Origin of the sequence: Bradyrhizobium macuxiense (assembly GCF_007993935.1) — a bacterium.
Taxonomy (GTDB): domain Bacteria; phylum Pseudomonadota; class Alphaproteobacteria; order Rhizobiales; family Xanthobacteraceae; genus Bradyrhizobium; species Bradyrhizobium macuxiense_A.
This window is the reverse complement of sequence record NZ_VITY01000023.1, coordinates 55,182-105,905: the sequence shown is the minus strand read 5'-3', so window position 1 is coordinate 105,905 and position 50,724 is coordinate 55,182. Positions and strand designations below refer to the sequence as shown.

28 protein-coding genes and 3 pseudogenes (1 of these 31 cut by a window edge) are annotated in these 50,724 nt (G+C 60.5%); 18 read left to right on the top strand and 13 right to left on the bottom strand.

Annotated features, from left to right (window positions below; all coding sequences use genetic code 11):
* Positions 1–15,063, bottom strand: a 15,063-nt coding sequence (locus FBZ93_RS38800) for an AIDA repeat-containing protein (RefSeq protein WP_146992946.1), incomplete at its 3' end; no start/stop codon positions are given.
* A 1,715-nt stretch (positions 15,064–16,778) separates the two neighbouring features.
* Between FBZ93_RS38800 and FBZ93_RS38790 the strand changes: the two genes are divergently transcribed.
* Complete coding sequence (locus tag FBZ93_RS38790; protein WP_146992942.1) at positions 16,779–17,672, top strand: 3'-5' exonuclease; 894 nt, start codon at positions 16,779–16,781, stop codon at positions 17,670–17,672.
* A 330-nt stretch (positions 17,673–18,002) separates the two neighbouring features.
* Here the strand turns inward: FBZ93_RS38790 and FBZ93_RS38785 are convergent, their stop codons facing one another.
* A complete protein-coding gene (locus FBZ93_RS38785) occupies positions 18,003–18,173 on the bottom strand; it encodes a Flp family type IVb pilin (protein ID WP_146992971.1) in 171 nt (56 codons plus the stop codon).
* Positions 18,174–18,988: 815 nt separating this feature from the next.
* Here FBZ93_RS38785 and FBZ93_RS38780 point away from each other — a divergent pair.
* From FBZ93_RS38780 to FBZ93_RS38755, 8 genes and pseudogenes are all read left to right on the top strand, one after another.
* On the top strand, positions 18,989–19,198 hold the full coding sequence (locus FBZ93_RS38780; RefSeq protein ID WP_146992941.1) for a hypothetical protein: 210 nt from the start codon (positions 18,989–18,991) through the stop codon (positions 19,196–19,198).
* A gap of 371 nt (positions 19,199–19,569) precedes the next feature.
* Positions 19,570–19,746, top strand: a complete 177-nt coding sequence (locus FBZ93_RS40990) for a hypothetical protein (RefSeq protein WP_167529434.1) — start codon at positions 19,570–19,572, stop codon at positions 19,744–19,746.
* A gap of 3 nt (positions 19,747–19,749) precedes the next feature.
* Positions 19,750–20,415 carry an SOS response-associated peptidase gene (locus FBZ93_RS38775; protein ID WP_146992939.1) on the top strand — a complete coding sequence of 222 codons (666 nt, stop codon included), beginning with the start codon at positions 19,750–19,752 and terminating at the stop codon, positions 20,413–20,415.
* Between the two features lie 69 nt (positions 20,416–20,484).
* Positions 20,485–20,859: a recombinase family protein gene (locus tag FBZ93_RS38770; RefSeq protein WP_146992937.1), complete on the top strand. Its 375-nt coding sequence runs from the start codon at positions 20,485–20,487 to the stop codon at positions 20,857–20,859.
* 39 nt (positions 20,860–20,898) lie between these two features.
* A complete protein-coding gene (locus tag FBZ93_RS38765; protein ID WP_146992935.1) occupies positions 20,899–22,959 on the top strand; it encodes an FAD-dependent oxidoreductase in 2,061 nt (686 codons plus the stop codon).
* Positions 22,960–22,961: 2 nt separating this feature from the next.
* Entirely contained in the window at positions 22,962–23,924 is a 963-nt protein-coding gene (locus tag FBZ93_RS38760; RefSeq protein WP_146992933.1) for a hypothetical protein, read from the top strand.
* Positions 23,912–24,154, top strand: a pseudogene (locus FBZ93_RS42080) (NAD(P)-binding protein); the annotation flags it as partial. The gene FBZ93_RS38760 and the pseudogene FBZ93_RS42080, both read left to right, overlap by 13 nt.
* Positions 24,155–24,247: 93 nt before the next feature.
* Positions 24,248–26,017: a hypothetical protein gene (locus tag FBZ93_RS38755; RefSeq protein ID WP_246667831.1), complete on the top strand. Its 1,770-nt coding sequence runs from the start codon at positions 24,248–24,250 to the stop codon at positions 26,015–26,017.
* A 34-nt stretch (positions 26,018–26,051) separates the two neighbouring features.
* On the opposite strand, the gene FBZ93_RS38750 is transcribed toward FBZ93_RS38755, so the two are convergent.
* Both FBZ93_RS38750 and FBZ93_RS38745 read right to left on the bottom strand, forming a co-directional pair.
* Positions 26,052–29,972 (bottom strand): AAA family ATPase, encoded by a 3,921-nt coding sequence (locus FBZ93_RS38750; RefSeq protein WP_167529433.1) that lies wholly within the window; start codon positions 29,970–29,972, stop codon positions 26,052–26,054.
* 304 nt (positions 29,973–30,276) lie between these two features.
* Positions 30,277–30,501, bottom strand: coding sequence for a hypothetical protein (locus FBZ93_RS38745; protein ID WP_146992928.1), 225 nt, complete (start codon positions 30,499–30,501; stop codon positions 30,277–30,279).
* On the opposite strand from FBZ93_RS38745, the gene FBZ93_RS38740 reads away from it, so the two are divergent.
* The 3 genes and pseudogenes from FBZ93_RS38740 (at position 30,489) to FBZ93_RS38730 (ending at position 32,735) form a co-directional block, all read left to right on the top strand.
* A complete protein-coding gene (locus FBZ93_RS38740) occupies positions 30,489–32,264 on the top strand; it encodes a recombinase family protein (RefSeq protein ID WP_349643280.1) in 1,776 nt (591 codons plus the stop codon). The two genes, FBZ93_RS38745 and FBZ93_RS38740, sit on opposite strands and share 13 nt — an antisense overlap.
* Before the next feature lie 53 nt (positions 32,265–32,317).
* Positions 32,318–32,398: pseudogene (locus tag FBZ93_RS41610) on the top strand (SOS response-associated peptidase); the annotation flags it as partial.
* Positions 32,391–32,735, top strand: a complete 345-nt coding sequence (locus FBZ93_RS38730; protein ID WP_146992924.1) for a hypothetical protein — start codon at positions 32,391–32,393, stop codon at positions 32,733–32,735. The pseudogene FBZ93_RS41610 and the gene FBZ93_RS38730, both read left to right, overlap by 8 nt.
* Positions 32,736–33,047: 312 nt before the next feature.
* Here FBZ93_RS38730 and FBZ93_RS41605 read toward each other — a convergent pair.
* Together FBZ93_RS41605 and FBZ93_RS38720 are read right to left on the bottom strand one after the other, a co-directional pair.
* Positions 33,048–33,251, bottom strand: a pseudogene (locus FBZ93_RS41605) (hypothetical protein); the annotation flags it as partial.
* Entirely contained in the window at positions 33,218–33,433 is a 216-nt protein-coding gene (locus FBZ93_RS38720; RefSeq protein ID WP_146992920.1) for an autotransporter domain-containing protein, read from the bottom strand. The pseudogene FBZ93_RS41605 and the gene FBZ93_RS38720, both read right to left, overlap by 34 nt.
* 347 nt (positions 33,434–33,780) lie before the next feature.
* Between FBZ93_RS38720 and FBZ93_RS38715 the strand changes: the two genes are divergently transcribed.
* Complete coding sequence (locus tag FBZ93_RS38715) at positions 33,781–34,473, top strand: SGNH/GDSL hydrolase family protein (RefSeq protein ID WP_146992918.1); 693 nt, start codon at positions 33,781–33,783, stop codon at positions 34,471–34,473.
* 5 nt (positions 34,474–34,478) lie between these two features.
* Complete coding sequence (locus FBZ93_RS38710; protein WP_167529432.1) at positions 34,479–36,287, top strand: acyltransferase family protein; 1,809 nt, start codon at positions 34,479–34,481, stop codon at positions 36,285–36,287.
* A gap of 437 nt (positions 36,288–36,724) precedes the next feature.
* Here FBZ93_RS38710 and FBZ93_RS38705 read toward each other — a convergent pair whose 3' ends face one another.
* The 3 genes from FBZ93_RS38705 to FBZ93_RS38695 form a co-directional block, all read right to left on the bottom strand.
* A complete protein-coding gene (locus FBZ93_RS38705; protein ID WP_146992914.1) occupies positions 36,725–37,204 on the bottom strand; it encodes a Crp/Fnr family transcriptional regulator in 480 nt (159 codons plus the stop codon).
* A 959-nt stretch (positions 37,205–38,163) separates the two neighbouring features.
* Entirely contained in the window at positions 38,164–38,394 is a 231-nt protein-coding gene (locus FBZ93_RS38700; protein WP_208764122.1) for a Blp family class II bacteriocin, read from the bottom strand.
* Positions 38,395–38,773: 379 nt separating this feature from the next.
* Entirely contained in the window at positions 38,774–39,301 is a 528-nt protein-coding gene (locus tag FBZ93_RS38695; protein WP_246667830.1) for a hypothetical protein, read from the bottom strand.
* A 107-nt stretch (positions 39,302–39,408) separates the two neighbouring features.
* On the opposite strand from FBZ93_RS38695, the gene FBZ93_RS38690 reads away from it, so the two are divergent.
* From FBZ93_RS38690 to FBZ93_RS38680, 3 genes are read left to right on the top strand one after another with little or no spacing between them, the layout of a single operon-like run.
* Positions 39,409–40,719 (top strand): NHLP bacteriocin system secretion protein, encoded by a 1,311-nt coding sequence (locus FBZ93_RS38690; protein WP_146992912.1) that lies wholly within the window; start codon positions 39,409–39,411, stop codon positions 40,717–40,719.
* Entirely contained in the window at positions 40,712–42,913 is a 2,202-nt protein-coding gene (locus tag FBZ93_RS38685; protein WP_146992910.1) for an NHLP family bacteriocin export ABC transporter peptidase/permease/ATPase subunit, read from the top strand. Before FBZ93_RS38690 ends, FBZ93_RS38685 begins: the two co-directional genes overlap by 8 nt.
* Entirely contained in the window at positions 42,910–45,801 is a 2,892-nt protein-coding gene (locus FBZ93_RS38680) for an NHLP bacteriocin export ABC transporter permease/ATPase subunit (RefSeq protein WP_146992909.1), read from the top strand. The genes FBZ93_RS38685 and FBZ93_RS38680 overlap by 4 nt, the downstream gene beginning before the upstream one ends.
* A gap of 107 nt (positions 45,802–45,908) precedes the next feature.
* Here the strand turns inward: FBZ93_RS38680 and FBZ93_RS40985 are convergent, their stop codons facing one another.
* A complete protein-coding gene (locus FBZ93_RS40985; protein ID WP_157863303.1) occupies positions 45,909–46,082 on the bottom strand; it encodes a hypothetical protein in 174 nt (57 codons plus the stop codon).
* Between the two features lie 1,110 nt (positions 46,083–47,192).
* Between FBZ93_RS40985 and FBZ93_RS41810 the strand changes: the two genes are divergently transcribed.
* Positions 47,193–47,315: a hypothetical protein gene (locus FBZ93_RS41810; RefSeq protein WP_283806591.1), complete on the top strand. Its 123-nt coding sequence runs from the start codon at positions 47,193–47,195 to the stop codon at positions 47,313–47,315.
* A gap of 36 nt (positions 47,316–47,351) precedes the next feature.
* Here FBZ93_RS41810 and FBZ93_RS38675 read toward each other — a convergent pair whose 3' ends face one another.
* The 3 genes in view from FBZ93_RS38675 to FBZ93_RS38665 are tightly spaced (at most 42 nt apart) and all read right to left on the bottom strand, a layout consistent with a single transcriptional unit that may run on beyond the window.
* A complete protein-coding gene (locus FBZ93_RS38675; protein WP_146992907.1) occupies positions 47,352–48,350 on the bottom strand; it encodes a formate dehydrogenase subunit gamma in 999 nt (332 codons plus the stop codon).
* 42 nt (positions 48,351–48,392) lie between these two features.
* Entirely contained in the window at positions 48,393–48,989 is a 597-nt protein-coding gene (fdh3B, locus tag FBZ93_RS38670; protein WP_066511431.1) for a formate dehydrogenase FDH3 subunit beta, read from the bottom strand.
* Positions 48,990–49,001: 12 nt separating this feature from the next.
* A protein-coding gene (locus tag FBZ93_RS38665) for a formate dehydrogenase subunit alpha (protein WP_146992905.1) crosses the window boundary here: on the bottom strand, positions 49,002–50,724 show its 3' portion. Its footprint extends 1,226 nt past the window's final position; 1,723 of the gene's 2,949 nt are visible here — the last part of the coding sequence; the start codon falls outside the window, past its right edge; it ends in the stop codon at positions 49,002–49,004.

The window sequence follows — 50,724 nt, the reverse complement described above, 5'->3', positions numbered from 1 at the left end:
TGCGACCGAGAACTCCCCATGCGTCGCCGTCACGTTGGAAGCCGACACCGCCGGCGCCGTATCGGGCCCAGGCGTTGCCGTGAACGCCTTCCATGCCCCCCACAGGTCGCCATCGTTGGCCCGGACATACAGCGTGTCCGGCGCACTGCCGGTCGGTCCGAACACGTAGCTGACTTGAGCCAGGCTGGCTGCCGACACGTCGATCTCGGTGCCAGCCGCCTGGACCACGCCGTTGACGACCCAATGACCGCTGCCGCCGGTGTCCCAGAAGGCATATTGAGCGATCGAGTCGCTCTCGGCATCGGTCACCGAGAACAGGCTCGATGCTGCGACCGAGAACTCGCCATGCGTCGCCGTCACGTTGGACGCCGCCACCACCGGCGCCGTATCGGGCCCCGGGGTTGCCGTGAATGCTTGCCACGCACCCCACAGGTCGCCGTCATTGGCCCGGACATACAGCGTATCCGGCGTCGATCCGGTCGGCCCGAACACATAGCTCACGTGAGACAGGTTGGTCGCCGACACATCGATCTCGACGCCCGCCTGCTGCGCCACGCCGTTGACGACCCAGTGCCCGTTGCCGCCGGTGTCCCAGAACGCGTATTGGGTGATCGTGTTGTTCTCGGCATCCGTCACCGTGAACAGGCTGGTCGCCGCGGTCGAGAACTCGCCATGCGTCGCCGTCACATTCGGCGCATGCACGACCGGAGTTGGTATGCCGACAAAACCGTCACCATTGAGATCCTGGTTGAAGACGGTCTCGATTGCCTCAAGCGCGTTGCTGTTACCTGCAACGGCGCCCAGCGCATTCGACAGATAGTTTGCATTGCTGTCGGTATTCCAAACCATATACTGACTTGTCTGCGAATTCTTCCAGGCGATCAGATAGCCGTTTGTTGCCTGAGCTACTGCGATTGCCCTCCAGGCACCTGATTCGTCAGTTGTGACTACGCTTCCGGACGACTTGAGTGGCGAAGCCACACCGTTGCTGTTGACGACATAGTAGACATTCCCGACGACGGCCAAGCTTCCATTGTTGATATAAAGGGCCGTGCCCGATGAGCCGTCGTTCCTGACTTCAACGGTCTTGCCCACGAAGCTGGCGGCAGGATCAAGTTGCACATCGCAGGTGACGCCGCTTTCGGCAACGCTCAACACGTTGTTGGCAAGAAGTTGCACGGTGCCGCCTGGTGCGAACGTTAGATCGGTGATATCGATGAAATCTCCGGTCTCAAATCCGCTAATTGACACTCCCGAAACCGCGGAGATGGTGATGTCCAGGGCTCCGCTTGTACCTGAGAAATTCACTGCACCGCCAGCAACTCCGCCAGCGGCAATCTCAAGAGTGCCTCCAGATATGGTGGCTCCGAATAACGAGCCTCCTGACCAAACGGCAGCTAAACCATTGTCTGAAACGAGCGTATTGGTCGCGCTCGCACCTGAATGTATGTCGAGCTCGCCTCCGCGAATGTTGGTGCTCGCGGCTGTACCATTCGACAATACATCTTCGAGGCCGCCGCTACTTACGACCGAGGCGCTTGCAATGCCTCCCGCTTCGATGACTTCATAGCCGCCGTTGCAGACCTGAGTGCCACTAGTGCTTCCATAGACGAACTGCTCGCCGCCACTGACGATGACGCCCGATGCTGTACCGCCTGCGGAAACAATCTGGATTCCCGGATCTTCCAACAGAGTGTTCCGGGCGACGCCGCCCGACTGAATATATTGGGTCCCGCCGTCAATCACGGTCGTGCCGGAGTCCACGCCGTATACATATTGGGCGCCGCCGCTGCTTATGGTTGCACTGACGGTGGTGCCAAATACGCTTTGCGCCTCCGCATTGCTGATCACCGAGCTCGAGAGGGTCTGGCCCGCCGATATCGTAGCGGACTGTACCAACGTAATCAGTACGCCGAGGCTACCGGCAGACGACAGTTCAAATTGATCGCCACCAAATTGCTGGTTTGGATCCAGATCGAGATCGTAGGAAACGCCGTTCTGCGTCACATCGAGGATGTTTCCCGACAGGAGGCTCACTGTCCCGGCGCTGTCGTATGCGACGCCAGCCAGATCAATCCGGTTTCCTGGATCAAAGCCGCTTATCAGGTTGGTCGGAACCGCAGCTGAATCGATGACAAGCATGCCGCCCGTTCCGGCGAACATGATTGGCCCGGCCATCGTTCCACCGCTGGCGATTTCGAGCGTACCACCGTTGATCAACGAGCCGCTCGCTAGTCCTCCCGACGTGACGTTCTCGTACCCGGCGCGACCAATGACTGTACCGATCGCCGCGCCCGCCGATAGGACGTTCTGTCGCCCGTTGATGATTGTCGCTCCGGTGACCGACGCCCCCGATAGGACATTTTGAGTGCCACCGCTGAAAACCGTGTTTACTGCAGCACCACCCGACGCGACATATTGTCGGCCACCTGAGCTCAGGACCGTGCCAACGGCCCTTGCGCCGGACTCAACGTCTTGTGTGCCTGTGTCGTTGACGATCGCCCCGCTCGCCACTCCACCGGCACCGATATACTCAAGTCCTCCGCTGACAATGATCGCGCCGGTCGCTGTACCGCCGCTGCTGGCACCGAAGGCCGGTCCTATCTCCTGGATTCCGCCACTGACGATCGTGCCGATCGCAAGGCCGCCGGATTCCACATATTGATAACCGCCGCTGGCTATCGTTGCAGCCGCGGCGATGCCCGAGACAACCTGGGCGCCGCTACCAATGGTCGTTGAAATCGCGAGCCCGCCGGCGCCGACAATTTCGTTTCCTCCGCTGAGCGTCGTTCCACTGGCATTGCCCGATGAGTTCACCGTTAGCTGGCTACCGTTGCTAACGATCGAGCCATTGGCGATGCCGCCGGATTGCACCAAGAGAAGGCTGCCGCTGCTGAGGACGAGGTTCGTGGCTACATATCCCGAACCGATCTCGAGATAACCCCCGGCGCTGATCCGGGCGCCGCTCGCTACGCCACTAGCAAACAATTCGAGGCCGCCGCCGCTTGAAACGATAGGATTAAGCGCAGTGCCCCCGCCGAAGACCTCGAGGAGGCCCCCGTTCTCAACAATCGATCCTGTTACGAATGCGCCGGACGATGTCACCTGAACGCCGAACATATCCGTATTCACGGCACTGCCGGCACTGAGAACAGACTGGATTCCACCCGCACTCACGGTCGTGGCCAAAGCCAGACCGTTAGCCTCAACATATTGGCTGCCGCCGCTGCCTATAACTGTTTGCTTCACCAACCCGCCATAGTCCACGATCTGTTGACCGCCGCTTGCGATGGTCGCTGCGGACGCGATACCGCCTGCGCTGATCGAAGCTGCACGACCGACTACCTGCGTGCCACCGCCGCCAATTGCCGTGCCGTCGGCCAAGCCTCCCGAGAAGACGTATTCGGTACCGCTCAACAACGATCCCGCAACATCGGCCCCACCGGAAAATACGTACTCTGCTCCTCCATTGGAGACGGTCGTTCCGCTGACGAGCCCACCGGAGTACACCGCCTGTTCACCGCCAAGCACGGCAGTGTTGCTCGCAATGCCATAGACGTTTTCAACGCCGGCATTCAATCCGCCTTCAACAGTTGCGTTTGTGGCGATGCCGCCTGCGCCAACATCCTGCTCTCCGAACGCCTCGACCAGGGTTCGGTCAGCAATCCCTCCTGACGAAACAATCTCGAACGCGGTCTCGCCCAGCGTTCCGCTCAGGGTCGTACCGATCGCACTGCCACCGCTTGCGACGATCTGGGTACCGCCTCCACCGACGAAGACGTCTGTCGCGCTTCCGCTAACGTCCTGCTCGCCGGCGTTGATTGTGACGCCAACAGCGGCGCCGTCCGAAAGGATCTCCTGCTTGCTGCCTGCGAAAAGCGAAGCATTGGCGGCAAGGCCGCCTGCTGAGACGACTTGGTTGCCACCGCTTAGCAGAGTAGTTCCGGAGGCTACACCGCCTGTCTCCAGGATCTGGCTTCCGCCGTCATAGACCGACGTATTGAAAGCCGTTCCGTAGACATCTTGTTCTCCACCGCTGAGTACGACTCCATTCGCTGTGGCTCCGGCAGAGAGTATTTGAATCCCCGAGGACGTTACGATGGTGCCGCTCGCGCTGCCTCCGGAGGAGACATATTGAATACCATTGGCACTGACTTCGGTCCCGAGATCGGTGCCTCCTACGGTCTCTGCAGCGCCGGAACCAATCAAACTGTCTTGCGCCACCGCACCGGACAACACCCGGAGGGTCCCACCACGCATGACCTTGGTGCCAACGAGGTTGGTAAAGTCGGAGTAGGTGCTGCCGCTACCAACCGCAAGCGTGATCTCGGTGTCGGTCCGGCCCTCCCATTCAGGATCGGTTGCTGGCGTCAAGACGAACTGGAGAGACGACAGATCGATCCCCGTACCATCGAAGTCGAAGTTGTAGATGACGCCATTTTCGGTCATCTGCAGATAGTCTTGGGATTTGATTACGGTGAGCGCCAAGCTGCCGCTTGGATCATACGCGACTCCCGCGAGATCGATCGTATCTCCGAGCGAAAAGCCACTGATGACACTCAGCGCCGGACTCCCGTCCAGCCTGAGCTTGCCTCCCGTTCCGGAGAATACGACCGGACCGACGATCGAGCCGCCGACACCAATTTCCTCCTCTCCACCGTTTATGATCGAGTTGACCGCCGTTCCGCCCGAACCGACCCCCTCATAGCCGCTGCTGTTGATGGTTGTACCGGATGCGGTCCCACCCGCACCCGAAAAGCCAACCGGGCCCAAACCGATCTGGCCGATGTAGAGCTTGCCACCGCTGTTGACTGTCGTATTGATTGCCGTCCCGGCGCTGTCTACGTCCTGTTGGCCGCCTGCATTGATTGTCGTTGCCGTCGCACTTCCCTGCGCTGAGATGTCGACGAAGCCGCCATTGACGTTCGTTCCAGTGGTATGTCCGCCCGAGTAGACATATTGAAGTCCGTCACTATTCACCGTGACGGAGTTTGCGAATCCGCCAGAGAGGATTGTTTGCGTGCCATTGGCGACATTGTGATTGCCATCGACGATCGTGCCGCTGGCTATCCCACCGGCGTAGACCACCTCATCACCTAGATTGATGATTGTCGCGATTGCCTCGCCGCCCGAGTAGACATTATCAGTGCCACTGTCGTCGACGTCACTGGTTAACACCGCGCCGGAAGACACATTGAGCGTGCCACCGCTGCTTACGATAGCACCGTTGACGTGGCCCCCGGACGACACATTAAGCGTGCCGGCATTGAGGACAGCTAATCCGTTGCTTGTTTGCCCTTGCACGACATTGATAACATAGCCCGTGCCAATCTCAAGCATACCGCCAGGGTTCAAGGTCAGGTTGCTTGTCACCGCTCCGCTGAGCAATTCAAGCGCTCCGCCACTGTTAACGGTCGTCCCGACCGTGACGCCGCCTGAGTAGACGATCAGCAGACCCTGGGCGTCGATCGTCGTATTGCTCGTCGTGCCGTGATTCTGCTCCTGACCACCACCACTGATTACGGAGCTGCTCGCTGTGCCGCCAGCTTCGACGAGCTGAATTCCTCCATTGCCGATGATTGTCGCGGTCGCCGTGCCTCCGGAAGACAACGTCTGGCTACCAGCCGCGGTGATTGTCGCGGAGACAGCGCGGCCGCCGGAGAGGACGTATTGAACGCCTTGAGTTCCGATGGCGGTCTCGAAAGCGACGCCGCCCGACGACACCTGCTCGCTGCCGCCATTGCCGACGCTTGTGTTGGTCACCTGACCGCCGAAGCTGACGACGTCCGCGCCGCCGATATCGTACGTTCCTGAAGCCGCTCCACCGGACGAAATGATCTGGGTGCCGTGATTTGTCACGGTCGTGTTCAAGGTAGTCCCGCCCGAGGACACAGCCTCGGTACCGCCAATCGCAACGAGTGTACCGCTCGCAAATCCTTGCTGAAGGACATTGTCAGTGCCGCTCAGAACGACCGCGCCGCTAATGGACCCGCCGGACAGCACGTTGATCGTGCCGCTGGACTGCGCAATGAGGTTAATGAGGCTGTTGCCGGCCGCGACGTTCAAGACGTAGCCTGATCCGACCTCAATAATTCCGCCGGAATTGACTCGCAGGTTTGTGGCTGATCCGCCACCGAACAGCTCAATGATGCCGCCGCTATTGACGACGGTCCCGGTCACCGTCGCGCCGGATTGAACAAGTTCAAAACCGCCGCTGTTGATGGTCGTGTTGATGGCGGCGCCTCCGGACGAGACGATTTGAGACGCCTGATTTACGACAGTGGCGCTTGCCGTACCTCCGACAAACAGTTTCTGAGTGCCACCGGAATTGAGCGTAGTACTGATCGTCAAGCCGCCATAGGAAGCGTCCAGTTCGCCTTGGCTATTGACGATCGTGCCTATGGCGGTACCACCGCTGAAGGTGGAGCTGCCGGACTGCAGGCCGACCGATTCAACTCCGCCGCTGCTGACAATAGTGGAATACGTGGTTCCTCCCGACCAGACTTCCGCGACGCCTCCCTCCAGCAGGGCGTTGGTGGCTGAGCCGTTCGAATAGATGTACAGGGAGCCGCCACTGACAACAGCAGTCGCATTGGCTTGGCCGCCAGCGACATTCTGCGAGCCTTGATCGACGGCACCGCTCGCCAGGCCTCCTGCAAAAATGAATTCGTTCGCGCCGGCATTGATCGTCGTTCCGACGGCGCTGCCGCCGGCGGACGCGAGATCGGTACCGCCGCTGTTGACGGTCGCACCGCTGATCGTCCCTCCGGACAAAACGCCGACCGTTCCACCATTGAGAATGGTTAGACTGTTGCTGGTTTGTCCCTGACTAACGTTGAGAATGTAACCCGACGCAATCTCCAGCACGCCTCCAGGAAGTACAGCCAGGCCGTTGACGGAAGCGCCGCCGGTAAGCTCCAGTTTTCCGCCGCTGCTTACAACCGTTCCGGCGGCGGTGCCGCCGGAAAGGATGATCTCCAGACCGCCGCTGTTGATGATCGTACCGCTCGCCGTGCCAGCGTCTTCCTGCAATCCTCCGTAATCAATCGTGGTCCCGCTCGCCGTGGCAGATATCTGCACAAATTCCAAGCCGCCATTGCTGACCGTTGCCCCCGTCACCAATCCGCCGGAAGTGACTATTTGCGCGCCGCCGCTGCTAACGATGGTCCCCGAAGCCGTCCCATGCAAATTGACAGTATCAGTCCCGCCAGCATCTACCGCTGCACTGATGAGGCCTCCCGATAGAACATTGAGCGAGCCCCCGCTCAGGACTTCGATGCCGTTGCTTGTCTGTCCGGCCACAACGGCAAGGCTATAGCCGGATCCGATCTCAAGTATCGCACCGGGGGCAAAGCTGACGTTGTCGGTAGCCGCCCCGTTAAGCAGCTCGAGAGCGCCACCACTGGCGACGTTGGTGCCACTCGCGACGCCGCCGGATTGGACAACTTCCAGTCCACCACTGGCGACGTTGGTGCCGATTGTCGTTCCGCCGGCCACGAGCTGCGTGCCGCCATTGGCCACAATCGTGCCGCTGGCTATCCCCGCCGCGAACACTTCCTGTAAACCGCTGCTGTTGATGGTTGTGGCCGAGGCCGTTCCGCCGCCGAAGAAGCCACCCAGCCCCAATTCCTGCACGCCTCCGCTATCCACGGCAGCCGAATAGGAGGCGCCGCCAGCCAGCAAGACCTGGGAGCCTCCGCTCAAGACCGTGCCGACCGCGGAAGCCGTGCTCCAGACGTCTTGCGTACCGCCGGAGAGCACCGTGGTGCCGCTCGCGATGCCACCCTGCAAAACGTCTTCGAGGCCCGAAGCGCTTACGATAGTGGCGATGGCTCGGCCGCCTGACGAGACATAGTCAGTGCCGCCGCTGCTTACGATCAATCCTCCTGCAGTCCCGGACAGATCGATGGCTCCGCCCGCAAGAATGGCGGCGCCGCTTGTAAAACCTCCGGAATAGACGGTTTCAGTGGCCCCGCTGGTCAGCGTCGTGCCAAAGGCATCTCCGCCTGACGAGACAATGTCGTTGCCGCCACTGCTGACGCGCGTGCCGCTTATCGCGCCTCCTGAGAACACATTCAGGGAGCCGCCACTTAAGAGTATGATGCCTGTGCTTGTCTGGCCGGCAAACACATTGATGAGATAGCCTGATCCGATTTCAAGGAACCCACCCGAATTGATGGTGAGGTTGCTCGTTACTGCGCCGCTAAGCAGCTCAAGCACACCGCCACTGTTGACGATCGTTCCGTAATTCAGCCCTCCGGACTCGACGATTTCCGTGCCGCCGCTGTTGACCGTTGTGCCGATCGTTATTCCGTAATCCTGCTGCGATCCTGCATTGGCCAGGAACGCGCCGCTAGCCGTAGCGCCGGACTGAACTATTTCCACTCCACTGATGATGAGACTACCGAGGGCGGTCCCTCCGGATAGAACCGATTGGCTACCACCGCCTTCGACGATTGTTCCAGATGCCGTTCCAAATCGGCTGACGACATCGGTGCCGCCATTGTCGGTCGCGCTGTTGATCGTGCCGCCGGACAGCACATCGAGAACCGCACTACCCAATACTGCAATGCCAGTACTGGTCTGTCCCCCCGAAACGAAGAGCGTGTAGCCTGACCCGAGTGCCAGCTGGCCGCCTCCACCAACTGCTACACTGCTAGCGATTGCGTTACCGACGAGCTCGAGTGTCCCTCCGCTTGCCACGACGACGCCGCTCGCATAGCCGCCGCTGTCCACCAGCAATACTGCTCCGCTGCTCACGGTAGTGCTGCTGGCTCTCCCACCCGACTCGACAAAGACAACGCCGCTTTTGACGATCGTTCCCGTAGCGCTTCCGCCCGAGCCAAGCAGCTGGAAACCGCCATCGACCGTGGTCCCGCTCGCAACCCCGTTGAGAGTGATCTGCTGGTCGCCGCCGACGTTGACCAGCGCACCCTGGGCCACTCCGCCCGAGAACACGCTCTGGAAACCGCCGCTGACAATGGATCCGCTGGCAGTGCCGCCGATGACATCCTGATCCCCGCCGCTACCGACGACCGTCCCGAGAGCCGAGCCACCGGAATAAACAGTTTGAAATCCGCCGCTGCTGATCGTGGCGCTCGTTGCAACTCCGCCACTGGAGATGGACTCATTTCCTGCACTGTTGACGATCGTGCCACTCACGAAACCGGAGGAGTAGACGTTGTCGATTCCCGCACTGTCGACCAATCCAATCGCCGCGCCGCCCGACAGAACGTTGACTGCGCCCCCACTCAGAACAGTGATGCCGCTACTTGTCTGTCCGGCTGAGACATAGATCTGGTATCCAATCTCCAGGATGCCGCCTGATTTCAACGTAAGGTTGCTCACGAGGCTGCCACTTAGAAGCTCCACAATGCCGCCGCTGCTGACAACAGCGCCAGTTGTCAGGCCGCCGGATTGAACGAGCTCAATGCCTCCGCTGCTTATGATCGTCCCGCTGACGACACCACCAGAAAGGACCGTCTGTGATCCGCCTCCATCCACATTGGCCGAGACAGCCACACCGCCGGACGAGATGACTTGACGACCCTGGCTGTCGACGGTCGTGCTGCTCGCAACGCCGGCAACAAAGACGACCTGAAGACCACCACCGCTGACGGTTGTAGCGACCGTCGTTCCGCCGAAAGCAGCTCCTTGTTCGCCACCACTGCTGACGATCGTGCCTATCGCAGTTCCGCCGCTCAGGATGCCATTATCATCCTGGGTGCCGATCAGTTGATAACCCCCGCTGTCGACAAGGGTGGCGGAAGCGACCCCGCTCGACCATACCGCCTGACCACCTCCACTAAGTACCGTATCCGTGGCCAAGCCGCCTGAATAAACATCCTGCTCTCCGAAATGGACGGTCACTTGCGTCGTCGTGCCGCCCACAACTTCCTGGAAGCCGCCACGGATCGATGTTCCGCTTGCGGAGGCGCCGGAATAGATAAACTCATCCGAGAATGCGCTGATCGTTGTTCCGAGGGCCGCGCCGCCAGAGGAGACGTAGTCGAATCCTCCTGGCGCGAAATCAGTGCCACTGGCCAATATGCTGCTGACGACCTCGCCGCCGGCCGAAACGTTTACGCTGCCACTTACCGAGGCGCCAATGGCGATGCCACCCGATAGAACGACCAGCTCGCCGCCGCTTAGAACGTCGGCGCCTATCCGCGTCTGACCGACGGCGACGTGGTCTATCTGCCCGCCACTGACGACCGAGGGTGGTGATGAAATTGTGATAAGCGTGCCGGAACCGCCGTCCGGAGAGATCTGAAATACGTCACCCGCCAGGTTCTGTGCCGGATCGAGCTGCAGATCATAGTAGTTGAAGCCTTCTGCAACTTCGAGCACGTTGCCCGCCAGCGGTGGGTTGGTAATGGTTTCCGAGTTTTCGAACGCGACCCCCGTCAGGTCGATCGTGTCCCCAACCGCGAAGCCGCTAATGACTCCATTCGGCATGACAAGGCCGTCGATGCGGAGTGTGCCGGTGGGGCCGGCAAAGGTGACGGCACCGCCGATCTCGGCGCTTGCAGCAATCTCCACAACGCCGCCACTGATGATCGCACCGCTGGTCGTGGCGTTCGCCGCAACGTATTCAAAGCCGCCGCTCTCGACGAGTGAACCGCTTGCGCTTGCGCCAACTGTATGGCCATCGCCGATGTATTGCGTGCCGCCGAGACCGATAGTGGCTCCGCTCGCCGTTCCAAGATAAACATCTTGCACGCCACCGCTTCCGATCACCACTGCTGTTGCAGCGCCGCCCTCGATGTTTTGGTGCCCCAAAACGGTCGCGCCATAATCGTTGCCTTGGAGAACTTCGGTACCGCCGGAATTGATCGTTGCTGCACTCGCAGTTCCGGATGTCTCGACAAATTCGGTTGCGCCAAAATCGACCACCGTCGAGCGCGCCGTCCCGCCGGCGAAAACAACCTGGCTGCCGCCGCTAATCACAGTGTTGCTGGCAGTCCCGGAGCCATAGACGAACTGAGTCCCGCTGACGACGGTCGTCGCCATCGCGACCGCGCCAGACGATACGTACTCCGTTCCACCGCTGATCGTTGTGCTGACAGCAGCTCCTCCCGAGAGAATGTAGTCGCCTCCCCCGCCAGTAATCCGCGCTGCGCTCGTTCTGCCGAAGACGTATTGCAGGCCGCCCGTGATCTGTGCGCTGGTTTCCGATCCAGCAACGATCTCTGAGCCACCCGTCGCGATCGCGGTGCCGCTCGCCATGCCACCCGACCTGACGTCGAGCAAGGCGCCCCCATCCACTATGGTTGCACCAATCGCACCGCCGGACTGGACGTATGCGACGGCTCCGCTTTCGAGGGTGGCGCTGACTGCAGTCCCACCCGACTGCACTTCGAATGTTGTGCCATTGGGAACGACAGTTGAGCTGGCGATTTGTCCGCTCGAGACCAAATCAGTTGGACCGGCGACAACGTTGACGCTTGTTCCGCCGCTGCCGTCAGGTGTCAGCGTGAACTGAAGGCCTGCCAGGTCCTGTCCCGGGGCGAAATGCAGGGTAGTTTGCCCAGTTCCGATAATTGCCAGGGCCGGGTTGGATAAATTGGCGTTCGGAACGAGAACAGTCGTTGCGGCCGGATTAAAGGATGCAGAAGGCAGGTCGATGACGTCGCCTGCGATCAAGCCACCGATAGCGACACTAGGCGTCGCAGCGCCAGTGATTTGTAGCGTAACTGCCCCGGATCCCGCGATAAGGGTGTCGGCAGTACCCGCGGCAATCAGTCTTTCTGGTCCGCCGCCGCCGACAATGGTGTCCTGACTTCCGGAGACAAGAACGGTCGATATGCCAACCAGCTGATCTCCTGAAACCGCACCTGATTTGAGAGCCGTGCCCTTTGAAAGATCGACAGTAATTCCGTCGGCCGAGTAGGACGCAATTGTGAGCCCGGAGCCGCCCTCCAAAGTATTTCCGGACGCATTGCTTTCAAGCGTCGTGGGACCCGGCCCTCCGATCAGCGTGTTGCCGCTCGTACTGCCGCTGGCGATCAGTATGCTGGCACCTCCCCCGCCTGTCAGCGTGTCGTTCGTTGCTGAGCCGATGACCTGGAGCGTTTCATCGCCATTGCCTCCTGTGAGGCTTTCACCAGATGCCGCTATGCTTACCGTGGAAACGTGCGTCGAACCGTCGTCGACGTAGGAAGCTCCCGGCGCAAACTGCGCCGAAGAGCCGGACTCGTTGACCACAAGATCAGAGACACCGATGATGTTGTCACGAAGCGAGAGCTGGGCAAGGGTAACGCCCTTGAGAACCACCGTGCTGCTGCCCACGCTTATCTGGGTGCTGGCGATGCCGCCAATCGTGACGACACTGATCGAGCCGGTGGTAGCCGCGTCACCCAGAAAATCCAGGCGACTCCCATTGGCACCCGAGTGAAAGTTGGCGATCGTCGCGGTCGTGTGCGGCAGGATCGCGTAAATGCTTGGGCTCGATCCATCGGACAGGCTTTCCGAGCCCGTTGTGGGATTGCCCCTCGAATCGAACCCCGGAGCAACGATGACGAGGTCGCCTCCGCCGGCGGTAACGGTCGAGCCGTTCAGGGCGACCGTGACCTGTGTCGTTCCCCAGGATCGCGCGATTGCGGCGGCGAGAGACTGTAATGCGGAATCCCCGACGGCCAGCGCCTGACTCGCGGATCTCTGAACAGAGAACCCCTCTTTTGCTTCGAGCGCGGACGCAACGTTGTAGTATTTCCTGAGGGTCGTCTCGAGCGAGCTGAGAAGCTGCTGCGACTGGTTCATATCGGCGCCAGCAGACTTGAGCAGCGAGACTGCCCAGGCGAAGTCTTGCAGCGCGCCCATCCACTGCGTCTCGGTCGCTGCAGTATCGTTGTTGGCTATAACATCCGCCGGCGAGCCGATCTGAGCGTTCTCCGCGTTTACGGTAACCGCGTCAGCCTCGCTTTGGGTTTGGGCAGATGCAGCATTGCCGACTGCTGCAGTGACTGGAAGCATCGCCTTGAGAAAGACGTTCACAGCCTGCTCACTGGCGATGACACCGTTCGCGATCGACAACGAGGTCTGAACATTGCTGGTCGATCTGTAGACGACCGGGGTCGTATTCCCAGACCACGTGACAAGCAACTTCAGAGCCGAGGTGAGCGACTTCCCCGCCGCCGTTGCCATTCCTTCGGTTTGGGCGGCATTGCTGCTCAGGACGTGGTTCAGGAAAGATAATGCAGCCGCGCTCTGTCCCTGTAGGGTAGCGGACTTGGCAAACGTCTGTGACGTAACCGGGCTGCCTTGATCAGGTATTAGGCTGGACGTCGGACCGGAGGAGATAAGCTGCGGACCAGGCCCGGTAAGGCGCGCCTGTACTTCGTAGTATACGCTGTCGTAGTCGTCCTCTTCATCGTCCTGTTCGGAATAGCCGTCATCATCTTCATCGCCGTCTCCATCATCGAAACCCGTATAGTAATCCGGCGGTGGAGGCTGGTATACGGGCGGAGGATCAACGAGCTGGCTCGGCGAATTGGCGTCGACCCCAGCTTGATACGATGCACTTTGGTCGGCGCCCTCCGAATCGACGGAGCCTTCAACGATGGATTGAACGCCGCCGATGTCAGGATTCTGGCCCTGGAGATCAGGAGGCACTGTGCCTTGAACGATCTGTGATTGGTCGCTTGCGAATTGTGTTTCAGCAGTCGTGGTCGTGCTGAGGTTGATGCTCGCGTCTTGCTGCCCGGCTGTATTCGCGAGGTAGTACGGAATGGAAGTACCGTTTCCATTTTGAAAGGATTGACCATCGACCGTTGCCGCGAGCAGTTGAGGCGTGTTGTCTTGTCCAACTTGCGAGGAAAAGCCGTAATCAAGTGAGATAGGGCCATTCGCCGCGGACGCGTCCGTGAACTTTTCATTCGTTCCGCTTTGATCAACGCCTGCGGTTTCGGTCCATCCGGAGACGACGGGACCTGTCAGTGTCACGGAGTTTGTGGTGATATCGGCGGCAAGTTCTGGCAGATCCTTTGTTACGAGCTCGAACGCATTCTCTGTTGCCTTGCCAACACCCACTGTAGCTGCGGCCGTTGTTAGGATGGTCATGCCATCCGCTACCATTGGCGCCACGAACGAGGTTATCGCTGCAGTCCCGAACTGCGCATAAAGAGCGGTTTCGATCGTGCCAGTGATGGCTCCTTGAATCGCTATGTAGGTGGCGGAGCCAGCCGCAGCGGCAGCAATTTCCGGAGCGAGGAGCGCAGCCGCAAAGACACCTAGCACGCAACCCACAGCGGCTTCGGGATTTTCCTCAACGACAGTTACAAGTCCCTCAGCGGCGGCGTCGGTCGCCGCAAGTGCATTTTCGAGGTCTATGCCGCCAAAACCCAAGACTCCTGATGTGATCGAAAATACTACGCCGATGGCTTGAGTCGTAGTGAGGCCAAAATATGTATCAGAGTCCGGAGGATCAGAGATCAGTGTGCCGCCGCCGCTGCCGTCGGAAGCAACGGTGAAGTTTGTTGGACTGTATCGGCCGAGCACTGTGATATTTGCAGCGTGCGTGCCGTCCTGGACAGTTAGCGTCCCGCTCGTCGCGTTGGTCTGTGTCCAAGTTATCGGCTGCACTGACGCAAATGAAATATCGGCCAAATCGAGAACATCGGTTGGCGAGTTGAAACCGGCTAGTGTAGCGCCGCTACCAAGGCTGCTCGACTGGTCAAGGACGAGCTTGCCGCCGTCACCCGAAAAAGCAATCGTGCCTTGGATACTTCCTCCGGAAGTAACAATTTCGGTGCCGCCCGCCAGCACCACACCGGTCCCTGTACCTCCCGATGAAATCCATTGAACGCCGCCGGTCTCTAGGCGCGTGTTGCTAGCGACACCTCCGGCGAAAACCACTTCACTGCCACCACTGGAAACTGCCGTGAAATCGGCCTCGGCACCACCGCTCACGCCGACGCTTCCGCCACTGCTAACTATGGCGCTCGTTACAATTCCGCCGCTTGTAACGCTCAATTGGCCATCGCCGATGACAATATATTGCGCGTCATCGGGCGCGATTGCGGAATCCGCGTACGTCCCACTACTTACAAAAATCTTGCTCATGATCGGTCCGCAAGTACTTCGAAAGACATTATTCGCTGATTATCGGCAACTTGTATGACCTCTAAATTGATTAGCGTGGTGGAAGGCGATTTTGGCGACCATCGCCTTTGGTGCGTGACGTATCGCTTCACCTTCGCGATTGTACCGCGAGCAGTGTTGGCCTCTTGCCGCAGGGATGACGCTGCTGGTGTTGCGATCTCGTCGAGGATCTCCCCCGTTCGAACCGACCGCAATCGCGAAGTCGCCTGCGGCCAAATCTTCCCGCGCTAACGCTTTCGATTTCTGCAGAACTACGATGCATGCCGTAGCCGTGACCGTGGATGGCCGACGCTGCCGTGCTCACCAGTGAGCACGCAGCTTGTGCATCCGTGTTGGTCTGGGCGAGCGCGCCTTGGGGCGTCGTCGTAATGGTGACTTCAACACCGAAAAGATCGACGCTAGTCGTCATGAGCTCACCTATTTCAGCGCGTTTGCACCGAGCTCACGTTGCCATCCCGGCGCAACTAGTCGTCGTTAAGAGCTCGCTCTGACATGAGAGCGATCGCCAGCAATTCGCTGCTATACAGATCCAACGGCTGCACAGACGTGACAGATCGGGCGCACGCAAATCGTTTCCGCGGCGCGCAAACTCAATAAGCCTGCCCCATCCCGAAGGCGACTGCTGGATAGGGCAAGATCGAGATCTGGTCTCTGGAGAAAGGAGTCCTCCCCCTAAGAAAATTCATGTTGCCAATCGCACCGATCAGCCAATTCACATCAAATATTATGCGACATTATGCCCCATTTGCTGGAGCAATCAAGACACCTCGCGCGATACGAAAGTGCAATTTGCTGTCAAGGCCGACAAACCCAGAGAGCTTCGATGCTTGGAAGAGCTGGCATTGGAGACAAGTGACGCCAGCCTTCAGCATGCCATGGGACCCGTCGAGCTCAGTCTTCACCTCGCCATTCAACACTCAATCCGGCGGCCTACGATCGCCTAACCGGCGTCCCCAAGATGCGACAGGTCCGAGTAAGGGTATGGTCTCCTGGCCCGAGTTTGGGCCTGAGATCTGCTTCAGGCATGGCCGCGATTTGGTCGTGGCTCCTCGCACGACAGCGAGCAGGCTTCGATGCTTGCGTGTTTGGTGCCCGGGGCAACAGTCTCGCTTACGTGCCACCGTTCACCCGGCCCTTGATCCACAGGGCAACCGCGCCAATCAGCGCCGTCAACACCCCGCTCCACCAGATTGACCTCGGCCGCGCGGCGCTGATCGAGCTAAGGTACAAAAATGCTCCGAGCACGACACCATAGTGCTTACGAAACTCACCGCTTCTACGGGCAATTTCGACGAGGTCCGAAGACCTGGCCTCATGATTTGCCATCACAACCGCCTCACCCTTCTCTTTAGTCATCATGATAAAGGTGAGTTGGGTGTTTCGTCGAGTCTTGTTTCGTATTTTCCGAATAATGTGATCGCTGAGCACTGATCAGAACGCGAGGGATCGAAGCCGCCAGGCCGTGACGCGAAGCGGCACGGTTCAAGAGAGCCCGCCCGCATCCTACGGCGCGCAAACCGGCTCCGCCCCCTGCCAGCTCCAAGCGAGAAAGGCTGTCCCGCTGCTCGGGCGCTATCCACCCGCCCAAGACCCTATCCACAGGCACCTGATGCGGGGGCCAGTCCGATCGGGTAGATTGGCGAGCTTTCAACCAAAATGATCGTCCGCCGCTCGATATGACCGTCCAACCGCCCCTCGCCGAGATCGCCGGCATGTTGGAGCAATCCCCCGACTACCGGGTGTTGCGCCGGCTGGTACCCCGCTCCGAATTCACCCCGAGCAGCGGGCAATCGACCAAGACCGCGATCCTGCTCGACGTCGAAACCACCGGGCTCGATACCGCCCGCGACGAGATCATCGAGCTCGGGATGGTCAAGTTCACCTATCTTCCGGATGGAAGGATCGGCCGGGTCATCGATACCTTCAGCTGCTTCAACCAGCCATCGATCTCAATTCCAGCCGAGATCATTGCGCTGACCGGCATCACCGACGAGATGGTCGAGGGTCACAGCCTCGATGACGAGCGCATCAGGAAGTTCGCCGCGGATGCGGTCGTGGTCATCGCGCACAACGCGAGCTTCGATCGGAAGTTCATGGAGCGCTACGCGCCGCTGTTCACGCACAAGGCCTGGGCCTGCTCGGTCAGCGAGGTCGAATGGCGCGGCCACGGTTTCGAGGGGTCGCGCCTGTCCTATCTCTTGATGAAGGCCGGGCTGTTTCATGAGGCGCACCGGGCGGTCGACGATTGCCTGGCGCTGCTCGAGATCCTCGCGATCACCCTGCCCCAGCTCGACCGCACCGTGCTTTCTGTTCTGCTGGAGCGGGCCCGCCGCAAGACGATCAGGATCTGGGCCGAGCAATCGCCGTTCGAGCTCAAGGACGAACTGAAGCGGCGCGACTATCGCTGGAGCGATGGCGCCGATGGCCGGCCGCGGTCCTGGTACATCGACGTCGATGAACCGGATCAGGCTGCCGAAATCGAATACCTCCAGGGAACGATCTATCAAAGAGACGCCGAGATACGGACCCAGACACTCACCGCGTTCGACCGATTTTCCATAAGGGTCTAGGGACCATCCATGGCATCCACCGGATGTCGGCGTGTGGCCCTTGGACATTTTCCGCGCGCCGACCGCCTTGCAAGATTGACCTCTGGCCTTTTTGCTCTAGGCATTCACGAATGACCGCGCCGACGCTGGGGCGCGCACTCCAGCAACCTGAACTGCCTTTGGTCGGGCGACTTCACGCCCGGTTACTTCTTGGGCTTGATCCAAGGCAGACTTTGATCGGTTTATCTTTTGGGCAAACGCACCGGGTGACACAGGACACCCGGTGCAACGCCTTGACCAGCCACGGTGCGCTGAGAACGCTTTGGTCAAGAGGGTCGCGCTAGGCTATCACTAGCCGGACGTCAAAGCCGTTTTAACGCTCTCAAAGGTCGCCTTCAGGTTGGTGCCAACACCGCTGACTGCCCCGATGATCGCAATCGCAATGCCAGTCGCAATCAGCCCGTACTCAATGGCCGTAGCGCCCGACTCATCCCTCAAGAATGCACTAAAAACAGCCTTCATCATTGCACCTGCCCAGTTTCTGTCGAGACGCATTGTCGCGTCCAGAAACGAACTAGGGCGGCAAAGCCTAAGGTTGTTTAAATCGCCGATACACGGATTCGCGAGACAATCGAACTAAATTGTGACTCGAATTTTCGGGAAACCGCGCGATTGGATTCGAACGCTGCATCCATGCAACCTCAGATATGGTCACGGCATTAGCCAAATCGCGGTGATTGCAATGCCTTATGAGCTCGTATTTCGAACGCAGGCAATTTTGAGCGAGCTCGAATTGAGCTTGGGTGCAAGCGGAACTTGCAACAATTGCGACGCACGCGACGATAGTCGTGTGACAACTTGACGCTGCAGCAACCGCACCTACTCGCGCAGCGAGATACCGCATGGCGGTCGAAAAAACTGATGTACGAGGGTCGGCATTTGGCCAGGCAGACGTGTTTTCAGTTCGGCTTGTATTTCGCCTTGCGCAGGAATTTCGATCGTGAAGCCAAAGCCATCGCAGTCGCGAGCGGGAAAAGCAGCTCTGCAGTTGTTGCCGCATAGTGCACTCAACGCGGTCCTGATCCGGCGCGAGGGATCGAAGCCGTGAGGCCGTGACGCGAAGCGGCACGGTTCACGAGAGCCCGGCCCGCGACCAGCGGCGCGCAAGATCGCTCTGGATCGCCAGTCCCGCGCCATCCGGCACTGTCTCAGCCCCCAACGGTGGTGTCCCCGACAGTTCGACACTGCCTGCGCGAGCGACGGCACGCATGAGCATCGCACAATTGACAAAAGAACATAACAAGAACATACTGTAGCCGCCAACTGGAAGTCAAACCATGCAGACCGATGCAAACGCGCCTCAGGGTATCGACCCGCTGGATGCTGCTGCAGATCAGGTGATCATGGCCTGTGACGGAGACGTCCGCGCCGCGGTGCGAGCGCTGATCGTCGCCAAAGGACTGCTGGAGGCAGAATTGAATGAGGCTTATGCAGCGAGTTCGAGGGGATATGCCCGCAGCCGACCTCGCAGAACCAAGCAGGATTGAGCGCGCTCTCGATTTGCAGTGCCATTTTGGCGCGCCCCGACCGTCGTCGCAGGCGACGTCATCGCCTCACAACTGTTGCTTGAGGAGCGATGACAGTGCCAATGCGGGCGGATCAAAAACCGAATCCGCAGACCGCGGGCCGTCGCAAACACTACGGCTCGTTCGACGACCAGAACACCGTATTGATCCGGATTTCTGAGAGGATAGGACGGCCGTAATGCAATCTCTGCCGTTGGTTCCGTGATTTGCAGAGCATTTTTCACCTTTGATTTTTGACAGGCCTATTGCAGCCGGCCGGAAAGGACCGCCCCAGGGACGGTCCTTTTCGATTCAACGCCCATTCCAGCGGTCGACATTGCGAGGATTCACGTTTGACAAAAGAGCAACTCGCTCGCGACGCCGCAGAAATATTCCGACTGCTGCGGGCATTCCGCACGATCAAGGATCGCGCAACGCGACGACACGTTATTGAGACTATCGAGGCAATGGCCGAAGGCCGCACAGCCGACAAGGCACTCGACGACGAAGCCGGAACGCCTCATGTTTGAGTGATGTGTAATCTCTACAGCATCACGACCAACCAGGCGGCGATCCTCAACCTGTTTCGGGTGGTCAACCGGTATGTCGGCAACCTCGCTCCCATGCCGGGTGTCTTCCCTGATTATCCCGCTCCGGTAATACGCAACACAGGTGATGAACGCGAGATCGTGTTGATGCGCTGGGGCATGCCCCCGCCGCTGCGAACAGGCGGGCCGCCGGTGACCAACATCCGCAACACCTCCTCACCGCACTGGCACGCTTGGCTAAAGCCGGAAAGCCGCTGTCTGGTCCCGTTCAACAGCTTTGCCGAGTACGCGCCGGAGCCTAACCCCGAGACCAAGAAAAAGGACGTCGTCTGGTTCGCGCTTAACGACGATCGACCACTGACAGCCTTCGCCGGTATCTGGACCGAGTTCAGGGGTGACCGTGGGACGAAGTCCAAACCTATCCCTGGACCACACAACGTCTACGGTTTCCTGACAACGGCACCGAATTCAGTCGTCGAGCCTATTCACCCCAGGGCCATGCCGGTCATTCTCACCACCGACGAAGAACGCGACGTCTGGATGCGCGCACCATGGGACGAAGTGAAGGCGCTGCAACGGCCACTGCCGGACAACGTCCTCAAGATCGTCATGCGAGGTCAAGAAAAAGAGGACAGGATCGTCACCGCCTAATTGGCGACGAATACCGCTTCTGTTAAGAGTTCCTATCGGTTGACGGTCGCCCGGCGGAGGCACGTTCCGATGGCCAACGATTCAGTTGTGCGACGAGACGATCAGCGTAGCTCTGATATGACTAGGCGAGCCGCACAGTACGTCCGTATGTCGACGGACAAGCAGGATTACTCAACGCTAAACCAAGAGGCGGCGATTGCAGCATACGCCGCTGCTCGCAGCCTCAAGATCGTTCGGAAATATGCTGACGAAGCGCGGAGTGGATTGCACTTTAACAGCAGACCAGCGCTCAAGTCCCTGCTCGCGGACGTTCTGACCAGGCGAGCTGATTTCGGGCTCATGCAGCTGCGTTCGCGAACCCAGGGCCCATGTACGGTCCGAGCCACGTTGTACGAAGCGAGCTTGATGTTCTCAAAGATTCCGCACCCATGGAGACGCCAATAGTGTAAGCTCCGAAACGGATCGCAAAGGGGGGCCAGTCGAATGGGGGCCGATACCGGAGTGCGACCGGTCAAGGTCACCGTGCTGGGCGGGGGTGTGGCCGGACTGGCGGCTGCTTTCGAGCTGTCCGACCCGAGGCACGGGGGCCGTTTCCAGGTTACGCTGCACCAACTGGGCTGGCGTCTTGGCGGCAAATGCGCAAGCGGGCGCGATCTCGATACTGCGCTGCGCACCAAAGAGCATGGGCCACATATCTTCTTCGGCTTCTATGATAACGCTTTCGCCGTACTGCGCGAGGCCTACACGGCGCTCGCGGCGGATCCCGCGCGGGTATTTCCGACCATTGAGGATGCGTTGGTCGCCCATAACAGCCTCGCCACGATGGAGCAGCAAGACGACGGCTCTTGGCTGCCTTGGGTGATCGACCTTCCCACCTTGCCCGGCCGACCCGGCGATGGCTTGCCCCAGCCACAGGCGCAGGCCCTCGACGCGCTGATGGGCATCATCGAGCGAAACGCCACCGAGCTTGTCGCGCAGCAAGCGCCAGGCCCCAATGCGCTCCACAGCGCCTTGATCTTCTCGACGCTGGCGACGGTGAAACTGCAGGCAGACGCACTGATCAAGGCCAGTCCGGAGGGACGCGAGGCCGGCACCGCCCCCTTCGCTCACGGCCTCAAGCAGCTGCAAGGTGCCATTCAGGCAGCAAGGCCAGGGCTCGCTGGCCAATCGGTCTCGTGGCGCAGGCTGAAGATACTGGCCGACCTCGCCATTGCCACCGCCATCGGCATGGCCCTCGACAACCTGATCTGGCCGACGCGTCAATCGGTCGCCGCAGCCAACGAGTTCGAATATCGCGCGTGGTTACTGCGGCACGGCGCTCTGTCTGAGACTGCCAACTCGGCAATCGTCCGGGCGATGTACGACACTGTCTTCGCCTATCCTGGCGGGGACGTTAATGTGCCCGGCAACGTCGAGGCTGGTTCGGCGGTTCTCACGCAAAAGGGGCTGATCTCCTATCGCGGCGCGCCGTCCTACAAGATGCGTACCGGCACCGGCGATGTTACTGCCGCGCCGCTGTATCAGGTGCTTGTCCAGCGCGGCGTTACCGTGAACTTTTTTCACCGCGTCGATGAGTTGATCCCGGCCGCCGACGGTACCATCGAGAGCATTCGCATCGGCGTTCAAGCGACGGCGAACCCTGGCGGATATCAGCCGTTGATTAACGTCAAAGGCGTGCCCGCCTGGCCAGACCGGCCGCTTTATAACCAGCTCGTCCAAGGCGACGCGCTACGGGAAGGCCACATCGACCTTGAATCTTTCTGGACGCCCTGGGTAGACCCTGTGCCGCCGATCATTCTATCGCGCTCGGCCGGAGATTTCGACGCGGTCGTGCTGGCAATCCCTGTAGGAGCTCTCGGCAATCTCGCCACGAAACTCACCCAGCCCAGCTGGCTTGCGATGTTAGCCGGCTCAAGCACCGTGCGGACGCAGAGCGTGCAGGTATGGCTCAACCGCGACACCGGCTGGAGCACGGGCGCCGCGCCGGTCGTCACCGGCTACGACCGTGCCTCGATAGACACCTGGCTTGATGCGAGCGAGGTGATCCCGTTCGAGGACTGGCCCGCACCTGCGCCGGTTCACATGGCAATTCTGTGCGGCCCGCTGGTGCAACTGGGCGCCGCGCCGCCGCCCAGCGATCATGCGTTTCCCGGCGCCGAGGCAGCGGTCGTGGCCAATGGCGGTCAGCAATTCCTCAACGCCGCGGCGCCGCTCTGGCCCGCGCTCACCAGCGCCAACGGCTTCGACTGGTCGGCGCTCACCGCCCCCGCCACCAGCTCCGGCCCGCTCCGCTTTCAAGCTCAATACTGGGGGGCGGCAATCAATCCGGGTGATCGCTATGTGCTGACGCTGGTCGGCTCAAGCAAGACGCGGCTGCAGCCGGGTGCCAGCGGCTACGCCAACCTCTACCTTGCCGGCGACTGGACCGATTATGGGCTCAATCTCGGCTGCTTCGAGGGCGCGGTCATGTCCGGGCTGATGGCGGCAAACGCCATCACCGGCGATCCGCGCCCGATCCTGCGTAACCCATTCGACGAGAGCTGACCATGCCTGACCCACAGCCGGCAGGCGCGCTGCCTGCCTATGTCGATTATCCGAGCGTCCAGACACTACCCGGGCCGATTGCCTTTACCAACGTACGAATGTCCGCGTTCTACCTCGCTGCCGACGGTAGCGTATTGCAGACGCTGTGCGACCGCCTGATCGCCACGCCCAGCGGCGGGCGCGTGCGGTTCACGCCGATGCCCAGCGTCATCATGAGCTTCACCGAATTCCCACATTCGGTCTTCGTCAATTACGCCAACCGCGGCGTCGCGACCGAGCGCGAGCTTTCGTTCGGCATCCCCGGCATATTCACGACCTTCAATGGGTCAATTCCCGTCGAAATCGGCTTTGCCCTGTTCATGCCTTTCCTGTTCCTCGACAATCCAGTGGCGCTGATGACGGGGCGGGAGAATTACGGCTTCTTCAAACAGACTGGACAGATCGGCATGCCCGACGACCCCGGTAGCGCCGGGTTTTCCGCCGATGTCTATGGCTGCCCCAGCTTCAGCCCAAACGCAAATTGGGGCCAGCAGTGCCTCATCACCCTGCGGCGCGTGGCGGCGGCGGCGCCCCACCCGGCGCTCGGCCTGCCCTGGCCTGACCCGAAGGCAGCCGCACGCAATCTCGCTGCGGCGATGCAGGCGGCGGCCAGCGGCGCAACAATCGCGCCAGCCGCGTTCGCCGATTTTCTCACCGGCAGCCTGCCGCAGATTTTCCTCAAGCAGTTTCGCGACATCGCCGACGGCACGCGCGCCTGCTACCAGGCCGTCACGCTTGCCCGCTACAACGTCACCAGGCTGATCAGCGTCAGCTTCGAGGATCAGTACGCGATTGACCTCAAGACGCTCGACAGCACGCCCGTCGCCGCCGCGCTCGGGCTCGCGCCGGCGACCCAGACCAGTCTTGGAATGCGGGTCGAGATGGACATGCAACTGGATAACGGCAAGGTGCTATGGCAGGCATAGGCGCTCCGGCGACGCGGCAAAAAATCGCCATCGTTGGCGGCGGCATGGGCGCACTGACCGCCGCCTATTGGCTGACCGATCCCAGTCTCGGCGGACGCTACGAGGTCACAGTCTACACGATGGGCTGGCGGCTCGGCGGCAAGGGCGCCAGCGGTCGCAACCAGAAGCGCAACGGCCGCATCGAAGAGCACGGACTGCATATCTGGTTCGGCACCTATCACAACGCGATCGCGCTGATGCGGAGCTGCTACGCCGAGCTCGGGCGTCCCCCGGGTGCGCCGCTGGCGACGTTCGATGACGCGTTCAAGCCGCAACGACGCCTCGTGCTGCTGGAGGAGATCGAAGGAGAGTGCCACCCCTGGACCATCGATAGTCCCGACCTGCCTTTGATCGACGGCCTCACCGTGCTCGGCCTGCTGCGCAAGCTGATCGGCTGGTTGAGCGGCCACGTCGCCGGCATCCCCGGGTTCGAGCAACTGCGCGTCGCCGATTTCGCCAAGACCGCGCACCCAAAGGAAGCTGCTGCGATCGCAGCGATGGCCGGGCCCGCCGGGGTCACCAATCAAACGGCGCAGCACTTGATGGATTTTGCGAAAGCGCGGATCCAATTCCTCGAGCCGGGGACGGAAGACGCCAGCCGTCAGGCAGGGGTGCTCTCGGGCATAATGCGGGTTGTCGCCCGCATGCTGTTCCCTTTGCTGGAGCTGGAGCTACCGAAGGATGACGCAGCACGGCGGCTCTGGATTCTCGCCTATCTCGGCATCACCTTCGCCCGCGGCATGCTCGACGATCAGCTGTACGAAAAAGGCTTCGACGCGGTCGAAAACATCGAGATGCGCGACTGGCTTGCGAAGCACACCTCATTCGACCAGCCCGGCGATTCACCTCTCGCCGACAAGCTCGCTTTCTTCTCGGCTTGCCTGCAAGCTTTCTACGACGCGTCGTTCTCTTATGTCGATGGCGACGCAAAGCAGCCGAACGCCGCCGCCAGCGTGGCGTTGCGCTGCATACTACGCATCGCGTTCGACTATGCCGGGCCGATCATCCTCGAAATGCAGGCCGGGATGGGTGACACGGTGTTCACCCCGCTCTACCTCGTGCTCAAGCAGAGGAACGTGCGCTTCGCCTTTTTCCACCGCCTCACCAATCTGCAACTCGATGCTGACCTCAAGTCGATCGCAGGCATGACGTTCAGCCGCCAGGTCCAGATCCCCGACGGTACCGCGTACAAACCGCTCATCACCGTCAACGATCTCCTCTGCTGGCCCTCCACGCCGCTGTTCGGGCAAATCACCGACGGCGCCGCGCTGAGCGCATCCGGCGCCAATATCGAGCATTGGAACAGCGGCTGGACCGACACCGGCGGAGAGTTTTCTCTCGCGCGTGGCGTCGATTTCGACCATGTCGTGCTTGGCATCTCGTATGACGTCCTGCCGGACGTGACGCACGAACTCAGCACCGATCCCCGCTGGAAGGCCATGATCGGCGGGCTCGATAGTGCCGATACCCAGGCCGCGCAGCTGTGGTTCGCCGCCGACCGCGCCCAGCTCGGCATGGATGCAACGCCCGAGATTTTCGGTGGCTATTTTGAGCCATGGTCGAGCCTTGTCGACTTCTCTCACCTGCTGCCGCGCGAAGCGTGGCCCGCCGGCAATGCCCCGCGCTACCTGAACTACACTTGCGGTCCGCTGGCTAAACAGACCGCCCCGGGCGACGACGCGGTCTATGCCAGGCTGCGCGATTTCCTCAGCGCCGATGCAGCGCCGCTCTGGCCGAACGCCGTCGACGAAGCGGGTTTCAAATACGATCTCCTCTACGCCGACCCGTCCCTGCGGGGCGAGGACCGGCTCAAGGCACAGTACTGGCGCGCCAATACCGATCCGACCGAGCGCTACGTCATCGCCAAGGCGAACACCGCTTCGGTCCGAATTCAGCCCGGCCAGACCGGTTTCGACAACCTCTCGATCGCCGGCGAATGGGCCGATTCCGGTGTGAACATCTCGAGCATCGAGGCAACGGTGATCACCGGGATGCGTGTCTCCCGCGCGCTCACCGGACAGCCCCAGCGCATTGCCGGCGAGAAGGACATCTGATTGCGGCGCGGACAGGTGGTATCGCCTCGTCCGATCATGCTTTCAGCCGCTCCAGCGCTGCCCGCGCCGCGACGCCAGCAGCCGGTAGTTGCAAGCGCGCGGCCTCCGCCGCGGCCTGCTTCGTTAGCGCCATGGCCTGAGCACCACGACCGCGCAGCTCAGCGTAGCGTGCAAGCACGAGCTGCGCTCTAGGACGCGTCAATGGCTGGCGCATGCCGAAACACTTGACCCGGCGCATCATCCGCCAGATTTCCAAGTGCTGGGCAAAGTTCAGCCGGCCGCCCGTGCCGAGGCGATCAAGGAATACCTCGGCGGCGGCGAACACGCCGGCTTGGACATAGAAACCGAGCGACCGCCAATCGGCTAGTGCGCCCATCACCTGGCGGGCGTGCGCCAACGCCTCGTCGCTCCGCCCACGCCGCAGATGCACCAGCGCCAGCAGTCCCAGCGTCCAGATCCGCTCGTTGCGTCCGACGCTGTCGAGAAGATCGCTGGCGTCGAACAGCCGATGCTCCGCCATGCCGATGTCGTCGCTGCAAAGTGCCAGCCCGGCCGCCTCAAGTCGCGCCCAGCAACGCAATTGCGGGTCGCTCGCCTGATCCGCTTCCACCACGAACCGTGCCGCGAGCTCCGCGCCGTCGACGTAGGCGCCGGTTTCCGTGAGAGTCAGGATCAGCAGCGACGTGGCGTCGAGCTGGCGGCGGCGGTTGTGCGAAGTTGCAGCCAGCTCCAGCATGCCGCGTAGTTCCGTCTCGACCTCCGCGAGCCGCCCGGCCGTGAGCAGGAACAGCGCGATGTATTCGATCGTCATCAGCCGATCGTGCGGCTTATCGAGGTCCGGGGTCGTGCGCCGTGCGCGGGCGAGATAGCGTTCGGCCAGACCCGGCATGCCGGACAGCAGGAACACGAGGGAGAGCAGCCCGGCCGACCGCGAATAAATGGCGCCGTCGCCCGCGCGCTGCGACAGGTTGACCGCCGCCAGCGTCGCCGTCGCCATCGCCGCCAGCTTCGATTGGTGGCCGAACCCCTGCCCCAGCGTCTCCAATGCGAGCGCTGATTGGCGTACACGGTCGGTAGCGCCGTCCTGCGCCACAAGCTGCGGCAAGACGTCTCTTGCATCCGCCGGCCGGCGCCATTCCGACATCGTCTGCATCAGCGCGTGGCGAGCGAACGTGCAGAAGTTGCCGAGCACGCGGTCGGACCACCGGAAGCCGAATTTCGCAAGGGCGCTGGTCAGGTGATGGATACTCTGCGGCACCTCGCCTGCAAACATCAGCGCCTCCCCGCGCAAGCGGTGCAACTGCCCGGCACGATCGGCGTCGATCGCTGCCGCGCCCGGTGCGGTCTCGATCGCCGTGATCGCGCCGAGCGCCTCGCCCAGCGCCATCACGGCCTCGTGGTAGGCGCCGCCCGCGAGCGCGGTCGCGCCGGCCGTCTCCCAATAGGGCAACGCGCGGTCGGGCCGATTCGCTCGGCTCCAGTGCAGGCCGAGCAGTGTCGGCGCCGGACGATTGCCCTCGGCTTCGGCCTCGAAGAATTCGGCTACGGTCGTGTGCAGCCGGCGCCGCTGCTCGAACGGCAGGAGCTGATACACGGCCTCCTGGGTCAGCGCGTGGTCGAAGCCGTAGAGCGGATCGGCGCCGGGACGCAGCACGCCGATCATGCCGAACTCGACGAGCCGCGTCAGGCACTCGTCGGCGCCCAGATCCGCTGCGCCGAGCGCCGCGGTCAGCGCGCGGAATGAGAAGTTGATGCCGATGACGCTCGCCGCCTTGAGGGTCAATTGCAGTTCGGCCGGCAGCCGATCGACGCGCGCGACCATGGTGCGCTGGATCGATTCCGGTATTTGCAGCGAGGCCGCGTCGACCGACGGCGCAGCCAGTCGACAGATCCCGTCGCGCAGGCTCAGCGCCCCCTGGTCGCGCAGCGCAAGCGCGAGCTGGCGTGCGAACAAGGGATTGCCAGCTGCACGCTCCTGGATGACCCCGAGCAATTCCGGTGCGATCTCGCGGCAGCCGAGTGCATCGGCAATGACGTCGGCCACAGAATCGTGGTCGAGCGGCGTGAGCACCAGCCGTTCGACCGGAATGCTCGCCGCCAGCGCGCGCATGCCCGACAACGGGTTCACCGTGTCCGATCGCGACACCAGCACCAGCAGTACGCCTGGCATCGAGCGCGCAACATGGCCCGCCAACAGCCAGGAGGCGGAGTCCATTCTGTGCACGTCCTCGATGACGATCAGCACGCCACCGCCGATCCGATCGCGCAGCAGGGCTACGAGTGTCTCGCAAGTGACCCGCGCCATATCCTCGGGCGGCAGGTAGGGCGGAGCACGCGCCGGAGCGCGCATTGCCGGTAGTACGACGCTGGCGAGCGCTGCATGGTCTTGCGGCAGCCCCTGCCGCCCAAGAGCGGTGCGCAGCTGTGCTTCGCATAGCTCCGGGCCAATGACCTCCGCGGCGAAGGCGGCGGCGAACACCGGGCTCCAGGCCGCAAAAGGCTCAGCAATGCCGGCCAGCGGGTCGGCGGCACCACGCAAGCAAGGGAACTGGCCCTCCGTCATTGCGGCGAGCGCCCCGACCAAAGCCGATTTGCCGATCCCCGGCGGTCCGTCGACATGCACCACCGGGCGCTGAATCGGCGTACCGAGCTGGCTAAGCCGCTGCCGCAGCCAGGCACGTTCACTCACCCGATCAATCAACGCTCCGGCCACCGGCGCTGCCGCATGCCGATATTCAATCGGGCGGAATAGTGCCACGCCGTTCAGTATGCTCGCGTCGACCTGTTCAAAAACGATGCGCTGGCTTGTCATCTGCACGATCGCCGCATCGCAGAGCAGCGCCGGCAAATCGCGCTGATCGAGCAGCTTCGCGGCGCGGTTCACCGCATCGCCCATCGTCGTATAGACGTGCCGACTGCGATTCCCGACCACGCCGCAATAGGCCAGGCCGAACGTCACCGTGCACCGTGCATGCGACCCTTGCCGAGCAAGCGCCAACTGAATTTCCTGTGCGGCGCGCACCGCGCGTACGGCATCGTCGTCGTGAGCCTGGTCGGGCAGGCCAAAGGCGATCATCGCCATCGGTCCCTTGTCGTTGGCCGAGACACGGATCAGCGCGCCCTCGAACCGGGCGACCTCATCCTGGATCGAATGCACGGCCTGCTGAATGGCCGCGAGATCGTCGGCGGCGGTGCAGCGCAGCCCGGGGATACCGACGCAAAGCATTGCCAGCCAGCGGAATTCTGCCAGCCATTCCGAACGCAGCAACCCACGACGGCGCATCGCCCCGGGCAGGAAAGCGCGCACCAGTGCTGCCTCTGCAGCGAGCGGCGCGGCTGGGCGCACCACCTGCGTCGGCGATGCGCCGATCAGGCCGTTCAGCAGCCGCGGCGTCGCAATCTCCGGGACGAGCGGCAGCGCAGCGCGGATCGCACTGGCAACGCCTACTTGCCCTGGCTGGGCGAGCTGGAGCAGCGGTGAAATCTCGCCGAGGCAGTCGCCGCCCAGCATGAAAATCCACTCTCCGTCCCCACCGCCGGCCTGCACGGCGCAGAGATCGCCTGCTACCACCGCGACGCGAATGCGCAACGCAACGCCGCCCGGTGCAACGTGATTGTCGTGCCGGCCGACTATGTCGGCTGCACAGCCGAGCGCCAGGCGCGTAGCCGCCACCGGATCAGGCACGGTCTCTGGCCAAAATGCCAGGATCGCGTCGCCGTAGATATTCTCGATATCACCGCCCCATGTGAACACGCAGTCGATTAGGCGGCCGAGATACTCGCTGATGGTCAGCGAGAGTTCCTCAACTCCCTCATCGCCTTTGTCCTGGTACATTCGCGTCAGCCGGCTGAAGCCGGAGATATCGGCAAACAGCGCCGTGGCCCGCAGCGGTCTGATCCATGGCCGCAACGGCTCGGCTTCGCTGGACACCGCCTGCAATAGCCATCGTGGCATGTGCGCGTCCAGACCGTGCGGCGGCTGTGGCCGCATCGGCTGGGCCGTGACCGGTATCTCCCCGTGTCCCTCTCCGGCAACCATGGGAACTATCATGGCACGAAAAATGGCCGCCAAGTGGAGTTTCTGGCGGGGTATTTCGACGTCCACCGCTCAGGCGATAGGCGCCGTCTGCAGCAGCGCGGGGGGCACCTGGCGTCTCAACCCGGTGGATCGCCTTGGGCCGAATGTTACGACCGCCAATCACATGCCAATCGAGGCGGATTGGCGGAATGGTGCAGACGACTTGCTAATTGGTCGGGCGTCACGGCTGACGAGTAAGCGGCGAGATCAAACACCAGATATGCGTCGGCGGAGTCGTGGGCATGTATGGCAGCATTTGCGGCCAACGCTTGGGAATGAAACCGCAGGGATAAGCCTGCTCGTCCCGGCTTTTCCAAGGAACCATGTGGGCATTGTCGGCATTACCGACCTGCGGCGGTTGCACGGTTGCATCGATATCGCAGGTCTTCGACGGTGCCCAGGCCACGATCATCTTCTGCGAAATTCAGAGAACGTGCAACGGTTTCGCGCGGACGAAAGCCTGCAAGTACCCCCGCCGTTCAAGCGCGTCAGCAGTCGCCTCCGACGCTTCGCGCAGCACAATACGTGCGGATGTCGTCCGATCCTCAAAAATACTCGATCGAAATTCAAGTAGCCGCCATCGCTGTCTACGCAGCACGCCGAGGTATGGAAATCGTACGCACCTATTCTGATCCAGGGCGCAGCGGTCTTACCATTGCCCGCCGTAAAGGTTTGCAGCAACTCATTGATGACGTCGACAGTGGACGGTCGGATTTTGATTGTGTCCTCGTCTTCGACATTAGCCGTTGGGGGCGTTTTCAAGACACTGACGAAAGCGCCTTCTACGAGTTCATCTGCACACGGGCGGGAATATCGGTTCACTATTGCTCCGAAGAATTCGAGAACGATGGCAGCCTGTCATCAGTGATACTCAAGAACTTGAAGCGCGCGGGAGCTGCTGGCTTCAGCCGGGACCTGTCGCGAAATGCATTTATGGGTCAGTCGAATATCGTCGACCGAGGATATTGGCGGGGCGGAGCGGCACCCTATGGGCTGCGTCGGATGCTCGTCGACGCAAACGGCAAGCGTAAGGGAGTGCTGGAGCGTGGCCAGCAGAAAAACTTGAAATCAGAACGGGTCGCTCTCGTCCGAGGACCGAGCTCGGAAGTCAAGATTGTCCGTCGCATCTTCTCGTCGTTCGTGATTCAGAAGAAAAATAGGACGCGAATTGCGGAGGAGCTCAACGCTGAAGGCCTAGCAAGTCCCGGCGGGAAACGATGGACCGCGCTGACTATCAGCAATCTCCTCGCGAATGAGCTTTATTTGGGTCATATCGTTTTCAATCGCAGCTCAATGAAGCTAGCCGGGCGACGTGTCATGAACCCGCCTGAAATGTGGATACGCCACGACAACGCCTTCGAAGGTATCGTCGATCCCGGTCTTTTCGCTCGGGCACGAAAGCGGCTCGCTGAAGTCGCAAACAACAAGAAGGAAACTGATCAGCAGTTGCTCGATAGTTTGGCGGCTCTCCTGCGACGAAAGGGCCGATTGTCAGTGCACATCATCCAGGCGGCAAAGGGCGTGCGCCACCCCGCTGTATACACAAACAGATTTGGGTCGCTCATGAAAGCCTATGAACTAGTTGGCTACAGGCCCGGCAATCGGTACCGCTTTATGGAGATCGCAGTCGAAATTGATCGCACGATCTGCTCGGTCGTCGATGATATCATCATCAATCTTAGGGGGCGCGGCGTGAACGCCTCGTTTTTGCACGAGCTGTACCTTGTTACGATTTCCGGAGGATTGACTGTATCGGTAGCAGTGGCGCGCGCCGTTTCGGACGGTGACACCAGGTCTCGCCGATGGGAGGTACGGAAGCTCAAGTACAATAAGGCCGAACTTACGCTTTTGGTTCGTATGGACAGTGGCAATAGCCGCATTCGCGACTACTTCCTTCTCCCAACCGCTGCGCTTCCGTTGACGAAGGACAGAAAGAAGCTACGCGTGTCGGATCGTCTCTTCAGTCGAATGAGGCTCGACAGCCTTGAGGCCGTTATGGAAGCTCTCTATGGCAGGCTGCGTGCATCGCGAGAAGAATGCAGCAGGATTAACGCTCTCCCTCTGGCGACGCAAAATGAAAACGCGATAACCTCTTTCCGCGATCTCAGTCAGAAACCGGCGCAAACAACAAATCGCTCCGCAAGAAAGTCGGGAAGCGCACGCCACTGATCGAGCGCAGCATGGGGCCCCAAAACTAGCCTTGGCAGAATTTTCCTACCTTCATGTGCAGCCTCTACTCAATCACGACCAACCAAGCCGCCATCCTGAATCTGTTCCGGGTCGGAAACCGCTGCATTGGCAATCGTTCCAGTTGAAGCTCGGCGTATTGGGATTGGTGCTGAAGAACATCTGGATCTGCTTCGGACCGGGGTACTCCAGTCAACCCAGATGCGCTCGAAATTCAGCTGCAAGAGCGGAATATACTTCCCGAGGCCAGGCACCACGTTCGGCGTCGAGGTGAACGTCACGTTGCATGCAGCCGGCGTGCAGGAGCCTGCCGAGGCGCTGCCGTTACCAAACTGGACCTGGCCCAAAAGTCCGCCGCCGTCGACGCTGATGCAGGTCCCGACAATAGAGAATGAGCTCGGCGATCCGACCGATACGGAAATCGTGAAATTTGCCGGATTGATCAGAAACTGACCGCCGCCGTGAGACGACGTAAAGTCGATTTCCCAAAGTTCGGTTGCCGCGGCCGGGCTCAACTGTACCCCGACAACCGCCGCGACAGAAACGCGCAACCAGTATGTATTGATGCATCCCTTAACCTCGGCACACTTGTCGCTGGCGCCTGCTCAGCTTCCGAACCCACAGTATGATGCCGTCAGGCACCATCGCGGGTATCACATGAACTGCCGCGGATGTTCCTGATCCTGGCACGGCGGCCGAGCGCTGCGTCTGTCTGCAAGCGGCAAGTCGCGCGACCGATCAGACGCTGGATCAGGTAATCGACATTCATGCCGTCAACTGCAGGCAAGCCACGGCGCGCGACGACGCCGCAAGGTCATTGCCCTGCCGTGGGATGTTAGCGGCTATGCGGCCGACCGAGCCAGCGGCAACACCAACGCCCGCGACGTAGATCCAACCTTCTGTAAAATCGAAGAGATGCGAATTCAGCATCGAACTCAGCACGTTCTGCACGACGACCGTACCAATCCAACCCACCATATGAAGGTCGGAACGGAGTTGATGTTGCGGCTCGCGAACGACAGGCCGATGATGCCCGGCGCACCGTTGTTGTTCTCGGTGAAGCCATTCATCCAGTACGGGGTAAAATTCAGGCCTGCCAGCGGTGTCACATTGTAGTCGCCGAAGCGGTACTTGTGACCGCCCTCGAACATACCGCTGACGGATAGCTATTGAAGGTCCCGAGCAGATGCTCAGCAAATCCGGGAATCAGCGCAACCGACGAACTGAACAGCGGCGGTGACACTGTACCCGGAATGGACTCTCTACTCTCACATAGGCATGGCAGATAGGAATCGAACAAGAAGGCCTTTGTTGAGACTTTCGTCTAGTCCGATTGTCGCTATCGCGGCAACACTTCTTTCCTAAGAGATTTCGTTCGATCGAAGTCCCCGCGGCGAGGCCAGCGGATGCTTTGCTGTGCGGTAAAGTATTACTAAATTTTACTAGATCGTTTCTAGATATTGTCTATCTTGGGTTGTGATGCTAAGCAGCGCGCGAAATGAAGCGTGCCCTGCCCTGGCTGATATCCGCCATTCTCCTAGTCGCCTTCGGCGCATCGTTCTCCGAGCTCCAGCGCATACGAAAACGCTTCAGCGAAGCCACAAGGCCAGTGCACTATCATGTGCATGCGGATGTTCGCCGAGCGATCATCGCTCAGCAGTTGACGAGAGTTGAATCGCCGATCGTGGTACTTGGCGACAGCCTCATTGAAGCCGCGACATTTCCGAGCGCGATTTGCGGACATCCCGTGGTGAATGCTGGCATTGGCGGCGCCCAGCTATTGGACTTCCGATTTTCCGGCCTCGAGTTCCTTGATGGCACCCGCCCAGCTCTGGTTGTCGTCGCCCTAGGTATGAACGATGCGCTGGGCGGCAGTGACACGTTCGAGAGCGACCTCATCCAGCTTCTCAAACAAATCCGGCAGATCTCTCCCAACGTCGCAGCGTTCGGCATCTCGGAAGCAGAGACCGGACCACTCGTTGAGAACAGCGCCGCGCTGAACAACACAATCGCAATGGAGAACAGAACCTACGCAGAAATCATGGGCCCCGCATTCACGCCGTCCCCTTCGCTTGGGAGCCAGCACACTCTCGATGGTGTCCACCTGGCACCGGCAGCTTACCAGAAATGGGCCAACTCCCTCTTCGCTGCCATCGAAGCCGCAGCTTGCCCGTCTCCAGCGATCCGATAATCCGCATGAAACCTGCTTACCGACCCGACATCGATGGCTTGAGAGCAGTTGCCGTTTCGGCCGTCATCCTGTTTCACGCTTTTCCCGAGGCGCTTCCCGGCGGGTTCGTTGGTGTAGATATCTTCTTCGTCATCTCTGGATATCTCATCACCGGAATTGTGAGGTCCGAGCTGCACGACAAGACGTTCAGCATTGCAACGTTCTACGAAAGGCGCATCCGACGAATTTTTCCCGCCCTGATCATCGTCTTGATGGCCACCGAATTTGCAGGACTGCATCTACTGCCGCCAGACGAGCTGCATTCACTCGGAAAGAACGCAGTCGCGAGCGCGCTGTTCTCCGCCAACCTGATGTTGCTTTCCGAGGTCAACTATTTCGACATCAGCGCACATTCGAAGCCGCTTCTGCACCTCTGGTCCCTCGGCATTGAGGAGCAGTTCTATCTGTTATGGCCTCTTATCTTATGGGCCCTCCCGCACCGCAAGATGCCGGTCGCAGTGGGCATCGCGCTCATTGCGTCGTTTGCTCTTAATTTGACGCTCGTCCGCGACTACCAGGCTGCAACCTTCTATCTGCCATTCACCCGTGCTTGGGAGCTGATGGCCGGCGCACTTCTAACGTTCCTACCCTCACAGCCGAGGGCCATAAGAGAGCCGGCAGCGATCGTTGGCCTGGTTGCTATTGAAGCCTCATTCTTTCTATTCACGGACAAGATGACGTTCCCTGGCTGGGCGGCCGCGCTTCCCGTCACCGGCGCGTTGCTGGTGATCATGTCCGAGCGAGCTTTCGTAAACCGCTTTCTTTCGCTTAGACTATTTGTGGGCGTGGGCCTCGTCAGCTATTCCCTCTATCTGTGGCACTGGCCCGTTCTCGTATTCCTGCAGGTTTACCTTTTCCGACCGCTTAACGATACTTTAGGCTTGGTCGCGATTGTGCTGACGTCCGCCCTGTCGGTGCTGACTTTTTTCGCGGTAGAAAGGCCGTTGCGACGCCGAGCTACGATTTTGCCTACAGGCGCGGCAATGGCAGCGGCAGGGCTGTTCGGGCTATATGCCGCCGTTGCAAAGGCACCAGACCTTCCGGACGAGCTCCAGGCCATGATTAGCGCGCCCGATGGCGTGAGCACCTGGCGTGTACATGAATGCATCTTGCTCGACGGCGAAGATGGCGACTTCCGCAATTGTTCCGAGAGTAAGCGGCCACTGATCGCGATATGGGGGGACTCAACGGCCTCAGCGCTCGTTCCTGGATTTAGAAAGCTACAGCAAGATCGCGAATTCGGATTCGCGCAGCTTTCCGTAAGCTCCTGTCACCCGCTCTTGGTTCCAGCGCACTCTGCGAGCGAGTATTGCCTCAAAAAAAACTCGGAGATCGTACGTCGCATTTCAGAGATCAAGCCGGACGTTGTGGTGCTTCATGCCATTTGGGACGTGAACGATAGGATCGGAACCACCAGGCCGACCATTGACGCCCTACGCGCCGCCGGCGTTCCCCGGATCATAATTTTAGGACCGGTCCCCGTTTGGCGGGGCGGCCTTCCGAATGCCGCTGTGGATTATTTTCGGAGAAGCGGAGAGATCATTCCCGAACGGATTTCCCAATTTGTCGACGGCGACGCAGGCGACAAAGCCATGAGCGCCATAGCCGCTGAGCTGGGTGTCCAGTATGTGTCCGCAAGAAACGCGTTGTGCCTTGGCAACAAATGCCTGACGCATGTCAATGGAGCTATCATGGCAAGAGATATCATCCATCTCACAAAGGCGGGCTCAGAATTCCTGATTGGACAAATCGCACCGCAACTGGGCATAGAGTGAGAGGCTGATCGGACAAGCGAAGGCCCGCCGGCGTTTGTTGGCTCTGCTGATCAGCGGATGCGCCTAGAGAGGGTGCAAGTATAATACACCTGCCTGGGAATAGGTGATTCAGTCAGATATCCAAAGAAGTATCAGCGGCTAGCCGCCGGCCACTTCGTCGCGGCGCACATCGCGAGGCCCGACGGGGAAGGACGTCAATTTGTGAGGCCGGCAGCGAACGACAGGAATTGAGCCGGAAGTCACACGCTGTACATTGGAACTCTTGAAATCTCGCTAATCCATCATCGGCAACGGAAAATTCATATTTATCGTCAGTGACTTAGGGATTTTTCCGATTCAATACAACGGCAAGGGGCGGAATTTTCTCCTCGAAGATTCAAGGTCTTATCAATCCTCCAATCCATTGGGCCCTTCCAGTCCATTGGGTCCAATGACGACTATTGCTCCGCCTGCTGCGCCAACAACTCGGCAATGCGGTCGTCGGCGCGACGGAGCCTCCGGCAAAGTTCGCGGCTGATATTCTGAATGACCAAGACGTACGCGTGAATGTCCGCCTTGCAATAGGTGTAGAGGCTTCTAGCCGCGAGCTCATAGAGCACAGTCGGGCTGTTCGCGACGACGGAGGCCGATCGATTTTGCATTTCGATGAGCGTCATCTCGCCAAAGAAATCACCGGGCTCAAGACCTGACATCCGAATCGATCGGCCCGAACGCCCAAGCTTGCTCACTACGAGTTCGCCCGAGTGAACAATAAACATCGAACGACCCGGCTCTCCTTCCGCTACGATCGTGGCTCCGACGTCGAAGCGGCGCTCGACGAGCATTGAGATCAGTAGATCGAGGCTTGTATCTGACAACCCACCGAAGAAGGGCGTGGCGAGCAGGAAAGCTTTCAATTCGGGGGAGCTGATAGCCATCGCGCAACTATACTGCCACCCCCGGTGGCAGCAAGCCCAACGGTCCGCCGCCTTCAGATGAACCGGGGCCCCTCGCCTCGTCAAAGCAGAATCGCGCCGGGGAGCTTCGCTGTGCCGGTTAATGCGCAACTCCAGAGCCGGCATCGTTGCGAGCGCCGGCTCTGACATGCACCCGTTGATCACGCAGGAAACGGTCCGAACGGACCACCCGTCGGAAAGGTGGGTCCGGTGCTGGTCGGAAGCCACGGACCGCGCCCAAGAGTCGGAGAAACATAAATGACTCCTCCATGACCGTCGGAAACCGGGATTCCGAAGCAGCCACCGGTCACGGATTCAACTTCCTCGTCGGACAGCGGACGGACTGTCTGATGCTCATTCTGGTATGCACTCATCATAATCTCCATCTGTCTAAGGTGAACGGGTGAACGGATGATCCTTGTCATCCGGGTGCAGCTTGCCGCATCAACAACCAGCTCGCTGTGACTTTGATCACGCAGCTTGTCCAAGCGATACCGCCCCCCCCCCTTTTTCTGCCGGATCGTCGGCCTTGCCGCCGACCGAGACGCAGCGACGAACGGCGCAGAATCTGCTTGCCGCACTGCCGCAGAAGAATGCGAGGTTCTCGTTTCCGAGACCTCGCATCGATTGACCCCTTCGATAGCCCAATGGCACGAGCCAGACTCGAGCTAGCTCCGAATGGGTCCTCCCGGTGAGGTGGGAATGTGAAGTTGGCTCAAAAGCCAATTTATGAAATCGGAGACAGCCGAACCGCCGGTTCCGCCATTGCTGCGGCTTCCACCGCACGCGGAATCGAGTTCGTCACCGGTCAATTCCCGAATTTCCTGCATGGTACGCTCCTCTCATCTGTTGGGCTTGTGCCAGTTGAGATCATGCTCGCCGCCAAAGCGAAACCCGTGGTGCGGGCGCGGCCCGGTCTTCGCCTTGGCCGGACGGCATGCTCAAAAGAGCTGGCTGATGCAGTACCCGATCCCGCCGAGAAGGCCGCCACCAATGGCACCGGGTACGGCGCCAATGCCGCCAACCGCTGCACCACCCATGCCGCCCGTCACTCCTCCGCCTAACAGCGACTTGGCGAAATCTCCCCAACTCCACTTGCCGCCGGCCACCGCGTCGAGTTCGTCGATGGAAAGCTCGCGGGTCGCTGCATTGTCGTTCATGCTACGCGTCATCTCAGTCCTCCTTGCTGTGTTGATGGTGCGGGACCACCCCGCAACCGGAGTGCAGCATGTCCCCACTGCCCGGAGGCTTCCGTGAGGATCGTCACTCTGAGCTGCACCACACCGCAATCGAGCCGGCTGATCTGAGCCGCGCGGGTTCCAGGGGCGACGCGACTGTCGCGCCTTCCGGCGTCAAACACAGCCCGCACAATCGCGTCTCGTGACGCAAATCGCGCGCGCGATGTGAGCAGCAGACCTATTGTGCTGTGCGGAGTTCAGGAAGGGACAGTACGTCCGAACACACGGCAGAAAAAACGAAGGAGCGTGCACAATGCGGGGCCAGCGACCCTCGAATGAATCGCGCCTTCGGCGTCAACAAACGCCCGACGCGTTACAGGCGTTCGCGAATGGAGCTCAGGATGCCGGTCGTCGTATCGATGACCCTCAATGCCTCCTGCGCCTTTCCGAACCCCACCGGATTTTTGCTGCATTGCTCGGACAACTGAACCAGCCGCTTCCTCTCGCTGGTAAGAATGACATTGGTTTTATCAACCGCAAACTTGACGACACCTCGCAGCGGATTGTCGTCACCGACGTCGGTCAGATCTTTCTCCATCGTGATCAGATATTCGTAACTGGCGAGTTCGTCGGAAATCTGCAGGAGCTCACGGATCGTGGAGTTGATGCAGACGATGTCCCCGTTCGGCACGTCCGGGCGCTTGGCGGTCTCAACGAGATTAGTCATCAGATTCGCAAACAACGGCTTCAGGCCTTCCGCCTGCTTGAGGTCGCTCTCGGAAAGGACCCCCGCCCGCAACCCGGGGGACCACACCAGGCCCAGCGCCACACTCGTTACGAGCACGGCCCGCTTCGTGTGCGCTGCAAACAACCGCCTTGCCTTGCCGCTCAGCGTGCGCATTCAAGCTCCGCCCCCGGTTTTGCAACTGGCCTTTGTTGTGACCACGCCTGTTCTATGCGAAGATACCAGCATATTCATTCAATCAATTAAGTGCTTTGCGTGCTGATATGTCCACCTCGGAAGCGCTTCGCCAACCGGAGAATAGGAGTGCGAGCTCCGAGCCGCAACGGGCATTTCGGGCGACGGCACTCGATCGCGCGACCTCTCCCGAGCAGCTTGATCAGCTTGTCGTCGTCACCAAGCCTGCCGACTGGATTATCACGGTCGTTTTCCTCGTTGCGGTGGTGGCTGCGGTCGTGTGGGGCATTTTTGGACGCGTGCCTACCCGCGTCTCCGGCGAGGGAATCCTGATCAGCAATGGCGGCAAGGTGGTCGACGCGGTGTCGGCCGCTGCTGGCCGGCTGCAGTCCGTTGCCGTCGCAATCGGCGACCACGTCAACGTTGGTCAACCGATCGCCCAGATCGTTCAGACCGACATTGAGCAGAAGCACAAGGCGGCGGTCGAAGTATTGCAGGAACGCCAACGCGAATATAGCGACCTCAAGTCGAAGGTCGCGGCCGAGCTCGCCGCCAAGAGCCAGAATTTCGAAAAGCTCGAAGCTGCGCTCGAACAAGTCATCAAGGCGACCGCCCAGCGCATTGACTATCTGTCAGTCGACGTCAAAAACCTCGAAGGTTTGCTCGCGAAAGGCTACACGACGCGACGCACTCTGGAGGACCGGCGCCAAGAGCTGGCCGATGCGCAGCAGCGCCGCCTCGACGCGCAGAACGAGATTCTCAAGCTCAAGGCGCAGAAGACTGACCTGGAGACACAACGCGAACGCGACGTTCAGCAGTCCGAATTCACCCTGAACGAAGCGGGCCGGCAGGTGAATGCCGCCGCCGAGCAGCTCAGCCAGAATACGCAGGTCCTCAGTCCGATGGACGGCCGTGTCCTCGAAGTGAAAATCTCTCCCGGTTCGGTACTCACGGTCGGGATGCCCGTGGTCCAGATCGAAAGCGAGGGCAGCGGGCTCCAGGCCATCGTCTATGTCCCGGCTGAACACGGCAAGCAGATCAAGTCGGGGATGCTGGTTCATCTCGAGCCGAGTACGGTAAAGCGGGAAGAGTTCGGAATGATGCTCGGCACGGTCTTAAGCGTCTCCGACTTCCCGATGACGCCTCAAGGCATCAGCGCTGCGCTGCACAATGAAAGCCTTGTCTCTCGCTTCTCTCACAATGGCGCACCATATGCCGCTGAGGTGGCACTTCAAGGGGATGATTCCACTGCGACCGGCTATCGCTGGGCCGTGGGCAAGGGACCTACCACTCATTTGACGAGCGGGACGCTGGCGCGCGCGGAAATCACAACACGGCTGCAACGACCGCTCGATCTAGTGATCCCCTTTATCAGGCACCTCACGGGAATTGATGGATAGGCCCTCTCCTTCGTCGCCAAGCGCGCGACTCGGTCGCTTATCAGGACTGCTGCGCAAAAGGGTCGAGCGGACCCCCGTCGTCTTGCAGATGGAGGCGGTCGAATGCGGCGCCGCGGCGCTCGCGATCATTCTCGCCTATCACGGCGCCTGGATTCCCCTGGAGCAACTCCGCATCGCCTGCGGCGTGTCGCGCGACGGAAGCAAGGCCAGCAATATCGTCAGGGCGGCGCGGCGCTATGGCCTTGTTGCGAGAGGGTACAGTGTCGAGCCGCCGGCGCTGACCCAGCTTCCGACGCCCTGCATCATCCACTGGAATTTCAATCATTTCGTGGTCCTGGAGGGCATCAAGGGCGGGCATGCCTTTGTCAACGATCCTGCGACCGGCCGCAGACGCATCAGCATGGCCGAGCTCGATCTTGCCTTCACCGGAGTGGTGTTGGCCTTTGAGCCCGGCGCAGAGTTCAGGGTGGTCGGCAGCAAGCCTGACGGGCTCCGGCTGCTGCTGCGAGAGCTGCGTCACTCGAGGGCGGCAGTTGTTCTGCTGGTGATCGCAAGTGTCGCGCTTGTCGTTCCAAATATCCTTGCCGCCGGTTTTTCCAAGATTTTTGTCGACAATATTCTCATCCAGCACAGCAATGGCTGGCTGATGCCGCTCCTGATCGGAATGGCGTTGACGGCGGCTTGCCGCGCCGTGATGGTCGCAGTTCGTCAATCGGTGGTGCTACGGCTGCAAGCCAAGCTCTCTGTTGTCATGACCAGCCGCTTCCTCTGGCGTGTGATGGCGCTGCCGCTGGAATTCTTCAACCAGCGCCATGCCGGCGACGTTGCCAACCGCGTCGCCTCAAATGAACAGGTCGCGCGTCTGTTGTCCGGCGGCATTACGATGAACGCGCTCAGCTTGACGTCGGTGCTTCTGTTCGCTGCTGCGATGGCGGTCTATGACATTAGCCTGACGGTGCTGTGTGTCGCAATCGCCTTCCTGAACGTTCTCCTGCTTCGCCTGGTCGGAGCACGACGGCAGGACCTCAGCTACCGGCTCGCGGTCGAACAGGGCAAGCTCCTCGGTGCCACGGTGGGCCTGGTGCGCACCATCGAAACCATCAAGGCGAGCGGCCTTGAGGATGATGCGTTTGGCAAATGGGCAGGCCTTCAGGCCAACAACCTGAACGCTGAACGGAGTCTCGGTGCATCGGCCATCATCATGGACATGGTGCCGACGCTGCTCTCCGGGTTGATGGTCGCCGCGATCCTTGGGCTGGGTGGTTTGAGGGTCATCGAGGGCTCGCTGACGCTCGGCAGCCTGGTTGCATTCCAGTCGCTCGCGGCGAACTTCTCGGAGCCATTCGAGAATCTCGTCAACTATTTCGGCAGCTTGCAAACCATCAAGGGCGCACTCGAACGACTCGAGGATATTCGCAAGTATCCGCTGCGGCCCAACTCGCCCGGCAAGGTTATCGATAGCGTTCCGCCAAAGCTTGCCGGCAGGGTCGAGCTTCGCAACATCAGCTTCGGCTACTCGGTTCTCGAAACGCCACTGCTGGACGACCTGTCGCTGACGATCCCTGCGGGATCACGGGTGGCGCTCGTCGGAGTCTCCGGCAGCGGAAAATCGACGCTCGGCAAATTGATCTGTGGGCTGTACGAGCCGTGGGCGGGAGAAATTCTGTTCGATCGATGGAAGCTGGCGGACCTTCCACCCCAGGAGTTCGCCAATTCCGTCTCCTATGTAGACCAGGATATATTTCTGTTCGAGGGGAGCGCGCGCGATAATCTGACCCTTTGGGATACAACCGTGGATGAGCGCGACTTGATCGCCGCGGCGCGGGATGCGCTGATTCATCACGACCTCGCCACGCGTCCCGGAAATTACGACTGCCACATCAACGAGGGCGGCGGCAATTTCAGCGGAGGTCAACGCCAACGTATCGAGATCGCCCGCGCGTTGGTCTGCAATCCGTCAATTCTCGTCCTGGATGAAGCAATGGCCGCCCTCGATCCGATCACGGAAAAGGCCATCGACGACAACCTGCGACGTCGGGGCTGCACATGCATTATTATCGCACATCGCTTGAGCACGGTGCGCGATTGCGACGAAATCATCGTGCTAGAGCATGGCCGGATCGTGGAACGCGGTACCCACGAACAGCTTGTCTCGCTCCAGGGCGCCTACGCAAGGCTCGTGATAAGCGAATGAGCAACTCCATCGCCAAGGATGAGTTTGCGACCGGACGGCCGACGGCCCCCTCGGCCACTCGCCGCGTGGCGATCGATCCGCGGCATCCCATTCTCCTCAACGAACGCGATCAAGTACTGGAGGTGAGTGCGGGCCATGTCGACATCTTCGCCGTGGAGACGAACGGCGTCAGACATCATCTGCTTCGATGCGAAATTGGTGAAGTCATATTGGACTTGCACACGGCCTGTGAAAGGTCGGCGGCGATCGGGCTGCAGCTGGTAGCAGTCGGGGGCCCTGACGCCGAGGTCATCACGGTCCCGCGAAGTGAGATCGCCTCAGACCGTTTGTCCAACTGGATAGCCCGGTTGTCGATGCTTGCGGCCGGCTCGGCCCGATCGGACAACGCTTCCGAATTGATCGGCGGCGAAACGAGAGACCTGCATCCGGGCGAGCGCTGTCGCGGTCCGAAGCGGAACATCGTGTGGGCCCGCATCGAAGCAGGAAGCGTGAAGCCTCTGGATCTCGACCTCGTCTTCGAGGCCGGAATAGTCCGCATTCCGCTCACGGCGGAGGTCTGGCTGAAAGCCGGCGAGAGCGGATCCAGGATCATGGCGGAGTCGAACGCGCCCGAATTACCTCTGGTCTGGCCGGCACTTGATCGCTTCCATGCCGTGATTGCCGCCAGTCTGGAGCGGTCACTGGGACATCAACGGTCGTCGGAACGGCAGCAGCTCGCCCGGCGAGCGGAACTTACCCGCGCACGGACACTGGATGCCCTTGAGCGTCTATCCGAAGTTATCACCGCGCCGAGCGGTCGCGCGCAGGTCGAGCTGGATGCCGGCGATCCCCTGCTCGCCAGTTGCCGCCTCGTTGCGGACGCGTTGGGAAGCTCGATCACTCACGCGAGCCGAACGCATCCCGCAGGCCAGAACTTCGACGAGGTTCTACAAATCGCCCGCGCATCACGACTGCGAGTTCGCCGCGTCAAGTTGCGCGATCGCTGGTGGAGCTCCGATGCCGGTCCGCTGCTGGGATGGCATGGCCCCGAAAGCGCCCCGGTCGCTCTAATCCGGGACCGGCATGGCCGGTACACGATGATCGATCCGAGACAGGGGCGGCGCCAACCGGTCAGCAGCTCGGTTGCAAACGATCTCGCGCCGGAAGCGGTCAGCTTCTACAAGACCCTGCCGGCGCACCCACTCCGCTATCGTGATCTGTTGTCATTCGCGACCGGAGGCCTCTCCGGCAGCATGGTCCGCATGATCCTCCCGATCATTGCCATCGGGTTGCTCTCACTGATACCGCCGCTGGTGACGAATCTGCTGGTCAACTCCGTGATCCCCCGCACGGAGTTCGACCAGCTCGTCGTTTGCGCGGCAGCGCTCTCCATTACCGCGATCGCGATTGCGGGACTACAGGGAATGCAGGGACTGGTCACGCTCAGGCTCGAAGGCCTCCTCGATTACAAGCTCCAGGCCGCCCTAATCGATCGCCTGCTCCGGTTACCGGCGTCGCTGTTTCGCGACTACACCACCGGAGATTTGGTCGACCGCTCGATGGGGATTGAAGCGACGCGCCAGATCGTCACCGGTCGGACCTTGCGAGGCTTTACATCGGCGCTGTTCGGCATTTTCAGTATTGGGCTCATGCTCTACTATGACCTCAGGCTCGGCAGCATTGCGCTCCTGCTGATCGCCCTGCGGGCGGCCGCGATCGTCGCAACAAGCGCCGTGCGAATCTACTACGAAAGCCAGCACTTCAATCTGCAAGGCAAGGTCAGCGGATTTGTGCTGCAACTGATCGCCGGTGTCAGTAAGCTTCGCGTGGCGAACGCCGCAAGTCGCGCGCTGGCGCGCTGGTCGGGACAATTCGCTCTTCAGAAGCGCTACTTCATCGCCTCGCAACGAGCGGCTAACGTTCTGGTCGTCTTCGAGACGGCCTTTCCCCTGCTGGCCACCTTGACCATTTTTGCGATCGCCTCGCGCACCAACAGTCAGCTCTTGGCTGACCTTGGCGCCTTTCTCGGTTTTCTCTCCGCGTTCGGCCAGACCACGGCAGCGATCGGCAACATTGCCTCGAGCATGAGCGAATCCCTGGTGGTAATCCCCCATCTCACCCGGCTGAAGCCGATCTTTTCCACTGCCGCTGAAATCACAGAAGATCGACGGCCGTCGGGCGAGCTCCTGGGCGAGATCGAGTTCTCCGGCGTTACCTTCCGCTATATCCAGGGTGGACCGATCGTCCTTGACGACATCACCCTGCGTGTTTCGAGAGGGGAATATGTGGCGATTGTCGGCCCTTCGGGCAGCGGGAAATCATCGCTGTTGCGATTGCTGCTGGATTTCGAACGACCGGAAGCCGGGACGATCTTCTATGATGGCAAGGCGCTGAACACGATCGAGACCAATGACGTGCGCCGCCAGCTCGGCGTTGTGCTGCAAGACACCAAGCTGGCAACGGGTAGTCTATACGAAAACATTTGCGGCGGCGTCGACCTGACGCTGGACAAAGCCTGGGAGGCCGCCCGGCTAGCGGCGCTCGACGCCGATATCAGGCAGATGCCGATGGGTATGCACACGCTCGTTGCGGAAGGCATCAACACACTGTCAGGTGGACAGCGCCAGAGGGTCCTCATTGCCCGCGCGTTGGCACGTTCGCCACGCATCCTGCTTTTTGACGAAGCAACGAGTGCGCTCGACAACCAGACGCAGGCGATCGTCGGAGCATCGCTGGAACGGCTGAGCGTCACGCGGATCGTCATTGCACACCGGCTGAGCACAATCCGCCATGCGGACAGAATCGTGATGCTGGTCGGTGGCAAGATTGTGCAATCGGGAAGCTATGACGAGCTGACGAGCGGAGCCGGCGCATTTGCAGAGTTCGCGCGGAGGCAGCTTATGGCCTGATAACGGATGGAGGCAACTTGCTGCGCGATCGCTGCGCAGCAAGTCTTTGATTCACTGCGCCGCGTTGTGTATCGCCGATCGCGTGACAGTGCAGATTCCAGCGAAGATCAGAAAGGCCAAATCGACTTAACGATACCTTCCACGGCGCCGATGACCTGCTTGATTCCGCGAACCAGGCCGTGACCGCCATTACCCGTGCCGGTGCCATTGCCATCACCGTCCGCGCCGCCGACGACACGATCGAGGGCTTCCATCGACATTTCATGGTCGAACTTGTTCATAGCCATTCTCCTGTTTTCGGGAGGGGCCATCCCCTCGATCCGTGATCACATACATACGGGGGCGTCCGGCTGCTCGCTGTGATCAATGTCACACAGGGTTTACGCCGCGGCAAGCACCCATCGTTCTTGAGTTCGACGAAACGGAGCGCGTGAATGTCTCGCAAGAGGTGCCAAGCTTCCTGCGTCCGATAACCGAGGCTGCTCGTCGTCCGTCACTCACCCTACGCACCGAACGTTGTGTCATGCGCATCGGCCACTTCATGTCGCCTGGCCGGCTTCAGATGGCCTGCTCACATTTGCTATCACAAGGCTTTTCGTGATCTCCCGGTGCACACGTCGTGCACACATAGCCCTCTAACCGCTTGAGAAACCGAAACTCTCATTCCAATCCATCATAGACCAATTTGATCCAGCTCGAGCAACCGAGGTCCATCGAGACCCAAACGACGATGGGGATGCTCAGGTCCTCTCCGTAGGTTCAATTCCCGGAGATGCAACCATCGATACCAACATTCAGCTCGGCTTGCGATCTAACCGACGGTTTTCTCCTTTCGAGTCCGACGCCGAGCGGCGCTCGAGCTTTCTGCACCATGTTCTTGAACGGGAAAATCCGTCCTGCGACTCCACGTTCCGAAGCTACGGTTCGCACGGTGACTACGGGCGACATCGCAGAACTAGTCGCGACAACCAATGTAGCGCCATGTTCATGCTTTGCCGTCGTTTCAGAGAGCTGGATACAGTGGAGAGGCAGTGCGCCGGAGAGAGCCAACCGCACTGAAAAACTTGAGCTCTCGCTCCAATCCATCACCGCAACGGAAAATCTCCAACGCAAGTCATTAATTTCGCTGATCTATTTTGTCCCGCCCGGCCTCTATGTAGTTGGACGGATTGAGGAATTTGGCACGATCCGGCTTGCACAGATTGCTTCTTCTAGGATGATATATGCACCGATTGGAAGCAAAATCGCGCCTTCGGATTCTCAGTGCACACGAGGATGCGTGTGCACAGGCCACCCGCACAGCGCGCATCAGTCGGAGGGACAGCGCAGCGCTATCCGCGATGAGCCGTTTTGTGTAAGCTCACGAAATCCCGGTTTTTGGGAGAACGGCGATGAAGTCCTTTTTGCTCGCCTGTGCGGCCGCCATTGTTCTGGCAGCAATTGGGGCCGCGGTTTTAAACCGCGTGCAGGAGCCGGTGCAACAGGCCTTTGCAACGACGGGCGTGCGCCTTTAGTGGGACGCGCTAAACGTCTGGGGCTGCGTGCGCCACCTACTCCGCGGCAGTGGGCTGTGTTCGCGCGTCGTTTGCACCGGTCCGCGCGTTCTCCTGTTCGAGCCAGAGACTATGGTGCTCCTTCGCCCAGTTGACGTCGACGGTGCCGCTACCCATCGCCTCGAACGCCCCTTCCATGCCTATCGTACCGATATAGATGTGGGCCAGCATCACCGCCATGAACAGCATCGCCACGGTGGCGTGGACGACCTGCGCGAGCTGCATCCCTTCGATACCTGATAGATAGAACGGGAACATCAGCTCATATCCGGTGGCTGCCACCAGGCCCCCGCCAATCACAACGATCCAATAGATTGCCTTCTGGCCGGCGTTGAAACGATAGGCCGGCGGATGATCGTGACCCACGATGCCGCCGCCGCGCTTGAGCCAAGCGGCATCCACCTTATTCGGTATATTGCCGGCGAGCCACATCAGGAAGATCAGAACGACGCCAATCGTGAACGGGAAGCTTAGGTAATTGTGCGCATATTTCGCCCATTGCGACCATTCGGAAAACGCTTCGTGACCCATCAAGGGCAGAAGCAGCGTACGGCCGAAGGTGACGTTCAATCCCGAAAGCGCGAGAACGATGAAGCAGGTCGCCGTCATCCAGTGCACGAAGCGTTCGAATGAGCTAAAGCGCACGAGGGTCCGGCCCGAACGACCGCTCTGAAGCCGCACCATGCCCCGGGTCAGATAGAAAATGATCAACGCCGCAAGCATGCCAAGAATGGCGACACCGCCTATCCAGTGCAGCGTCACGTTCCGGAACTCACGCCATTCACGGCCTGCCGGCTGCTCGAGCACGCCGGAGCGCTGGTCGGGGATGCTGACGCGTCCCTGGACCCTGTTCAGCTCCTGGAGAAGCTGCTGCTCCTTGACTGAGCTCGCTGTCGGGTTGACCTGCTGGGCGATGGACGGTGAAGCCGCGCAGATGAGCAGCAGCAGCACGCCCGTGCCAATCACGAGACGGGCAAATCGTGCAAAACACACCATCAATTCCTCCCGATACTGGGCAATCGCTGGCGATGTGGTCTTTCAGGACTCGATCGTCTCGCGATACGCGGTCTTCCAGCCCCAGGCGCCAGAGCCGTAACCGCGCTTCATCACACGCTCCTTGTAGATCTGGGCAATGATTTCGCCGTCGCCAGCAAGCAACGACTTGGTCGAGCACATCTCGGCGCAGAGCGGCAACTTGCCTTCGGCGAGACGGTTTGCGCCGTATTTCTCGTACTCCGCCTTGCTGCCGTCGGCCTCGGGCCCTCCGGCGCAGAACGTGCACTTGTCCATCTTGCCGCGCGAGCCGAAGTTGCCGACCTTCGGATATTGCGGCGCGCCGAACGGACAGGCGTAGAAGCAATAGCCGCAGCCGATGCAAAGGTCCTTGGAATGAAGCACGACACCGTCGGCCGTCGTGTAGATACAATTCACCGGGCATACCGCCGCGCATGGGGCGTCGGTGCAATGCATGCAGGCCATCGAGACGGAACGCTCGCCCGGCTTGCCGTCATTGATGGTGACGACGCGGCGCCGGTTGATGCCCCAGGGCACCTCGTGCTCGTTCTTGCAGGCGGTGACGCAGGCATTGCATTCGATGCAACGGTCGGCGTCGCAGAGGAATTTCATACGTGCCATGGTCGTTGCTCCTTATGCCGCCGCGATCTGGCAGAGAGTGACTTTGGGCTCTTGCATGCCGGTCGCCGGATCGTATCCGTAGGTGGTGATCGTGTTTGCGCTTTCGCCGAGCACGATCGGATCGGTGCCCTTCGGATAATTGCCGCGCAGATCCTTGCCTGCGAACCAGCCGCCGAAGTGGAAGGGCATCCAGGCGACCCCCTTGCCGACGCGTTCGGTCACCAGCGCCTTCATCCTGGCGCGCGAATTGTTTTCGGCGCCAGTCACCCAGACCCAGCCGCCATCCTTGATGCCGCGATCGGCGGCATCAGCCGGGCTGATCTCGATGAACATGTCCTGCTGCAATTCGGCAAGCCACGGGTTGGTGCGAGTTTCTTCGCCTCCGCCCTCGTATTCGACGAGACGCCCCGACGACAGGATGAGCGGGAATTGCTTCGCGATGCCCTTCTCCACCGCGGCCTTCTGCACGGAAAAACCGATGTTCGGCAGGCGGAATTGCTTGGCATCGGGCAGCGTCGGATATTTTGCAACCAGATCGACGCGCGGCGTGTAGATCGGTTCGCGATGCACCGGAATGGGATCGGGCAGGCCGAACGCGTTCATGCGCGCCTTACCGTTTCCATAGGGCACACAGCCGTGTTTGAGCGCTACGCGCTGGATGCCGCCGGACAGGTCGAGGGACCATGAGACCGCATCCGGATTGGCGGAGTTGATCTTGGTGATGGTGGCCATCTCCGCCTCGCTGAGATCCTTGTCCCAGCCGAGCTTCTTCAGGCTCGCCAGCGTGAATTCCGGATAACCGTCCTTGATCTCCGAGTCCTTGGAGTAAGAACCGTCCGCAAGCAGGCTCACCTTGCGCGTGGTGCCGTCAGGCAGCTTCTCCTCGCGCTCGATGCCGAAGCGCGGACGGAACGTGCCGCCGCCATCCATCACACTCAGGTTGGTATTGTAGAGCAACGGAGTGCCGGGATGGCGCACCTCGGGCGAGCCCCAGCACGGCCACGGCAGACCGTAATAATCGCCGCCGACTTCCGGATCGTCCTTGGGCGCCCGCATGGTCAGGAAGTCGAACTTGGCCTGGTTCTTCATGTGCGCCTTGAGACGCTCGGGCGACTGTCCGCAATAGCCGGTCGACCAGCTGCCGCGATTCATCTCGCGCAGGATATCTTCGGCCTCCGGCAGGTTGTTCTCGACCTTGATATTTTTGAACATCTTGTCGACGAAGCCGAGTTTCTTCGCCACGAGGTACATGACTTCGAGGTCATCCTTCGATTCGAAGATCGGCTTTACGATCTGCTCGCCCCACTGCAGCGAGCGGTTCGAAGCCACGCGCGATCCCTTGCACTCGAATTGCGTGGCAACCGGAAGAATGTAGACGCCGTCCTTGCGTCCCGCCTCGACCGACAGCGATGCCCAGGTGGTTGGATGCGGGTCGGCGATGACGAGCAGCTCGAGCGCCTTCAGACCATTAAGGGATTCCGGAACGCGCGTAATGCTGTTGCTGGCATGTCCCTGCACGAACACCGCGCGCACGTTGTCCTTCTGCGCGACCTGCTCTTTCGGCAGGGTTGCCGCGTCAAACCAGCGGGTCAGCGGGATACCAGGGGTTTCCATGATCTGCTTGGAGTCGAAGCGCGACTTCAGGAAGTCGTAGTCGACCTCCCAAACCCGTGCCCAGTGCTTCCAGGCACCTTCGGCAAGGCCGTAGTAGAACGGCAGCGTGACGATATCGAGC

Coding starts and splice junctions, on each gene's coding strand:
- FBZ93_RS38790 (WP_146992942.1), top strand. CDS start 16,779: ATGACCGTCCAACCGCCCCTCGCCGAGATCGCCGGCATGTTGGAGCAA.
- FBZ93_RS38785 (WP_146992971.1), bottom strand. CDS start 18,173: ATGAAGGCTGTTTTTAGTGCATTCTTGAGGGATGAGTCGGGCGCTACG.
- FBZ93_RS38780 (WP_146992941.1), top strand. CDS start 18,989: ATGCAGACCGATGCAAACGCGCCTCAGGGTATCGACCCGCTGGATGCT.
- FBZ93_RS38775 (WP_146992939.1), top strand. CDS start 19,750: ATGTGTAATCTCTACAGCATCACGACCAACCAGGCGGCGATCCTCAAC.
- FBZ93_RS38770 (WP_146992937.1), top strand. CDS start 20,485: ATGGCCAACGATTCAGTTGTGCGACGAGACGATCAGCGTAGCTCTGAT.
- FBZ93_RS38765 (WP_146992935.1), top strand. CDS start 20,899: ATGGGGGCCGATACCGGAGTGCGACCGGTCAAGGTCACCGTGCTGGGC.
- FBZ93_RS38760 (WP_146992933.1), top strand. CDS start 22,962: ATGCCTGACCCACAGCCGGCAGGCGCGCTGCCTGCCTATGTCGATTAT.
- FBZ93_RS38750 (WP_167529433.1), bottom strand. CDS start 29,972: ATGCCACGATGGCTATTGCAGGCGGTGTCCAGCGAAGCCGAGCCGTTG.
- FBZ93_RS38720 (WP_146992920.1), bottom strand. CDS start 33,433: ATGTTCGAGGGCGGTCACAAGTACCGCTTCGGCGACTACAATGTGACA.
- FBZ93_RS38715 (WP_146992918.1), top strand. CDS start 33,781: ATGAAGCGTGCCCTGCCCTGGCTGATATCCGCCATTCTCCTAGTCGCC.
- FBZ93_RS38710 (WP_167529432.1), top strand. CDS start 34,479: ATGAAACCTGCTTACCGACCCGACATCGATGGCTTGAGAGCAGTTGCC.
- FBZ93_RS38705 (WP_146992914.1), bottom strand. CDS start 37,204: ATGGCTATCAGCTCCCCCGAATTGAAAGCTTTCCTGCTCGCCACGCCC.
- FBZ93_RS38700 (WP_208764122.1), bottom strand. CDS start 38,394: ATGACGCGTAGCATGAACGACAATGCAGCGACCCGCGAGCTTTCCATC.
- FBZ93_RS38695 (WP_246667830.1), bottom strand. CDS start 39,301: ATGCGCACGCTGAGCGGCAAGGCAAGGCGGTTGTTTGCAGCGCACACG.
- FBZ93_RS38690 (WP_146992912.1), top strand. CDS start 39,409: ATGTCCACCTCGGAAGCGCTTCGCCAACCGGAGAATAGGAGTGCGAGC.
- FBZ93_RS38685 (WP_146992910.1), top strand. CDS start 40,712: ATGGATAGGCCCTCTCCTTCGTCGCCAAGCGCGCGACTCGGTCGCTTA.
- FBZ93_RS38680 (WP_146992909.1), top strand. CDS start 42,910: ATGAGCAACTCCATCGCCAAGGATGAGTTTGCGACCGGACGGCCGACG.
- FBZ93_RS40985 (WP_157863303.1), bottom strand. CDS start 46,082: ATGAACAAGTTCGACCATGAAATGTCGATGGAAGCCCTCGATCGTGTC.
- FBZ93_RS41810 (WP_283806591.1), top strand. CDS start 47,193: ATGAAGTCCTTTTTGCTCGCCTGTGCGGCCGCCATTGTTCTGGCAGCA.
- FBZ93_RS38675 (WP_146992907.1), bottom strand. CDS start 48,350: ATGGTGTGTTTTGCACGATTTGCCCGTCTCGTGATTGGCACGGGCGTG.
- fdh3B (WP_066511431.1), bottom strand. CDS start 48,989: ATGGCACGTATGAAATTCCTCTGCGACGCCGACCGTTGCATCGAATGC.